This is a genomic window from Providencia burhodogranariea DSM 19968 (assembly GCF_000314855.2).
GTDB classification, from domain to species: domain Bacteria; phylum Pseudomonadota; class Gammaproteobacteria; order Enterobacterales; family Enterobacteriaceae; genus Providencia; species Providencia burhodogranariea.
Genome location: NZ_KB233222.1, coordinates 958322 through 1015992, shown reverse-complemented (window position 1 = coordinate 1015992; position 57671 = coordinate 958322). Strand labels below are relative to the sequence as shown.

Annotated in this window: 49 protein-coding genes, 3 pseudogenes and 1 riboswitch (1 of these 53 cut by a window edge); of the genes and pseudogenes, 29 read left to right on the top strand and 23 right to left on the bottom strand. The window is 37.0% G+C overall.

Features of this window, described 5'->3' with window-relative positions:
* The 6 genes from mdtC to fbaB form a co-directional block, all read left to right on the top strand.
* Positions 1-942, top strand: partial view of a multidrug efflux RND transporter permease subunit MdtC gene (mdtC, locus tag OOA_RS04255; protein WP_008910893.1) — the 3' portion only. The gene continues 2136 nt to the left of window position 1, outside the view; 942 of the gene's 3078 nt are visible here — the last part of the coding sequence; the start codon falls outside the window, past its left edge; its stop codon occupies positions 940-942.
* Between the two features lie 26 nt (positions 943-968).
* Entirely contained in the window at positions 969-2363 is a 1395-nt protein-coding gene (baeS, locus tag OOA_RS04250; RefSeq protein WP_008910892.1) for an envelope stress sensor histidine kinase BaeS, read from the top strand.
* Positions 2360-3055, top strand: coding sequence for an envelope stress response regulator BaeR (baeR, locus tag OOA_RS04245; RefSeq protein WP_008910891.1), 696 nt, complete (start codon positions 2360-2362; stop codon positions 3053-3055). The genes baeS and baeR overlap by 4 nt, the downstream gene beginning before the upstream one ends.
* A gap of 420 nt (positions 3056-3475) precedes the next feature.
* Positions 3476-4855: a prephenate-dependent tRNA uridine(34) hydroxylase TrhP gene (gene trhP / locus OOA_RS04240; protein ID WP_008910890.1), complete on the top strand. Its 1380-nt coding sequence runs from the start codon at positions 3476-3478 to the stop codon at positions 4853-4855.
* Positions 4856-5294: 439 nt separating this feature from the next.
* Positions 5295-6200, top strand: coding sequence for a lipid kinase YegS (yegS, locus tag OOA_RS04235; protein ID WP_008910889.1), 906 nt, complete (start codon positions 5295-5297; stop codon positions 6198-6200).
* Between the two features lie 47 nt (positions 6201-6247).
* On the top strand, positions 6248-7297 hold the full coding sequence (gene fbaB / locus OOA_RS04230) for a class I fructose-bisphosphate aldolase (protein ID WP_008910888.1): 1050 nt from the start codon (positions 6248-6250) through the stop codon (positions 7295-7297).
* Between the two features lie 159 nt (positions 7298-7456).
* On the opposite strand, the gene thiD is transcribed toward fbaB, so the two are convergent.
* Complete coding sequence (thiD, locus tag OOA_RS04225; protein ID WP_008910887.1) at positions 7457-8254, bottom strand: bifunctional hydroxymethylpyrimidine kinase/phosphomethylpyrimidine kinase; 798 nt, start codon at positions 8252-8254, stop codon at positions 7457-7459.
* A 51-nt stretch (positions 8255-8305) separates the two neighbouring features.
* Positions 8306-8396: riboswitch (TPP riboswitch) on the bottom strand.
* 405 nt (positions 8397-8801) lie between these two features.
* Here thiD and pagP point away from each other — a divergent pair.
* Positions 8802-9371, top strand: a complete 570-nt coding sequence (gene pagP, locus OOA_RS04220) for a lipid IV(A) palmitoyltransferase PagP (RefSeq protein WP_008910886.1) — start codon at positions 8802-8804, stop codon at positions 9369-9371.
* A gap of 84 nt (positions 9372-9455) precedes the next feature.
* Here pagP and OOA_RS04215 read toward each other — a convergent pair whose 3' ends face one another.
* Together OOA_RS04215 and mgrB are read right to left on the bottom strand one after the other, a co-directional pair.
* A complete protein-coding gene (locus OOA_RS04215) occupies positions 9456-10838 on the bottom strand; it encodes an amino acid permease (RefSeq protein WP_008910885.1) in 1383 nt (460 codons plus the stop codon).
* Positions 10839-11031: 193 nt separating this feature from the next.
* Positions 11032-11178, bottom strand: coding sequence for a PhoP/PhoQ regulatory lipoprotein MgrB (gene mgrB / locus OOA_RS21215; RefSeq protein ID WP_008910884.1), 147 nt, complete (start codon positions 11176-11178; stop codon positions 11032-11034).
* 700 nt (positions 11179-11878) lie between these two features.
* Here mgrB and OOA_RS04210 point away from each other — a divergent pair.
* Together OOA_RS04210 and yidA are read left to right on the top strand one after the other, a co-directional pair.
* On the top strand, positions 11879-12262 hold the full coding sequence (locus tag OOA_RS04210; protein ID WP_008910883.1) for a helix-turn-helix domain-containing protein: 384 nt from the start codon (positions 11879-11881) through the stop codon (positions 12260-12262).
* Between the two features lie 371 nt (positions 12263-12633).
* Positions 12634-13449, top strand: coding sequence for a sugar-phosphatase (gene yidA, locus OOA_RS04205; RefSeq protein ID WP_008910882.1), 816 nt, complete (start codon positions 12634-12636; stop codon positions 13447-13449).
* A 118-nt stretch (positions 13450-13567) separates the two neighbouring features.
* Here yidA and yddG read toward each other — a convergent pair whose 3' ends face one another.
* Both yddG and OOA_RS04195 read right to left on the bottom strand, forming a co-directional pair.
* Positions 13568-14494, bottom strand: a complete 927-nt coding sequence (gene yddG / locus OOA_RS04200) for an aromatic amino acid DMT transporter YddG (RefSeq protein ID WP_008910881.1) — start codon at positions 14492-14494, stop codon at positions 13568-13570.
* Between the two features lie 192 nt (positions 14495-14686).
* Positions 14687-16144, bottom strand: a complete 1458-nt coding sequence (locus OOA_RS04195; RefSeq protein WP_008910880.1) for an alanine/glycine:cation symporter family protein — start codon at positions 16142-16144, stop codon at positions 14687-14689.
* 636 nt (positions 16145-16780) lie between these two features.
* Here OOA_RS04195 and OOA_RS04190 point away from each other — a divergent pair.
* Both OOA_RS04190 and OOA_RS04185 read left to right on the top strand, forming a co-directional pair.
* Positions 16781-17017, top strand: coding sequence for a DinI-like family protein (locus OOA_RS04190; RefSeq protein WP_008910879.1), 237 nt, complete (start codon positions 16781-16783; stop codon positions 17015-17017).
* 645 nt (positions 17018-17662) lie between these two features.
* Positions 17663-18037: an enolase family protein gene (locus OOA_RS04185; RefSeq protein ID WP_008910878.1), complete on the top strand. Its 375-nt coding sequence runs from the start codon at positions 17663-17665 to the stop codon at positions 18035-18037.
* 123 nt (positions 18038-18160) lie between these two features.
* Here the strand turns inward: OOA_RS04185 and OOA_RS04180 are convergent, their stop codons facing one another.
* Positions 18161-18526, bottom strand: a complete 366-nt coding sequence (locus OOA_RS04180; RefSeq protein ID WP_008910877.1) for a hypothetical protein — start codon at positions 18524-18526, stop codon at positions 18161-18163.
* 733 nt (positions 18527-19259) lie between these two features.
* Positions 19260-19775: pseudogene (locus OOA_RS04175) on the bottom strand (DUF1543 domain-containing protein).
* 257 nt (positions 19776-20032) lie between these two features.
* Here OOA_RS04175 and OOA_RS04170 point away from each other — a divergent pair.
* Positions 20033-21184, top strand: coding sequence for a pyridoxal phosphate-dependent aminotransferase (locus OOA_RS04170; protein ID WP_008910875.1), 1152 nt, complete (start codon positions 20033-20035; stop codon positions 21182-21184).
* A gap of 163 nt (positions 21185-21347) precedes the next feature.
* On the opposite strand, the gene OOA_RS04165 is transcribed toward OOA_RS04170, so the two are convergent.
* Together OOA_RS04165 and OOA_RS04160 are read right to left on the bottom strand one after the other, a co-directional pair.
* Complete coding sequence (locus OOA_RS04165) at positions 21348-21767, bottom strand: hypothetical protein (protein WP_008910874.1); 420 nt, start codon at positions 21765-21767, stop codon at positions 21348-21350.
* Between the two features lie 124 nt (positions 21768-21891).
* Positions 21892-22230: a GlpM family protein gene (locus OOA_RS04160; protein WP_008910873.1), complete on the bottom strand. Its 339-nt coding sequence runs from the start codon at positions 22228-22230 to the stop codon at positions 21892-21894.
* A 554-nt stretch (positions 22231-22784) separates the two neighbouring features.
* Between OOA_RS04160 and OOA_RS04155 the strand changes: the two genes are divergently transcribed.
* Together OOA_RS04155 and OOA_RS04150 are read left to right on the top strand one after the other, a co-directional pair.
* A complete protein-coding gene (locus OOA_RS04155; RefSeq protein WP_008910872.1) occupies positions 22785-24425 on the top strand; it encodes a methyl-accepting chemotaxis protein in 1641 nt (546 codons plus the stop codon).
* A 190-nt stretch (positions 24426-24615) separates the two neighbouring features.
* Complete coding sequence (locus tag OOA_RS04150; protein ID WP_008910871.1) at positions 24616-25458, top strand: MBL fold metallo-hydrolase; 843 nt, start codon at positions 24616-24618, stop codon at positions 25456-25458.
* A 175-nt stretch (positions 25459-25633) separates the two neighbouring features.
* Here OOA_RS04150 and metC read toward each other — a convergent pair whose 3' ends face one another.
* Together metC and OOA_RS04140 are read right to left on the bottom strand one after the other, a co-directional pair.
* Positions 25634-26824: a cystathionine beta-lyase gene (gene metC / locus OOA_RS04145; RefSeq protein WP_008910870.1), complete on the bottom strand. Its 1191-nt coding sequence runs from the start codon at positions 26822-26824 to the stop codon at positions 25634-25636.
* 38 nt (positions 26825-26862) lie between these two features.
* Complete coding sequence (locus OOA_RS04140) at positions 26863-28107, bottom strand: dicarboxylate/amino acid:cation symporter (RefSeq protein WP_008910869.1); 1245 nt, start codon at positions 28105-28107, stop codon at positions 26863-26865.
* A gap of 223 nt (positions 28108-28330) precedes the next feature.
* On the opposite strand from OOA_RS04140, the gene OOA_RS04135 reads away from it, so the two are divergent.
* On the top strand, positions 28331-29257 hold the full coding sequence (locus tag OOA_RS04135; RefSeq protein ID WP_008910868.1) for a LysR family transcriptional regulator: 927 nt from the start codon (positions 28331-28333) through the stop codon (positions 29255-29257).
* Between the two features lie 1720 nt (positions 29258-30977).
* Here the strand turns inward: OOA_RS04135 and OOA_RS04125 are convergent.
* Entirely contained in the window at positions 30978-31268 is a 291-nt protein-coding gene (locus OOA_RS04125; protein ID WP_008910867.1) for a putative quinol monooxygenase, read from the bottom strand.
* 228 nt (positions 31269-31496) lie between these two features.
* On the opposite strand from OOA_RS04125, the gene OOA_RS04120 reads away from it, so the two are divergent.
* Positions 31497-32330 (top strand): aldo/keto reductase, encoded by an 834-nt coding sequence (locus tag OOA_RS04120; RefSeq protein WP_008910866.1) that lies wholly within the window; start codon positions 31497-31499, stop codon positions 32328-32330.
* A 472-nt stretch (positions 32331-32802) separates the two neighbouring features.
* Here OOA_RS04120 and OOA_RS04115 read toward each other — a convergent pair whose 3' ends face one another.
* Both OOA_RS04115 and OOA_RS04110 read right to left on the bottom strand, forming a co-directional pair.
* On the bottom strand, positions 32803-33744 hold the full coding sequence (locus OOA_RS04115) for a DMT family transporter (protein WP_008910865.1): 942 nt from the start codon (positions 33742-33744) through the stop codon (positions 32803-32805).
* Positions 33744-34328: a TetR/AcrR family transcriptional regulator gene (locus tag OOA_RS04110; RefSeq protein ID WP_008910864.1), complete on the bottom strand. Its 585-nt coding sequence runs from the start codon at positions 34326-34328 to the stop codon at positions 33744-33746. Before OOA_RS04110 ends, OOA_RS04115 begins: the two co-directional genes overlap by 1 nt.
* A gap of 417 nt (positions 34329-34745) precedes the next feature.
* On the opposite strand from OOA_RS04110, the gene OOA_RS04105 reads away from it, so the two are divergent.
* Positions 34746-35012, top strand: a complete 267-nt coding sequence (locus tag OOA_RS04105) for a YdgH/BhsA/McbA-like domain containing protein (protein WP_008910863.1) — start codon at positions 34746-34748, stop codon at positions 35010-35012.
* A 490-nt stretch (positions 35013-35502) separates the two neighbouring features.
* Here the strand turns inward: OOA_RS04105 and OOA_RS19955 are convergent, their stop codons facing one another.
* The gene (locus OOA_RS19955; RefSeq protein ID WP_008910862.1) at positions 35503-35616 is read right to left on the bottom strand and encodes a carbonate dehydratase; all 114 of its coding nucleotides are present in this window, start codon (positions 35614-35616) and stop codon (positions 35503-35505) included.
* Positions 35617-35651: 35 nt separating this feature from the next.
* Here OOA_RS19955 and OOA_RS04100 point away from each other — a divergent pair.
* A pseudogene (locus tag OOA_RS04100) lies at positions 35652-35978 on the top strand (tyrosine-type recombinase/integrase); the annotation flags it as partial.
* On the opposite strand, the gene OOA_RS04095 reads toward OOA_RS04100, so the two are convergent.
* Positions 35968-37017: a DUF2971 domain-containing protein gene (locus tag OOA_RS04095; RefSeq protein ID WP_008910860.1), complete on the bottom strand. Its 1050-nt coding sequence runs from the start codon at positions 37015-37017 to the stop codon at positions 35968-35970. The pseudogene OOA_RS04100 and the gene OOA_RS04095 overlap by 11 nt on opposite strands.
* 162 nt (positions 37018-37179) lie before the next feature.
* Positions 37180-38433, bottom strand: coding sequence for an NADP-dependent isocitrate dehydrogenase (icd, locus tag OOA_RS04090; RefSeq protein ID WP_008910859.1), 1254 nt, complete (start codon positions 38431-38433; stop codon positions 37180-37182).
* Between the two features lie 825 nt (positions 38434-39258).
* On the opposite strand from icd, the gene rluE reads away from it, so the two are divergent.
* The 8 genes from rluE (at position 39259) to OOA_RS04050 (ending at position 47636) form a co-directional block, all read left to right on the top strand.
* Positions 39259-39933, top strand: a complete 675-nt coding sequence (rluE, locus tag OOA_RS04085; protein WP_008910858.1) for a 23S rRNA pseudouridine(2457) synthase RluE — start codon at positions 39259-39261, stop codon at positions 39931-39933.
* Positions 39926-40375, top strand: a complete 450-nt coding sequence (locus OOA_RS04080) for an NUDIX hydrolase (protein ID WP_008910857.1) — start codon at positions 39926-39928, stop codon at positions 40373-40375. Before rluE ends, OOA_RS04080 begins: the two co-directional genes overlap by 8 nt.
* A gap of 132 nt (positions 40376-40507) precedes the next feature.
* On the top strand, positions 40508-41611 hold the full coding sequence (gene mnmA / locus OOA_RS04075) for a tRNA 2-thiouridine(34) synthase MnmA (RefSeq protein ID WP_008910856.1): 1104 nt from the start codon (positions 40508-40510) through the stop codon (positions 41609-41611).
* A gap of 2 nt (positions 41612-41613) precedes the next feature.
* Entirely contained in the window at positions 41614-42246 is a 633-nt protein-coding gene (hflD, locus tag OOA_RS04070; protein ID WP_008910855.1) for a high frequency lysogenization protein HflD, read from the top strand.
* Positions 42247-42266: 20 nt separating this feature from the next.
* On the top strand, positions 42267-43637 hold the full coding sequence (gene purB / locus OOA_RS04065) for an adenylosuccinate lyase (RefSeq protein ID WP_008910854.1): 1371 nt from the start codon (positions 42267-42269) through the stop codon (positions 43635-43637).
* Positions 43638-44291: 654 nt separating this feature from the next.
* Positions 44292-44966 (top strand): two-component system response regulator PhoP, encoded by a 675-nt coding sequence (gene phoP / locus OOA_RS04060; protein WP_008910853.1) that lies wholly within the window; start codon positions 44292-44294, stop codon positions 44964-44966.
* 1 nt (position 44967) lies between these two features.
* Positions 44968-46425 carry a two-component system sensor histidine kinase PhoQ gene (gene phoQ, locus OOA_RS04055; protein WP_008910852.1) on the top strand — a complete coding sequence of 486 codons (1458 nt, stop codon included), beginning with the start codon at positions 44968-44970 and terminating at the stop codon, positions 46423-46425.
* Between the two features lie 86 nt (positions 46426-46511).
* Positions 46512-47636, top strand: a complete 1125-nt coding sequence (locus tag OOA_RS04050; protein ID WP_008910851.1) for a ribosomal protein uL16 3-hydroxylase — start codon at positions 46512-46514, stop codon at positions 47634-47636.
* A gap of 376 nt (positions 47637-48012) precedes the next feature.
* Here OOA_RS04050 and pepT read toward each other — a convergent pair whose 3' ends face one another.
* Positions 48013-49245 carry a peptidase T gene (gene pepT / locus OOA_RS04045; RefSeq protein WP_008910850.1) on the bottom strand — a complete coding sequence of 411 codons (1233 nt, stop codon included), beginning with the start codon at positions 49243-49245 and terminating at the stop codon, positions 48013-48015.
* A 792-nt stretch (positions 49246-50037) separates the two neighbouring features.
* Here pepT and OOA_RS04040 point away from each other — a divergent pair.
* Entirely contained in the window at positions 50038-51768 is a 1731-nt protein-coding gene (locus tag OOA_RS04040; protein ID WP_008910849.1) for a hypothetical protein, read from the top strand.
* A gap of 155 nt (positions 51769-51923) precedes the next feature.
* Positions 51924-52074 (top strand): annotated as a pseudogene (locus OOA_RS20435) (IS481 family transposase); the annotation flags it as partial.
* A 42-nt stretch (positions 52075-52116) separates the two neighbouring features.
* Here OOA_RS20435 and OOA_RS04035 read toward each other — a convergent pair.
* The 5 genes from OOA_RS04035 to ssuE form a co-directional block, all read right to left on the bottom strand.
* Positions 52117-53064 (bottom strand): sulfonate ABC transporter substrate-binding protein, encoded by a 948-nt coding sequence (locus tag OOA_RS04035; protein WP_008910848.1) that lies wholly within the window; start codon positions 53062-53064, stop codon positions 52117-52119.
* 270 nt (positions 53065-53334) lie between these two features.
* Positions 53335-54498 carry an FMNH2-dependent alkanesulfonate monooxygenase gene (gene ssuD / locus OOA_RS04030; RefSeq protein WP_008910847.1) on the bottom strand — a complete coding sequence of 388 codons (1164 nt, stop codon included), beginning with the start codon at positions 54496-54498 and terminating at the stop codon, positions 53335-53337.
* A 41-nt stretch (positions 54499-54539) separates the two neighbouring features.
* Positions 54540-55301, bottom strand: coding sequence for an ATP-binding cassette domain-containing protein (locus OOA_RS04025; RefSeq protein ID WP_008910846.1), 762 nt, complete (start codon positions 55299-55301; stop codon positions 54540-54542).
* Positions 55298-56077 (bottom strand): aliphatic sulfonate ABC transporter permease SsuC, encoded by a 780-nt coding sequence (gene ssuC / locus OOA_RS04020; protein WP_008910845.1) that lies wholly within the window; start codon positions 56075-56077, stop codon positions 55298-55300. Before ssuC ends, OOA_RS04025 begins: the two co-directional genes overlap by 4 nt.
* A gap of 5 nt (positions 56078-56082) precedes the next feature.
* The gene (ssuE, locus tag OOA_RS04015; protein WP_008910844.1) at positions 56083-56676 is read right to left on the bottom strand and encodes an NADPH-dependent FMN reductase; all 594 of its coding nucleotides are present in this window, start codon (positions 56674-56676) and stop codon (positions 56083-56085) included.
* A gap of 576 nt (positions 56677-57252) precedes the next feature.
* Here ssuE and OOA_RS04010 point away from each other — a divergent pair.
* The coding region (locus OOA_RS04010) for an SDR family NAD(P)-dependent oxidoreductase (RefSeq protein WP_008910843.1) at positions 57253-57671 on the top strand (419 nt) is incomplete at its 3' end.

The following is a 57671-nucleotide window of genomic DNA, read 5'->3' as shown; positions in this document are numbered from 1 at the left end:
TTGATGGCTCAGCTCGGCATTGATGTTCGCGCAGCCAATGATTTATTGAATAATGCCTTTGGGCAACGCCAGATATCGACAATTTATGAGGCGATGAATCAGTACAAAGTGGTCATGGAAGTTGCTCCTCAATATACACAAGATGTGAGTGCATTAGACCAAATGTTTGTTATTAATAACCAAGGGGAAGCAATTCCATTATCGTATTTTGCTCGTTGGCAGCCTGCTAATGCGCCATTGAGTGTTAACCATCAGGGGTTATCTGCTGCCTCCACGATTGCTTTTAACGTTGCTGACGGGTACACACTAGATGAGGCAATTTCAGCTATCGAAAAAACCATGACCGCTCTTGGGGTTCCTTCAACAGTCCGAGGTACCTTCGCCGGAACGGCACAAATATTCCAAGACACACTGAAATCTCAACTATTTTTAATTCTTGCGGCAATTATCACGGTTTATTTGGTATTGGGTATTTTATATGAAAGCTATATCCATCCTTTAACCATTTTGTCGACATTACCGTCCGCAGGCGTGGGTGCATTACTGGCCTTAGAGCTATTCGACACACCATTTAGCTTAATCGCATTAATAGGCATTATGTTACTGATCGGGATCGTGAAGAAAAATGCCATCATCATGGTCGACTTTGCGATTCAGGCTCAGCGAAATGAAGGCCTAACTGCACGCGAGGCTATATTTCAAGCAAGTTTATTACGTTTTCGACCAATATTGATGACTACTCTTGCCGCTATTTTTGGTGCTCTCCCACTCGTCTTAGGCAGTGGTGATGGCGCAGAATTACGCCAACCATTAGGTATCACGATCGTTGGCGGACTAGTGATGAGTCAGATTTTAACCTTATTTACAACACCCGTTGTCTACTTATGTTTTGATCAACTTAGGCAGCGTTATTCCCGTAAAACGGTAAGTCTAAGCAAGTAATGCGTATGCTTGATTGGGGATAAATAATGAAACTCAGATTTAATAGCGTCAGTACTCGCTTATTTTTAGCTATTTTTGCGACTTGCTTATTGCTCGTAGTCATTATGCACCAAGGCGTTCGACTGAGCTTTCAACATGGTTTTGTCGATTATATTAAAGAGAATGAGCAACAACGAGCAGAGCTGATCGCTGAAGCACTTGCTGAACAATATGATGAGGCTGGCAGCTGGCGATTTTTAATTCGTAATGAACGTGCATTCTTCAATATTTTACGCAGTATTGAGCACGACCAGCGTTCTCATCCACCAGCACAGCATAAAGGCTGGCGCACTTTTTTTTGGGTACTCGACAGCCAAGAGCGCCTAATTTTTGGCCGTGATGTTCCATTAACTAGTGATGTGATCCGTCAGCCTATTACTACCTCAAATGGTAAAGTTGTTGGCTGGCTGATCGCAAGCTATCGTAATGGTATTAGCAGCGTACTCGATCGTCGTTTTGATGAACAACAGATGTATACCAGTTGGATAATTGCTGGTTTATCACTATTTGTTGCCTTAATTGCCACGCTGTTCCTTGCTCGTGGGTTTTTAAAGCCAATTAAACGTCTATTAGAAGGCACCAATCAGCTAGCAAGTGGTGATTTTTCAACGCGTGTACCTGAAGTTGGTCGAGATGAACTGGGTCAGTTAGCTAAGGATTTCAATCATCTTGCCTCTACACTGGAGAAAAATGAACAAATGCGTCGCGATTATATGGCTGATATTTCGCATGAACTGCGTACACCGCTATCAGTGTTACAAGGGGAACTAGAGGCGGTTCAAGATGGTGTACGTCAAGCGACCCCTGAAACAATTAATTCTCTACTAGCTGAAACACAAACTTTAATTAAACTGGTGAATGATTTACATCAACTGTCTCTTTCTGATAGAGGTTCATTAGTCTATCGCATCCAATCAGCTGATATCATTCCAATCATTGACATGGCTATTGGTCAAGCCCGTTGGCGATTAGAAGAAAAGCAGTTAACGGTCGAGCAAAACTTACCTGAACAGCAAATTATGAACATCGATCCCGACCGTATTTTACAGTTATTTTATAATTTGATGGAAAATAGCCTGCGCTATACTGAGCCTAAGGGCAAAATAATCATCAGTACAACGATTGACGATGGGCAATTTTTGATTTATTGGGAAGACAGCGCGCCGGGACTGACAGAACAACAATGCAGCCACCTTTTCGAACGTTTTTATCGCGCAGAAGAATCACGTAACCGTGCCAGTGGCGGTTCTGGTTTAGGTTTAGCCATTTGCTATAATATTATTGAAGCTCATAATGGGAGTATCGATGCAAGCTCTTCGCCTTTAGGTGGCGTGCGAATTACTATCCATTTACCTCTTAAGAAAAAGGAAGACAAACAGTGATAGTGTCAGAATCTTCAAATACACATGTATTGATTGTTGAAGATGAGCCAAAACTCGGGCAACTGCTTTGTGACTATCTTGAAGCTGCGAGACATCGAACTTCATTATTACAGCGTGGTGATGTGGTGATTGACTTTGTAAAGCAACATCATCCTGACATTATTCTTCTCGACCTGATGCTACCCGGCATGGATGGGCTGACGATTTGTCGTGAACTTCGTAAATTTTGCGAAACACCCGTTATTATGGTCACAGCAAAAACGGAAGAGATTGACCGTTTACTTGGCCTAGAAATTGGCGCTGATGATTATATTTGTAAACCATTTAGCCCACGTGAAGTTGTTGCTCGAGTAAAAACGATTTTGCGCCGTTGCCTGCGTTCGTCTACGCCAGATAAGAATAAAACTCAATTAATTATTGATGAAAGTGCATTTCAAGTCCGTTATGGCGATCAACTTCTTGAGTTAACCCCTGCTGAGTTCCGTTTGTTAAAGTTTCTATCTGATAATACAGGTACGGTATTTTCGCGTGATCAGCTGTTAGATATTCTTTATGACGATCACCGTATCGTGACGGATAGAACTATTGATAGCCATGTGAAAAACTTGCGCCGTAAGCTTGAATCACTTGATAACGAAAAAACTTTTATCCGTTCTATTTACGGTTTAGGTTATCGCTGGGATGAAATTTAGCGCTGCGAATAGGCTACCGATAAAATAATTTCAACTACAGCTAAATCACTTAAAAACCAGCGTTGACGCACCTTTCGCACATTATCGTGACATGTCACGATAACCATATTTTATAATTACTCGCGATACCCTAAATAATTCAGGCTGCCGCTAAGCGGCAAGTATGGCGGGTATACTTACTATTTGTGTGGAATACTTGGAATCTGGTATAAACCGCGTTAAAATCCCCTTCTTTAATATGCTTACCTATTCTACCCGCAACAATTCGAGCTATATTTAGCCTATTCGAATGGTCATGCTTAAACCATAATCCCATTGTAATTAGCGAAGTGGGTTTGTTGTATGTGCATCCACAGTAATCGAAAGATGACGGGTAAATCTGAGGTAAGTACTGACTTGATATCAGATTGAGAGCACTCCATGTTTACACCAGAATTATTATCTCCCGCAGGTTCTTTGAAAAATATGCGTTATGCTTTTGCTTATGGCGCAGATGCAGTTTACGCCGGCCAACCTCGTTATAGCTTGCGCGTACGTAACAATGAATTCAACCATGAAAATCTTGCTAAAGGGATTCAAGAAGCCCATGAACTTGGCAAAAAATTCTATGTTGTTGTGAATATTGCACCTCATAATGCCAAGCTCAAAACGTTTATTCGTGATCTAACGCCAGTGATTGAAATGGGCCCTGATGCGCTGATCATGTCTGACCCGGGTCTAATCATGATGGTGCGTGAAGCATTTCCTGACATGGACATTCACTTATCAGTACAAGCCAACGCAGTTAACTGGGCATCAGTAAAATTCTGGAAAAAAATGGGGCTGACACGCGCTATTTTATCTCGCGAATTGTCTCTAGAAGAAATAGCTGAGATTCGTAAACAAGTTCCTGAAATGGAATTAGAAGTCTTTGTTCATGGTGCACTGTGCATGGCCTACTCTGGTCGTTGTCTACTTTCTGGTTATATCAATAAACGTGACCCGAACCAAGGTACTTGCACCAATGCTTGCCGCTGGGAATACAAGGTTGAAGAAGGTAAGGAAGATGATGTGGGCAACATCGTGCATGTGCATGAGCCGATCCCCGTCAAAAATGTTGCGCCGACTTTAGGTGAAGGTGCACCAACAGATAAAGTATTCATGATTGAGGAAGCTAAACGTCCGGGTGAGTACATGACCGCCTTTGAAGACGAGCATGGTACTTATATCATGAACTCTAAAGATTTACGCGCAATTGAGCATGTAGAAAACCTGACTCAAATGGGTGTTCACTCACTTAAAATTGAAGGTCGAACCAAATCTTTCTACTACTGCGCACGCACGGCTCAAGTCTATCGCCGTGCTATTGATGACGCTGTTGCTGGAAAACCTTTTGACCCAACACTGCTTTCTACGCTAGAAGGCTTAGCTCATCGTGGTTATACAGAAGGTTTTCTCCGTCGCCACACGCATGATGCATACCAAACTTACGAATATGGTTACTCCGTGTCAGAAACTCAGCAATTCGTTGGCGAGTTTACGGGTAAACGTGTTAATGGGCTTGCAGAGGTTGATGTTAAAAATAAATTTAGCGTAGGTGATAGCTTAGAACTAATGACGCCCGCAGGTAATATTGTATTTAGCCTTGATTCACTTCAGAACCGCAAAGGCGAAGCGATTGATGTTGCTCCTGGCAATGGGCATATTGTTTATCTTCCTGTTCCTGATGACATTGATATAAACTTTGGTTTGTTAATCCGCAACCTTGCGGGTACAACAACTCGGTCGCCACATCAATCTGAAATTCCAGTTACGATCTAATAATTATCATTTTTAAATCAATTCGTTATAATGCTAGAGATCATCAGTATAATCCATTGAATTTCTAGCATTTTTTACATTACCATAGACAACTATTCACTCAACAAACTGTACACACAATTGATAATCATTCTCGAAAATAGTACTTTAGTGTTAAAAAACCTTCTAATGTCTATTTTTATGCAATAGATCACAACAATTGGCTATTCAATGTCGTATAGTCACTTTCGAAAATGAAGAACTAGAAAGTCATAAAGTAAGACTAGGAACCACCTCCTTGGCTGGCTCAATCTCCCTTGAGCTAGCCATTTCTTTTTTCAATTCCTTGAATTCCCCCACTTTCATATTGATTAATCTTGATCATTATCCAATATTTACCCCTAAATTCAATTTCACGACTATACTTTTAACTGTATTAGTTATCATCACAAGGATCGAAATGGATATAGATAAACAACATTGCGCATTATTAATTCTCAATGGTAAACAATCTGCAAATCCTGAATTAAAAAAAGCCGTTTCGAGGCTACGCGAAGAAGGTCATACCATCTGGGTAAGAATTCCATGGGAGAACAGCGATTTACACTCATTTATTGATGATGCAATCGCAAAGGGAGTTGAAACAATTATTGCAGGTGGAGGTGATGGAACTATAAATGCAGTATCGAGTACCCTTATGCGTTTTCCAGAAGAACAGCGCCCTGCCATCGGTATTTTGCCGTTAGGTACAGCGAATGATTTTGCCACCAGTGCTAATATTCCTCAAGACATTCCTTCCGCCTTAGCATTAGCAGTAAAAGGTAAAGCTACCGCAATAGATATTGCTAGAGTAAATAATGATGCCTATTTTATGAATATGGCGACAGGTGGATTTGGGACAAGAATTACCACAGAAACTCCCGAAGCATTGAAATCAGCTCTCGGAGGAGCCGCTTACGTCATTAACGGTTTTCTACGCCCTGATACGTTAAAAACGGACACCTGTAAAATCGAGGCGGAAGATTTCAATTGGGAAGGGGAAACGTTAGTCGTTGCTGTAGGTAATGGCAAACAAGCTGGAGGTGGCCAACAGTTAGCACCAGAAGCATTAATCGATGATGGTAAATTAAACCTACTGATTGTGCCGGCTCGCGATGTTATTCCTGCTCTGCTCACGAATTTGTTCACTAATGATAAAAATCAGCATCTAATTGAGAGAACCTCTTCTTGGGTGAAAATATCATCTCCTCATACCATGATATTTAATTTGGATGGGGAACCGCTTTCTGGCGAAACTTTCACCTATGAGTTACTACCTGAAGCGATCCACTGCCGATTACCACCACAATGCGGCTTGTTATCTTAAATTTTATAATTAGTATCCCTTAGAATTTTTGTTAAATGGAGTTCATCATGACTGATATTGCTAAGCTGTTAGGTTCTGAAGCATCAACTCTTTTAGAACATCGTTGCCAAACTATTCCTCGTGAGAATATTTACCTACCAGGTTCTGATTTTGTCGATCGTGTGATGATTGACAATAATCGTCCCAATACCGTACTTCGCTCAATGCAGACTTTATTTAATCATGGTCGCTTAGCGGGTACGGGTTACCTGTCTATTCTTCCCGTTGACCAAGGTGTAGAACATTCTGCTGGGGCATCGTTTGCAGCTAATCCACTCTATTTTGATCCAAAAAATATTGTCGAACTCGCGATTGAAGCTGGATGTAACTGTGTTGCTTCAACCTATGGTGTTTTGGCCTCCGTTTCTCGCCGTTATGCTCACAAAATTCCTTTTTTAGTTAAGCTAAATCATAACGAGACACTCAGTTATCCTACTCAATATGACCAAACGCTGTATGCCAGTGTTGAACAAGCATTCGAAATGGGTGCCGTAGCAGTCGGTGCGACTATTTATTTCGGTTCTATCGAATCACGTCGCCAAATTGAAGAAATCTCAGCTGCCTTTGAGCGAGCTCACGAGCTTGGTATGGTAACCGTACTATGGGCTTATCTGCGCAATCCTGTATTCAACAAAGATGGGGTTGATTACCATTCTAGTGCTGATTTAACCGGTCAAGCTAACCATATTGCAGCGACAATTGGTGCTGATATTGTTAAACAAAAAATGGCTGAAAATAATGGTGGCTATACCGCTGTTGGTTTTGGTCATACTGATGAACGCGTTTATACCAAACTGACAACAGATAACCCCATAGACCTCGTTCGTTATCAGCTAGCTAACTGCTATATGGGTCGCGCTGGCTTGATTAACTCAGGTGGAGCCGCTGGTGAAAATGACTTTAGCGAATCTGTCCGTACGGCGGTTATCAATAAACGTGCCGGCGGAATGGGATTAATTTTAGGTCGTAAAGCCTTTAAGAAATCGATGAAAGATGGTGTAGCACTTATTAATGCTGTACAGGATGTTTATCTCAGTAAAGATGTCACCATTGCTTAAATGCTCTCTTTTGTATTCTTTATGCCCTCCTAAAGAGGGCATTTTTATTTCTACTACACTTCCTATTTAGATTAATCGCTGCTACATGCCAAACTTACTAATAAGAATCTTTGTTATCGCCTACAGCTAATGCGCATCATTGTCGACCATTTGAACAAGTTACCACCAAGCATGAAAATGATGCACAGGACCAATCCCTGAACCAACTTCTAAACTGTCGGCATGTTGGAGTGCTGCTTGCAAATAAGTTTTTGCTTCGGATATGGTTTCCTGCCAATTATTAAAACGCGGTCGTAGCGCAGATATCGCAGCGGATAATGTGCAACCCGTACCATGTGTATGCCGTGTATTAACCCTTGGTAGTGTAAAACGCCACTCACCTTCCGGTGTGAGCAGCCAATCAGGGCTTTGCGTATCACTTAAATGCCCGCCTTTCATTAATACCGCCTGACATCCCATTTGAAGTAAACGGTGACCTTGATTTAGCATCTGCGCTTCAGTTTTTGCTATGGGTTCATCTAATAATACGGCGGCTTCCGGTAGGTTTGGTGTAATCAGTGATACCAGTGGTAATAATTCCTGTCTCATTGCATCAACAGCATCAGGTAGCAGTAACGAGTCACCACTTTTAGCGACCATTACCGTATCTAACACAACATAAGGAATTGAATACTGTTTAAGTGCTTGAGTGACAACCGCGATAACTTTTTGATTAAATAACATACCAATTTTAGCACTATCAATGCGGACATCACTGAGAACTGATTCTAGCTGTGCGGCGACGAAGCTACCAGGCAGCTCATGAACGGATTGTACACCACGGGTATTTTGAGCGACCAAGGCGGTTATTACGCTTGTTCCATATGCTTTAAGTGCCGAAAAGGTCTTTAAATCTGCTTGGATCCCAGCTCCACCAGAAGGGTCAGTGCCCGCGATGGTTAACGCATTAATTCTCATAAAATGTCACTCCTAAGCACAGGTAAGGAGTGGTCAATTGGAAGGTTTATAGAGTGAAACTTCCGACTTCCCTACGCTGGCATTATCCAGATCAGGTAATACGGGTGCTTCTCAGTCTAAATAGACGCCCCGAGTCAAAACTACCTTAGGAGTATCTCATTTTTCTTTATAAGAAACCAGTTTATAGCCACCAGCATTCAAGATATATGACGTTTATTATCAATCTACTACAAAAAAATTACCATATTATTGTAAGACTGAACAATATCGCAATAGCCTGTCTGAATACGGATCAAATTATATTAAACATTTTAATAGTAACTATAGTTATTAATTTTAATACATGCCAAATATAATTTTTTTAAATCATCATTTTACAAATTAAGACGATTACCAATGTAAGCTATCAGTAATTAATGCTGTTATATCATTTCTAGGTAATCTAAAATACTTATAGAGCATAATCGTTATTCGAGCATATATTTGCTCACTATAAATATTCAAACGAATAATATTCAAATAAGAATTAACCTTAATCGGATTTACAATGAGAGTTAACAACAAACTGCAGCGAGTTGTAGGGGCATCTCTTTTGATGACAAGCTCCATCTGTTTCGCTTCATCTGCAAATGAACAATCTGTCGGACTATGGGATAAATTTACCCAAAATGTTAGTACCACATGGGATTCAGATCAGTATGAACTTTATATTCCAGCTTTAACGTGGCATAACCGATTTACTTACGATAAAGAAAAAACCGATAGCTATAACGAAGAGCCATGGGGAATTGGTTTCGGTAAATATCGTTACGATGAAGACAATGACTGGCATGCATTATATGCAATGGCATTTATGGACTCCCATAATAAAGTCGAGCCAATTGTAGGCTATGGCTTTCAGAAAATGTGGATCCCAGGGGATTTAGATGGTTTTCGGATGGGTGCAGGCTTCACATTGAGTGTGACCGCACGTGACGACTATTTATATATTCCTATTCCGTTACCGCTTCCTTTAGTTTCCGTTGAATATGATAGGCTGTCTCTTCAAGCGACCTATATTCCGGGAACACATAACAATGGTAACGTACTGTTTGCTTGGTTACGCTGGCAGTGGTAATCACTCATCATGACTTAAAGTAGAATTTAAAATGGCCGATTACATAGGATTGTAATCGGCCATTTTTATTCGTTACCGTTTGAGTCAACTAGCAGCCTGTAATTTCTTTTTGACTGCATCTTGCTTTTTAGCGCCTGAGAATTGATAACCAACCCACAATACGCCAATCCATAATGGCATGATTAGCACAGATACCCTTAACCCATCCATCATTAAAATGATAACAAGAATAAGGATCAGGAAGGCCAAACAAAGATAGTTACCAAATGGATACCAAATGCTCTTAAATTTGGTTTCAATGCCGTCTTTATCCATCTGCGCTCTGAATTTTAAATTAGAGATACAAATCATAATCCAGTTGATCACAAGTGTTGTCACAACCAAAGACATTAAAAAGACAAATGCCTGCCCTTCCATAACGAAGTTAACTACAATTCCTATTGAGGTCACGATACCTGAGACGATTAATGCCATCACAGGAACACCACCTTTATTCACTTTAGCCAAAAATTGCGGCGCGTTATTTTGCTGCGCTAAACCAAATAGCATACGACTCGTACAATAAGCCCCACTATTATAAACAGATAAAGCAGCGATCAACATCACGACATTCAACGCGTTCGCAACAAGTACATCACCTAGATTATGGAAAATAATGAAAAACGGACTCGCATCATTATCGAGATCAACCCATGGATACAGTAATAATAAAATAGTAATAGAACCGATATAGAAAATCAGAATACGGTAGACTACTTGGTTGATCGCTTTAGGGATGCTCTTTTCAGGATTTTCAGCTTCAGCTGCTGTAATTCCCACTAATTCTAAGCCACCAAATGAAAACATTATGATAGCCAGAGCCATTAACAACCCAATAAAATCATTAGCGAAGAAACCACCGTGTTCCCATAAGTTAGAAATTCCAGCTTGTGGGCCACCTCGTCCGCTAAACAGTAAATAGCAACCAAATAGGATCATTGCGACAATTGCGATAACTTTTATCAAGGCAAACCAGAATTCCGTTTCACCGTAAGACCGTACGTTAATTAAATTAATCGCATTCACCGCGATAAAAAAGACAACAGCAGAAACCCAAATAGGTAAATCTGGCCACCACTCTTGCATATATTTGCCGGCAGCAGTCAGCTCCGTCATGCCTACAAGAATAAACATGAACCAATAGTTCCAACCAGAAAGGAACCCTGCAAAACCGCCCCAATATTTAAATGCAAAGTGGCTAAATGAACCTGCGACAGGCTCTTGAACTATCATTTCACCTAGCTGACGCATGATCAAAAAGGCAATAAAACCACATAACGCATACCCTAACAATACAGACGGACCAGCCATCTTAATCGTTGTCGCTATCCCAAGAAAAAGCCCTGTTCCAACAGCGCCTCCCAAAGCAATCAACTGGATATGTCTATTCTTCAACCCACGCTTTAGCGTCTGCTGCTCTTGCGCCATAACTTTACCCTTATCATCCTATGCTACTTGCTTGTTATCTTTCAATATTGAGATAAGCATACAAGTTTATTTGAATTTTATAATTAACACTACTTAAACACGTATTTCACTTCCCACATAGATCATCTTATTATCAATTGATAATTTGTGATAAAAAATGGTCGGGCACAGTATGGCGTATTAAAAGGTAAATTCAAAATGGTAACAAGCCAGTTACGCGGCAGATTCCAAAAATAAAATTATCACTACCTTGATCGCAAAGGTTATCCATTGCTAAAAGATACAAAAATAGACAGCTCATCACGATACAGATCCCGATGACTAATTTTCGTATTAACAATATTCCTCCTCAAAGCTATCGCGTTATATAGCCAAACCAATTCGCTATCTATGTCAACACCCAACCCACCTTTAATACAATAAAAGCTTGATAAGAGACGGGTATAGCTATTATTTTTCAATCAATTACAATAATAATACTGGATCTTTAGGTTAAGAAACGCCATATTGTCTGCTGATGTCCAGTTTTCTAAAAATAGGATAATAACCTAGAGCTAAAGGCAGAATGTGAAGAAAATTAGCAGTTCATGACATATTTATGCTCATTTTTTATGCTAAACACTAAAATGCTGTTTGATTGACTTTTTTTTCAACTATTTGCTCGCAATACCGCACAAGCAGCCTTTGTCATGATCAAACGAATTTGTGTATACTTCATCTCACTTTATTAAGGTTAATTATTCCTTAACGCTTATTTTTTCGGCACTTAATTAAATACTTGCCAAAATAAATGAAACTGCTTGCTTAAAGTCTGCGCAAAATATCTGTACCATGCAGACTTTCGTGATAAAGCAGCCCTATGGGTTCAAATACAAGATGGTTTACTGTACCTAGATCTTTTTTAGACTGTTGAGAAATAGTGCTAAATAGCGCCAAATAATGTGTACTTAAGGTCAATAATGTTCTCAACTAAATAAAACCCTTGTATTTTGAACGAAATTCAACCTAAAAAGGTCAATTGACCTCAGTAATTAATTGAGATGCCACAAGATAACCACTTAGCACTTGTCTATGCTCTGAGCAAATGGATTGATGAACATTTAGGCCGGGTTATCCATTTGGAAGAGCTTGCCGCCTATTCTGGATACTCACTCTGGCATATGCAGAAAATCTTTAAAGAAGTGACAGGAATTTCGCTGGGTAAGTATATTCGCCAGCGTAGACTGGCAGGCGCAGTGAACCTATTAAGAAATAGCAATCAGTCTATTTTCGATATCGCGTTAGATTTTGGATTTGGCTCGCAGTCGCATTTTACCTACATGTTCCGTAAGGAATACGGCATCACTCCGTTTGATTTTAGGCAAAATGAAGAAATTGATTTGGATGTGAAAGAACCGCTACATTTAACTTATCGCGGTGAGTGAAGATGTTTTAATCGCATTGATTGATTTAACTTCACTCACTAATCAATGCAATAAGCCATTGTCACTTCGGCAGTTTTATTTATAGAGTTTCGATATTTTAAAGTTGTAAGCTTGTGTTATCTGCATATTATTGAGATCTGCATACGAATAGTTCTGCTGTCTATATGTTGGTTAAAATGCTTCGTTGATGCCATTCATACAACTTATTTCATTTTAGATATGTATCGAAAATCCCCTTCTCTTCCCTCTTAGATAATCATACAAAAACATCAGCTTACACTTTTTTTTTAGCCATCTTTTTTTCGCCAATTTACATTTTTTATAAATAGAGTAAGGTAAATCAATAAAAACACCATTAACCGGAGGCGTTGATGTCTATCAAACTGGTCGCAATTGATTTAGATGGTACCTTGCTTAACTCTCAGCACCAAATTACTCCTGCAGTTAAAGAAGCCGTTATTCAAGCAAAAAATAAGGGTGTCTATATCGTTCTCGCTTCAGGGCGACCTTTTTCTGGAATTGCTCCCTACCTAAAAGAACTCGGCCTTGATAACGCCAGTGATTATTGTATTAGTAACAATGGCAGCGTGATCCATCAAGCTAATGATGGCGCTCATCTCATTGAGAATTTACTCGATTTCACTGATTACCAATATTTTGAATCGTTGTCTAATGAAGTTGGAGTGCATATGCATGCACTTGCGCAAAACACGATGTTTACTGCAAATCGTCATATCAGCCAATATACTGTTCATGATGCTTATTTGACCAACACCCCTCTCGTATATTGCCCAGCCAATGAGATGGATTCAAGCTTGAAATTCACCAAGTTTATGATGATTGATCACCCCGAAAAGCTCACTCTTGGGATTAGCTATATACCAGAAGATGCATTCGAACGTTATTCAATGACACAAACCAGTCCTTATTTTCTTGAGATATCAAATAAAACAGCCAGTAAAGGTGCCGCATTACAACTTATCTGTGAAAAACTTGGCATCACTCCAGATAAAGTAATGAGCATTGGCGACCAAAATAACGACGTCAAAATGCTTCAATACGCTAAATTCCCAGTCGCTATGGGGAATGCTATTGATAATGTGCTTAATATCGCTAAATTTGTTACAAAAACCAATAATGAAGATGGTGTTGCCGTAGCACTAGATAAATTCATTAACCAGCCGTAATGACTATGGCGGTGATATCCACTGCCATATTTTTATACTGCAACATCATTCGCGCCATATATAAGTTACAGGTAAACGTTTGAAAATACCGTCAATCATTACTTAAATGGATTGTTATTTAATGCTTTTGGCCATTGTTGACAACTATTTTTGGCGTTAAAGTATTTCGTGTTGCAAGAAAACAAATAATTGACCCGAGTGTCACCATCACGACTCCTTGCCAAAAACTTATGGTAAGGGCAGTCGCTAATAAAGCTGATGAAAACGCCGTTGATAGGATGGGTGTGAAATACGATAACGTCCCTAAAAACGCCACATTGCCTCGGATCACTGCCAAGGTCCAAAGTGCATTTGCTCCCCCAGTCGCGATCGAAGCTAAAAGTAATAATATAATGCTGTTAAATGAAATATTAAATTGAGTCGAAGGCTCAAACAAAAATAGCACCCAAAGCCCGATACAAGTCATAGTAAAAAACAATACCATGCCATTGTGCCCACCAGAAATACGTTTAGTCACATTACTGTAGAATGACCAAAAAATCGCACCAATAAATGCAAGGAAATAACTCAATGGGTTACTTTTTATATTTTCGATAATGGCATTTATTGAAATAGGTTTGTCACCCGAAATAACCCATATTAACCCGGCAAAAGCTAAAGAAAGTCCAATCCCAAGGAAAACGGTAAACCGTTGACGATTAAAAAAAACCGCTAAAGCAATAGTAAAACTTGGCCATAGATAGTTAACCATACCCAGCTCAATAGCTTGTTGACGACTACTCGCCAAACCAAGTGCTAATACAAAACACATTTCATAGCTGACAAACAACAATGTTCCCCAAATTAAATAGCGCCTTGAGTAATTTCGAATTTTAGGTGGCCCCATAACGATAAGTAAAATAACAGTACCAATAGTATAAATTAAAGCAGCACCACCTACTGCCCCAAAGCTTTCACTGACACTACGAATTAACCCTACCATGGTACTCCATAGTAAAATCGAAATAATGCCATAGAGTGTTGCTGCTTGTTGCCCTAATTTCATTATATACTCAACTTTAAAAATCGCTTTTATTTTATAAATAAAAACCTTAAAGCTCAAACAATTAGAAATCAAGTATTATTAATCAAGTTTATGGAAATGATTATTTATGACGCACAATTATATTCAGAATAAAAATCTCGGTAAAACAATTAAGGCCAAGACTTAATGTATAGACCTTAATTATTTAGTTTATTAAATTGCGTTCTTATTCACCCATTGTTTAACATGTTTTTCTTCCCAAATTCCTTCTTCAACTTGTATCTTAAGTTCAGGATGTTGGTTAATATCAAAAGTTGGGAGTTTCCCCGCTTTTCTTTGCATGTTGTAATCTTTGGTTAATTTAAAGGCAATACCTGATAATAGCAAAATAGCAATTAAATTAGTGATTGCCATTAACCCCATAGATAAGTCAGCCAGCTTCCAAATTAATGGCATTTCGGCCAATGAACCAAACATCACCATACCAAGCGCAGCTACGCGTAATAAAAATAATTTAGAAGTATGATTACTCTCTAAAAAAATCAAATTACTTTCTGCGTATGCATAATTGGCAATAATCGAAGTAAAAGCAAAAAAGAAGATAGCTATCGCAATAAATGTCGAGCCCCAACTTCCGACAGCAGACGATAATGCCAACTGCGTTAATTCAATGCCATTTATATTCTCAATAGGATTATCAAGTACACCAGAACAAAGAATAATAATCGCCGTCGCACTACAAATAACCATCGTGTCCATAAAGACACCCAGCATTTGAATATATCCCTGAGAGGCTGGATGGGGAGGATATGGTGCTGCCGATGCCGCCGCATTAGGTGCAGAACCCATTCCAGCTTCGTTAGAAAATAACCCTCTCTGAACCCCTTGAGTCATTGCTTGGCCTATACCATAACCAATGGCTCCACCAGCAGCTTCTTGTAACCCAAATGCATTACGAATAATTAACGTAAATACTTCTGGTAATCGCTCAATATGATGCCCTACTACCCAAAATGCTAATATTAAATAAGCTAATGCCATAATAGGAACAACGAACTCAGCAACCTTAGCAATTGATTTTAATCCGCCAAAAATAACAATTCCGCTCATAATAACAAGCCCTATGCCGACATAGAGAGGATTAAAATCAAATGCTATAGCAGTTGCTTGCGCAATAGAATTTGCTTGAACTGCATTAAACACTAGCCCGAATGCAATAATTAAAAAGATGGAAAATAGTACTCCCATCCATCGAAAATTTAATCCTTTCTGCATATAATAAGCAGGCCCTCCTCGATAATTCCCTTGATCATCTTTAGTTTTATAAAGTTGAGCGAGTGTAGACTCAATAAACGAGGTAGCCATTCCAAGCATGGCAACGACCCACATCCAGAAAATAGCACCAGGACCTCCCGCTGTTAATGCTATTGCTACACCAGTCAGATTTCCAGTACCAACTCTTGCAGCAAGACTGGTACATAATGCTTGAAAAGAAGATATCCCGGCTTTATCGGTTTGTTTACTATTCTTTAAAACACCAAACATATGGTTAAAGTGACGTAATTGAATGAAACCTGAACGAATTGTAAAATAAATTCCAGCACCAAGTAATAAATAAATGAGGATAGATCCCCAAACAATATTGTTTAGATAATTTATAATTTCTATCAACTTTCCCTCCTTATTTTATAACATACAAATAGAATTCATTGTTTAACCAATGAAGCCTTCTATACCTTTTCATTTAACAAACCTTAATAATGATTATAAAAACTCACTTTAAAGAGTGTAATTAAATAATAAAAAAAGAGCCAGATAAATTATATTTTTTATCATCACCTTGATTCGTCTTTTATCAATTAATAATTTAAATACATTCAGGACATAAAGAAAACAAAAAAATGACAACTAACTATATGATAGAAAAGGGGTATTGTAATCACAAAAATTATACTATAAATAAGACCATTTAATTGAACCCATTAAAATCATAATTACACTTTCTCCTTACATATATATACAACAATTAACCACTCACATTCTAAATATCAATAAGTATCCATTTTTTCATATTAAAATATAGAACTCACACTAATTTAATTAGTGAGTTAAAGAGCTATTTTTAACATTCTAAATAGTGAAATTTTAATTGCCAATCAAAAATCGCATTTATTTAAATGCCTATTAAACGTACAAATCAGCTCATTTATCTCAATCACAAAAAATAATCTTAAAATGACCATTGATTCTGTTAATACATCACAATAAACTTTAGCATTAAATCATAATCCTACTAAAGGTTCAAAAATGAAAATCACGATTAAAATCTCTGATGATGCCGTATCCGAAAAACTTTATGATGCTTTTGTTGCTGAATTGAGAGCTCGAGTGCTAGAAGTATACCCCGGCAGTAGCTTACATATTATACATGACAGTGGTGCTACCACATTTGAAACCTCTGGTTTTCATAATGACCAAGAGGCACATGTTGTTCTTCATGAGTTGGTCGAAGATGTCCTACAACATGGGCATTGGTCAAAGTAACCATTCAAACTAAAAGCTTTAAGCCAGTCTTTAATTTAAACTTAAATTAAAGACTGCTCGTTGAGTCTTTTCTGCCTATTTTCACTGACCAATTGATTTAGATTTCCGCAATATAATGATGTGATGTTTTAACTAATTAAAAAATTTCACAGCAAATACAAACTTCAAATGTAACATGCTCTTCAGATTCGAAAAATCATGATTTCTCGCTGCATTGAGCGACGTTTAACTAACCCACTCGCTGGTGAACCAGTCACCCTAGTTCTTTTACCTTATGTAAGGGCTTTTGATTCGAATAAATATTGACCGTCAAATAATCAACATCCCCTGACTTTCTGCCATTCATCATGACAAATCAATCGTCTTCTCTTTACCATTGCTGATCAAGATCATCTTTGTAGCAAACTAATCATTTTTAAGGTGGAAACTGCTTTATTTTTTACCGTTATATGATAGATTATATAACGTAATTTTCATTTACATTGCTTTTGCTAATTATGGCGGCCAGTGTTTTTGCTGGCTCTTTTTTGTTTCAAAATGCGAAAAATGCTCAATTACCCCCTCTTTTCGGTCTATTCTGCTATAGTCACACTTCATTAAGCTATAAATTTAAAACTCATTTAGTTTCAAACTAGAGGTACTGCTATGAAACGTTTTTTACTCGCTATCTGCTTCGCACCTGTCATTGCCATGGGAGCTAATGAGCCTTTAAACATCAGCAAAACTGCGATTGAGTATTGTGATATCACAGGACAAGCACTTAGTGATGCTTATGGTTCAAATAAGACGAGCAATGAATTAACTACTGGCGTGCTTAGCCAATTGAAGAATAAAAATGTTGATCTTGCCAAGCTAGAGACAAGCGAAGGCGATTTGCAAAAGAACTTAGATATTGCAATCAAAACGATCCGTGATAATAAAGACAAATTTAAAAACCAAGATGAATTTACGCAATCTTTAAATGATTCCATCTCGGCCTGTAAAATCCAAACTGAGTTGCTTTTAAACAAATCTAAATAATGATAGTACAAGATAGCTACCAGTATCCAACTAAGCTATATCTATGATAAAAACCGATTCACATGCTGAATATGTGAATCGGGTATCTGTTCGATACTTTGAAATTAAACGGGCTAACGGAATCTATTGTTTATCTTCTTTGCATATATTGGTTATCGATGCCTCTATCTCTGGCGTATTACTCAATAACAATTGATTATGGCCTGAGAATTCACCATCACGAACATCAATACTCGCAACAAATGGGATGACTTTACTTGTTCCATCTACTTGATATGTGCCGCATACACGAACGCCCTCGCCTTCGTTGTATTGATTTCGCTTCATCACCTTCACATTGTTGAAGATTAATTTTTGTTTCGATGATAATTTTTGTTCGACAAGTTGCTGGGCTACTTTCTCAACATCTGTATCATTTATCGTTGTAACGTACTGATAGATAAAGCCTGCTATGATCATTAGAAAAATAATAGCGAGTTTGGTTTTCATTCGTTTCAACACATAATCCTTCTTTACATTTAGCTATTCAACGCAATTATAACGATATTAAGTAGAATAATGTGAACAAAATGAGTCATATCCCTCCATTTGTTTTGCCTAACAACCAATGCCTAAAAAAAAACCAACAGAATCTGAATATTTATTCATTACATAAAACAATCTTCATTAATATCGTTTTAATTTAGTTAATTAATTTTATCTACCCATTTTTTCTATCGTTTACTATTTGAATTTTGATATGCATTTAAAAATTTAATTATAATCTAATGAAATAAATAATTTTAAAATTTCATTTCTCATTAAAATTAATAACCAATCTTGATTTAATTACCACCAAATAGGGAAAGAAAATAGTTAAAAATTTCATTAAACTAACATATGGTAATAATAACAATGTTAATTTATCTACACATAGTAACGCATTGAGTGATTATAAATAACCTAATTAAACAGTAATATATTATTGATAGGTTATTTTTTCTTTGTGACAATTATAATAACGATATCGCTATTGCATTAATTTACTCTTTAAGCAAATTAGCCAAATCCCCCTTAGATGATCCATAGCACATCGTCGCCAATACACAAAAAACAATTATACTCTTTTAAAACAATATGTTACACTCCAATCATCCAGTATTGGTTTTTATATAACCCTTCAAGGTTATAGATACTGGCACGATTTAAGCAAAGCAGTTGATTATGATTTATTAAATTTAAATTAATACATTATTTGACTTTGCAAAATACCTATCGGGTGATAGCCTTGCCATTCAGTTTTTAAATACTCTCCATCTGGCTCTACAGTTAAATAAATATAATAATCACCAACCTATTCTAATAATATACAATCATCAACATCTTTTAAATTATCTTTATGCTGGCATTGACTATCAACCAATAATGCTTTTATTGCTTTTTGTTTTGCTTCAGCTGCTGACCTCCCCACAAATAAATCAATCTCATATAACTCTGCTAATGTTGTCAGTTGATATCCACCAACATTCACAAAATACAAGCTATATTTATTAGAAGATGGCTCTCCACTTAATTTAATTCTAAATTCATTTGCCCAATTAATCACTGCATAACTATCAATATAAACCTTATCCCCAAACCAAGCTTTTCTCAATGCAGGCCATGCTTCAGTAGGCTGTTATGCGACAACAAATTGAATATCATGAACTTCAATGTTCGATTTGCCTGCATTAAAACTCGATATATAAGATATTACCATCTAGGATACTTGCTACCCATAACCTAAACAGGCTCAAAAAAAATTAAATCAGCTTTAAATATCAATAGATTAAAACGCTCGCCCTGTAATACATACAAAAAAGCAATATTTCTCTAGAATCATGCGATTCCCGCATTTGAATATATCTCCAAAAAACCAATCATGAATAAAAATACAATATATTTACATATTTATTTACAATGATATAATTTTGAGTAATCTAATTACATTACAACATTATGCCGTAGGGAAACATTATGGATCGTCGTTATTTTCTAAAAACAAGCTCTCTTATCGTGAGCGGATTAGCAGCAAGTTCAATGTTAAATCAAGCGGTTGCTGAGACAAAAGCAAACTTCGTACTTGATGAACAACATCCTTTACTGCTTAATTTTAATGAAAATTCTTTAGGTATGTCACCAAAGGCGCGTGAAGCTGTTATTGAAGCTTTATCAGGCTCATTTCGCTACCCTGACGATGCCCGTGCAGAACTTATCACAAACATTGGAGCTCAATATGATTTGACTGATAAGCATATTTCCCTTGGCAATGGCTCTTCGGAGACTATTCAAGCAGCAGTTGCTATGTTGGCAGCCAAAGCAAGAAAGCAAAATCAAAACATCCAACTTGTCACTCCCGATCCAACCTTTAATTATGCAGAGCTCTATGCCACACCACTTGGCGTAAAAATAAGTAAGGTACCATTAAAAGAAGATCTCTCTTTTGATTTACAAAAAATGGAGCAGATCGCTAACGATTTTGATGGATTATCGATTATCTATATCTGTAACCCTAATAACCCAACGGCAATGATTACGCCTGCCAGTGAATTAACACAATGGATAGATAAAGCTTCTGATAAGCAATTTTTTATCGTCGATGAAGCGTATGCGGAGCTAGTTGAAGATCCTAAATTTACTAGTGCAATAGAATTAGTTAAACAAGGACAAAACAATCTAGTTGTGACTCGTACATTCTCGAAAATTTTCGCTTTAGCGGGATTACGTATTGGTTACGGAATTGCTACACCCGAAATTATCGGATCTATTGATGAATTTCTACCTTTAGATAATACCAACACTGCTGGTGCTGTGGCTGCATTAGCATCATTGAAAGATAAACCATTTATTGCTTATAGCCTTAAATCAAATAATTTATCTAGAAAGATTGTGGAAACAGCATTAGATGAGCTAGGGATCGCTTATGCGCCATCACAAGCTAACTTTATATTCCATAAAGTAAAAGGCGATGTAAAAACCTATCAAAAAAGAATGGCAGAAGCCCATGTGATGGTTGGAAGAGAGTTTCCGCCAGCTGTCGGTTGGAGCCGCTTAACACTGGGGACTCCAGAGGAAATGCAGCAGTTTGTTATTATTTTAAAACAGTTCCGCGAGAAAGGTTGGGTATAGATTCAATACATCTCCCCCTGCTTTCACTTGCAGGGGAGATACTACATTAGTTCATGACTCGAATGTAAACTAGGTAAAAAAGAACAAATTGCTAGTCTATATGCCTGCTTAACCTAAAAATTTATAATGAGTAACATAGGTTTATTTTCGATAAAGTGGGCGATTATTTTTGCTCGCAATATTTTGACCAGACTAACTTAAATTGTTCAGAGGATAAAATATCATCAACATCTTCGATTAAAGGAATTGAGACCATTGTTTTACCTAATTTATTCTTATGATATCTAACGATAAAACGTTTAAAACCATAAGGTAGCTCATTTTTAAATCCAAACACTTCACCACAAAAATAACCCGTTTCTTCACCATTAACATTTTGGTTAATCACATGATAATTAACATTTCTATATTCAGCGGCTGTTGGATAGGCTAGAAAATCCTCCATTGCATTTTCTAACTTTTCCCTTCCATCTATATCTGATACTTGAGTTATATTCGTCATAACGCCAGCGATATAAGCAATACCGATTACAAGAAAAAATACTGCGCCTTTTAATAAAACACTTCGATTTCGATTATTCATTCTAATGTACACTTTTTTTCATTGTTGTATTATAACAAATGATACAAAATAATAGCATGACAACGTTCGATGACTTAATCAATTAGATACTTTAGTCTATAACTAATCATCAATTTGAATAAATTCATTGATATATCTGCCAAAGATAAACTAACAATGCAGCTGCTAACACCCAATTAACTGTCGCTAATCCCAAACACAACCATGTTGATACTTTCGTTGCCAGTAAGTATACCGTAAGTAAATACACTAGATAAGGGATTAATGACCATAATCCAAATAGTGCTGTTTTCCGCAGTGCTAATGCACCTTGCTCTTGAACAATAATCACATGCGCGATTAAAGCAAAAGTAGGAAATAACGGAATCAACCCCGCAATATAGAAAGCTTTACTTTTTGATAATAAAGCAATAATTAAAACTGCCACGGCGCCTAATGCGCACTTTAACAATAATGAAAGCATGATCATCTCAAATTATTCAATAAAATCGCTATCTTCGTCATACATCAAGTTGCATCGTTGTTGACTACATTCAGTTAATTAGGTCATCGAGTATATTATACTCCACATTCACCTTCCCTCGTCGCTGACTAGTAAATCGAATTATTCAGAGTGTACATTGCATTATCGCCAAACAAATCAAACTGAACAGCTAATTTGTGCTATTAGAGCCAGCGGTTTAAACAATTTTATCAAAATAATTAAATGTTAAATAAAAATTATGATTTTTATTCGAAATTAACTATAAGCTCTATTTAGGTTTGCACTTTATTTGAATATAAAGTATACGCCTAATCTGCCGATATCATTTATTAACCCTACATCTGACTTCTGTCTAACTAACATCAAGTATGCTCCAGTCATTACCATTAAAATCCTTTTAAAATATATGGTTATGTAAAAAGTATGTTTTTTCGCATACGTAGCAGACAACGGAAACTTAAAATATGACGGATATAAATAGATTATTTGACATGCTCACTACATGTAACTAACAGTATGAAAGGAAATAATAAATGATGTTTGCTACTACAAAAAAATCTAAATTGGCACTTTTCCAACCCTTCTCTTCAGGCCTTAAAACAACAACACTTGTTTGGCTCCTATCTGGGTTACTGATTGCATTATTGCTCTTTTCATGTTGGCTTTTTTTTAGTTACCTGAAAAACTACCAAGCCACTCTTGATAAGTTAGACTCGTTTTATCAAGAACAATCCATATTAAATGAGACATGGCAATCACTTTTACAAGCTCGTAATAGCTTAAACCGTGCAAGTTCAAGGCAATTATTAACAATTAATAAAATGCAAAATGCAAATACCGACGTTGATAGTCTAGTTATAGAGTTTGATGAAAAAATCAAAAAAGCTGATGAAAAATGGACTATTTTCGCTAAATTCACTCAAAATAAAAATGACCTGGTTTTTAGCGAATTAGCAGAAAGTTATAGCGGATTAAAAATAGCATTAATGGAATTATCAAACTATTTAGTTCAAGGTAAGACCTATGCTTTTTTAAATCAACCAACTCAAGGTTTCCAGAATACTTTCGAACAAAAACTCAATCTCTACCACCAGCAGTTAAATACAAGCTATCATAAAATTACTGTTGCGAGTGAACAACTCTACCGACAAAGTATCATGGGGATTATCATTGTCATTATTATTCTGCTATCAGTCATACTATTTATTCGTTTTGTCCTTCAATATTTATTTGTTCGACCGCTAAACCAAGTTATCGATAGCATAGAAAAAATTAGCCTAGGCATTCTTTATCATAAATTTGATAACAAAGGATTAGCTGAAATTAAATTATTAAAACAGTATGTTTCTAACATGCAAAATAAGCTAATCGATATCGCCAAAAGTATTTATTCAAATACACATGACATAAAGAATGAACTGAATGGCATTACACAAATGAACCAAAATCTATCAATTCGAGCAGATCAACAAGCCGCTGCAATTGTTCAAACAGCAGCAAGTGTAGAAGAATTAGACTCATCCTTTAAAGTGAATAGCGCTCATACCCATGAGTCATGCCAATTAATGGCAATAACTAACGTTACCATTGAGAAAAGTAATGAACTTATTTCAGATGTTGTCGAGAATATGGACGACATTGTCGACTTCTCAAAAGAAATTAGTAAAATCACGGCCACTATCGATAATATTGCATTTCAAACCAATTTATTAGCCTTAAATGCAGCTGTTGAAGCCGCTCGTGTTGGTGAGCATGGTAAGGGATTTGCTGTTGTCGCAAATGAAGTTCGCGAGCTATCAATGAATTGCAACCAAGCTTCAAAAGAAATCAAATCACTTATTGATAACTCCAACAAAAAAGTACATCACTGTTTTCAACTTGCTGCTGATGCCAATGATAATATTGTCGATATTGCGAAAAGAACATCGAATATTAATGAAATGATACACAGCATTTCACTTGCCTCCAATGAACAAACACATGGCGTCGGGCAAATACATCTCGCAATTAATGAGCTAGACAATACAACACAAGCGAATGCAACCATGACGAAAGAGTTACAGAACTCTTTGCAGTCCTTGAAAGCTCAGTCTGATTTATTGGAACAAATCATTGACGTATTTCAATTTGAACCGGTTGAGCCATTCAATTCAAAAAATAATGCTGTTACATAAGCCTATATTTCATACAAAATAGGCAGCTACTGGGTAACTGCCTCAATCAACATTGCCATTAATTACATAATAAATCGTAATATCTCAAGTTGCATACTGTGAATAGGAATTTCATTGAGTATTTATTGCTTTTTATCTGATATAACGTTAAAAATTATTGACTACACACTACTTAAAACATGACTAAAGAATGACGATAAAAATAACAATCCTTGTTGATAACAACACACTTATTGATAGCTACTTATGTGGTGAGCCCGGTGTTTGTTATTATATTGAAGCTGATAACCATAAAATCCTTTTTGATACCGGTTATTCAGATATTTTTATCCATAATGCCCAGATACTTGCCATAAACCTCGCAGAGATTACAGATTTAGTATTATCACATGGGCATAACGACCATACCTGGGGAATGAATCACTTAATACAATATTACGATCGCCGTAATTGTCATTTTGAGCAAAAAATAAGCTTGGTGTGCCATCCCGATGCCCTGCTCCCAAAGCGTTTCAACTCTAAGGTGATTGGCGCAAATATCCCAAAAGAGGTGCTAGCCGCTTATTTCGATAACAATGAAACAAATAAACCTTTTTACCTCTCAGATAATGTTATCTTCTTAGGTCAAATTCCAAGAAATAATACTTTTGAAGGTAAAGAGCCGATTGGTACAACAGTTGATACAAATAATCAGACTATTGATGACTATGTATGGGATGATAGCGCATTAGTTATAAAAACTGCTGAAGGGCTTATTATTGTGACTGGCTGTTCTCATGCAGGTATTTGCAATATTGTCGAATATGCAAAAGAAGTCACACAAATAGATAAAATTGTAACTGTTATTGGTGGTTTTCATTTACAAGAAGCTTCTGAAGAGACGCTAAATCAGACGGGGCACTACTTTAGTCAATTAAATATTAATCAGATACATCCGTGTCATTGTACTGACCTTGCAGCTAAAATTCACCTTTCAAAATTCGCTCCAATCAAAGAAGTTGGGGTTGGGTTAGTTCTAAATTATCCCGCTTAAAAGACGAAAAGTGATGAGGCTATAACCTGCTCATCACTTTTATCAATCAACTTATATTAGACGAAACTAATAGTCTTCATTTTCCGTATGCTAAATAATTCAATATCATCAAACGCTAATCTACAAATAAAATAGATAATAAATCACAGACTAGCTTTCTATAATAAAGGTCTATTTAACTTATTCGGGAAAAACCTGCTTCAAGATCCGCGATTAAATCATCAACATTTTCAAAACCTATATGAACACGGACTAGCGTACCCGTGAAATCTACATTGCTAACTGGACGGATTTCATTGAGTTCCTCCGGTTGATTAGTCAAAATAAGAGACTCAAAGCCACCCCACGAGTAAGCCATATGGAATAACGTAAAATTATCCAAAAAAGCTGACATTTCCTCATCGGATAATCGTTTTTTCAATAAAAAAGAAAATAATCCAGAACTTCCTGAAAAGTCGCGACGGAAAAACTCATGCCCAGGACAACTAGCTAATGCAGGATGGTTGACTCGCTCCACTTCAGGACGATCAGCAAGCCATTTAGCAATGGCAATACTATTCACTTCATGTTGTTTTAATCTGACACCAAGAGTTCGTAATCCACGACTCCCCATATAGGCAGTATCTGCATCAAGTGTTTGCCCCATTAAATAAGAGTTTTCACGCAAACGATCCCAGCAGCGAGTATTAGATACTGCTGTTCCTAACATTGCATCTGAGTGGCCTATTGTATACTTAGTGCCAGCTTGAATAGATATATCAACACCATAATCTAAAGCTTGAAATAATACTCCCGCAGCCCAAGTATTATCTAGCATAATAACAATTTCAGGATTGATAGCCCGAATAGCTTTTACCATTCCAGGAACATCTTGCACTTCCATGGTAATCGAGCTTGGTGATTCCAAAAATACAACTTTAGTATTTGGTTGAATAAGCGAAACTATCGCTGATCCAATCATTGGGTCATAATAGGTTGTTGAAACATTATATTTGCTTAAAATCTTATTACAGAAATCTTGTGTTGGTTCATATGCAGCGCCAGTCATCAAAATATGATCACCGCTAGCAACAAATGCAAGAATGGCATTTGTCACTGCCGCCGCACCACAAGGATAAAGAGAACAACCTGCACCACCTTCCAAATCAGCCATCGCTTTTTGAAAAGAAAAATGAGTTAACGTTCCTCTACGCCCATAAAATAATTCGCCATTGGCTCGATTAGCTGTCGCGAATTTTTTATCTTTAACAGTATCAAATACTAATGATGACGCACGTTGAATAACTGTATTAACAGCACCTTGCGTGTAGCGTTTTTCACGGCCAGCAGTAACTAATTGAGTTTCTATCTTCATGTTATTTTTCATAAAAATCTCCAATTACACTCTTCTTATATTTGATTGATTTAACCCGTCATTTTTTCTGTGATAGGTAAGCTATTGGTCATCGAGGTATTCGGCATTTTGCCAGCAAAGCGTTCAACAATTTGTGTCGCATTTAAATCATGGATAACATTAATCAATGTTGCTGGAGCATCTGTAATCGTTCCCAGCACGACCAATATTGGGATTGCTTCCATTGGCAAACCTAACGTTGTTACGATAAAAATTTCACCGAGGAATGCCCCCCCCGGTACTCCACCGACAATGATGGCGGAAAGTACGGATATCAACATGGTTAAAAAGAATGTTTCGGTAGTAAAAGGCAAACCTAGAACAGAGAAAATGAAGACAATTTTTAACGCAGCAATCATCGCCACCCCGCCTTTATTAAGATTGACTAGCAGAGGAATAGAGACATCAACGATTTCTGGATTAATTCCCATCGACTTGCCAGCACGAATAGTTACGGGTAAGGTTCCTAATGAAGAACATGTTCCAAGTGCTGTTGCTGAAGGCTCAATCGCGTTTCGCCAGAAAGCTTTTATTCCAGGGATTCCACCGCCTATCCAAGAATAAAAGGTAGAGCCAAAAATATAGTAAATTACAGTTGCTATCATGAATAAACCGATAGCGCGAGCAAAGGTCATCAACAATCCTGCATCTTGACTGGCCATCGTTGCAGCGAAGTAACAACCTAATCCGATAGGTGCTACTTTCATAATTATTGATACAATTTTCATAATAACGGTATTAGCATCATCAAGAAATCCTGCAATTCGTTTACCTGCGTCTGCTGATTGTCCAATTGCTATACCTGCAATAATAGAGATTAGGATTAATGCTAGGATATTAGATTTAGAGAATAGCCCTATAAAATCACTGGTTGTAACCATACTGACAAAATCCATATTTCCTGTACCGCTATTCACCGATTTAGGAAGTTCAATAGTGACGCCTTGTGCTGGGTTATACCATAATGCTAATGCGACAATACCCGCTGCTGGAATAAATGCCATTGCAATTGAGACAATAAAAATAATCGCGATGATCCGGCCAAGTCTTTTAAGGTCAGTCATTCCTGCAATAGAGGACATAACACTAATGCCAACTAATGGGACAATAATCATAAATAATAAGTTAAGAAATATCTGCCCCACGGGTTGTAATCGAATTGCAAATGTTGGAGCATAAATACCAAGTAATCCTCCAATAATTAAAGCGAGTAGTAGAATAAGAGACGATTTGTAGGGGTCGAGTCGAGTCCACATATCGGGTTCCTTCTTATTAAAATTATATTAATCAGGATAAAAATTGCATTTTCACTTTCGCAATCTCTATTCCCTGTATTTTGTGATATACATCACTTAAGTTGTATAAAATTCATATTGTTATATCTTTATTTCCAGCAAGGTAATAGTTACACTTTTAAAAACCGATTGTAATGGCATATTGATACTGTTTTCGCAAATCACTTGTGAATAAAAGGAAAAAATGAGCTCACCAATTTCACTCAAAAATTTAGAGTTTTTTGTTAAAATTATTGACTGCGGGGGACTTTCTGAAGCTGCGGCACAACTTAACGTGTCACCTTCCGCAGTGAGTAAAAATTTGGCTGCAATGGAAAATATATTAGGTACAACATTAATTAAACGCACAACTCGAAGCATTACCCTAACTGATGCGGGGCAGTATTTATTTAATCGAGCTAATAAGCTATTGAAAGAATTTGATGATACATTGAATGCAACATCCTGTTATTACGAATATCCTCAAGGGGAATTAAGAATTACCTGCTCAATTGCTTTTGGTTATTCTCGCTTGGTTAATCTAATTGATAAATATCGTGAGCAGTGTCCAGATGTTGATTTATATATCGACCTTAATGATGACTTCGTCAATTTGAATGAAACTGACTTTGATATCGCATTAAGAATTGCATCATCCCCTCCACAAAATTATGCCCTACGCAAACTTGCACCTATTCGCTGGGCATATTGTGCATCTTCAGATTATTTGGCTAAGAAAGGAATACCAATGAAGCGAATTGATTTAGCTGGACATGATTGTCTTATTTATCCTGGGCTTACTCCTACGATTAAAATAACAGATGAGCATAATCGCCAATATCCATTAAAAATCAGAGCACCTATTCAGGCTAATAGTAGTCTGGTATTATTAAAATCTGTTTTAGAAAACCAAGGTATCGCATGGTTACCGACTTATCTTATTGGAGATTATATTCAAAAAGAAGAACTTACTCCCTTATTGCTAGATGGAAATATTACCTATGAAACTCATGCTTTGTACGCACTTTATTTTCCAAGTAAATATAGCAATCCCAAAATAAGATCATTTATTGATTTTTTAGTTTCAGAGCTTCAACCCGTTCCAATATGGGATAATTGGATACCAAAATAAAATCATATCTAACAACATAGATTAATTAAAATACATTTCAATTGGTTTTGCAATAAAACCAAGATTAAAATAACTATTTAAAGTAATTTAAAGATAGATTGTACATTTGATAAATATAAAAAATAATTAACATCTGAGTTTGTTTTATCTTAATTAATCGCATTCATACAATAATTGAGAATATCCATGAAAAATAAAATAACACTGCTAACTTACTATAGTATTCCATCGATTTTTTTGCTAAATCTAATTCATACATTTTAACTCCTTAGGTATTTATTCTTCTAATACCATTTATGGTCAATCACGATATTATTTGGTCCGTCATCGAGGCATCGAACCTCGACTTTTAATTTTGTTAAAATTAAATACTCTTCCAATTGAGTTAATGACGGAATCGAATTATCTAAACCAATGAACCATCGCGAAAGTTGCCAACAATAATAGCGCGATAATAAGCAGATTCTGTGAAAAAACTAAGACTCGATGGTACAGAGCAGATAGGTTCATAGGTGCTTCCTTAGGAAGTAACTTCCCTTGGATACCAAATCTATTTTTTAGATAAAAACTTGCAAAGGCAAGATTTGCCGTTTAAGGCAATGAGGTATGATGAATTGACTACTATAACATACAATTTGTCAGTAAATTAAATTACTGGCCGATGAAGTAAAAAAAAACCGAACATTCGTGACTATCGATATCAAAACAACTTTTAACCATGAGGATTTTTATTTTATTGAAATAAAAAACCAAAAAAATTGCATTTACCAATACATTAGGTCATCAACATAATAATGAACTGATATAAATATTATTGCTTACTAAGATTTTTTGCATCTTACATATATAATATAGAAAAAGCCAACTAGCGTGATACAAATTTTACAATACTAGAGACTACGTGTCTTTGAGAGCCAATTTTATTCGAATTAAAATTCCCCCATATCACCATATAAAGAAAGTAAGCAAAAGAACTCAACAGTTCCTCAAAGGGTTAACTCTAAACATAGCCTGTACACTAAATATTTAATAAAATACTCCAAACAACGTTAGCTAAAATACGCTATGCAAATATAGAGTGGTAAATTATCCTGTTTATCAAACTGCCCCCCTCTCATTTTGACTACTTCCAACTAAGTAAAAGTAGCTAATTCAAACAAAAATCAATGGTAAAAGGTCAACAAGCTTTAAGCGCTAGTCACTATATAGTTAATACTTTCAAATATAACGACTAACGATATTAAAAATTTAATTCTATTATTACGCAGCCAGTTTAATACTTTCACATTACCTCCAAAACAAGTTATTCGATCATTACAAGTTTAATATACCGAATAATATAACAATATTAGCTATTGATCGTTATCTGATAATTTACACATTGATAAAAAAATGATTATATAGCATCAGAACACCAACGAATTGCCATATATATGAAATAACCGAAATTTTTAATGATAAATATTGCAATTTTCCATAATAAAAATCAGGACTTGATAACTTAAAATATATTTACTCTTAGACCTTTACGGATTCTTACTCTACATTCCAGCTTCATTTTATACTTATATCACAATAGTATGCTGCATCTAGTCAATGGATTTAGAGAACTACATTCAGAATCATGGCATCTATTATTGAATATTTATTATTATAATCGCTTCTATCGCTATGCATAAAAACCCCACTATTGTGGGGCATATAATAGTGAACTACACATTTATGTCAAAGCACTATCCATCAGAATAAATCGTGGTTCGGATTTTTGGTATTGATTAATCATTGGAACAAGACGTTGAAAATGCTCACTTGCACAATGTGTATCAAGCGCTGCTTGATCCGGCCATTCCTCAATAAAAATAAAATGCCCGATATCTTTTTGATCTACATAGAGATCATAACTAATGCAAAGAGGCTCTTGCTTTGTTGACTCGACCAACTCACGGTACAGAGGTAGTACAATTTCTAATGCCTCGGCTTTTATAAAATCTTCAGCAATAACTTTTAGCATCTTTCTTCCTATATATAAAATTAAAGCACTGTATAAATCAACACATATATAACCATAAGATAAATGCTGCATCAATGCATTTAGAGTTGTTTATATCTTAGCCAAAATTATATTTACCCTGCTTATATTGCCATGCTTAATGATTCTTATTGGCAGCCTTTGTGTTATGGTGGTTTCTGTTGCCTAAATAAATCAATTTATGCTGTTTAATATGGATTAGGAGACAATATGATTCAATCTTATGAACTACATGATGGATTTCAAATTCCTCAAATTGGATTTGGTACATATTCATTAAAAGGTAACTTAGGAGCTAGGGTAATTGAGAGTGCTTTATCGCATGGATATCGTTTAATCGATACTGCGTTTAATTATGAAAATGAAGGCATTGTTGGGCAAGCGATAAAAAACAGTTCAATCCCTAGAGACCAAATAACGGTTACATCAAAATTACCGGGGAGACATCACCAATACCATGATGCACTACAAACAGTTCAAGAATCTATATCTCGCCTAGGTTTGGACTATATCGATATTTACTTAATTCATTGGCCGAATCCCAAACAAGGAAAGTTTGTTGAAGCATGGCAGGCTTTAATTGATTCACAGCAATCCGGATTAATTAGAAGTATTGGAGTGTGTAATTTTCTTCCTGAGCATATTGATATACTAGAAAAAGAAACGGGGATCTTGCCTGTTATTAATCAGGTCGAATTACATCCAAATTTTAATCAACTAGAACAACGAAATTATGATAAATCGAAAGGAATCATCACTCAATCATGGAGCCCATTAGGCCGTGCTGGCGATTTGCTAACTAATGATGTTTTAATTACTCTTGCTAATAAATATAACAAATCCGTTTCACAGGTCATAATTCGTTGGCATTTGCAGCTAGGTGCATTGCCTATACCAAAATCTTCCAAATCATCAAGACAAATTGAAAATATTGATGTCTATGATTTTTCATTATCTATTGAAGAGATGCAAGCAATAAACAATATTTCGTCTCCGAGTGGCCGTTTGAAAAATCAAGACCCTTCTTTTTATGAGGAGTTTTGATTGATTTAAGTTAGATTTAGATTGGTTACATAAACTTTAAATCACTTCTTGTCTTCATTTCAAATTATCAAACCTCTTTATTTGGCTCGCCTCTATGTGAGCCTTTTATTTTGTACTTTCAGCGATAAAAATCACTAAGCTTACAAATCTAGACCCGTTTTTAATTTCGTTTTCGAAAAATGACTTATTCTTCTGTATAACTATTTGTAGAAGTTACCCTCAGTTAATTCATTTTATGCCCCAATGCCAGGGGCTTTTTTTTGGATTTCACAACTCCAGTTACTCTCGTTATCTCAGTTACATATTCACTTCATCAGCTGTTAATTAAATTTTGGGGAGGATTTGTGTGACCATTTTAATAATTGGCATGACGGAAATTTTTTTTCAATCAGTTAATACAATGAAAACACACTGAAAAACTCAACAAGTCTGGTCTTTTAGCTGTGAAAAAACTGAATATCTAGGGCGAAATTTATACGGACTCATGACTCGTTGTAGGCCGTCTACCGAATTTATAAAAAAAACCAGCTGGTAATGTAATGATTATTAAGCATAATATAATTAAGCCAATCCCCACCCATCCCATAACAAGTAACTGTTCTCCAATCAGTGTTACTGCTAATAATGCAGCAATAACAGGTTCTATCAATGTTATCGTTATAGCTGTACTTGCTTTGATTCTCGCTAGCCCTATTCCATAGCAAACATATCCAATAAACATTGGTACAAGAGCCATGTATATACCAACTCCGGCATTCGTCCATGAATCCAGTAATGGTGCCCCCGTCATAATTAATACTGGTATCAATAACGCACCACCTACACCAAATGTGACTCCCATTGCTGCCTTAGAATTCACACCTTGTTGCATCAATTTACGTGCTGACCATGAATATAAAGCATAAGTTATCCCTGCGAGTATCCCTAAAATAATGCCAATAAGTGCATATTCTCCACCGGATTGATGATTTGAGGTACTTTCAGCAATGCTAAGCAAAACCATGCCTATAATGCCAGCTAACGCGCCAATCCCCCATTGTCGACTCAGTGGTTGTTTATCCAATTTCAATTCAATAATCGCCGAAAATAATGGTGCCGAACCTATTGATATAACAGTACCAACTGCCACACCAGCGAGATGCATCGAAGCATAAAAAGCGAGAGGATAAATGACCACCGCTAGTGCCCCTATGACCAAATAATTCCAATTAGCACTAATAATTTTCCAATCATTTTTAATTTTTTTAATTGCAATTAATGCCTGAAGTAATCCTCCTATCCCCATAGCTACAGCTCCTATCGCTAGAGGCCCCAGCTCAGGAGCAAATGTTGCTGCCGTCCCCGTTGTTCCCCATAGTACGGCGGCAACAAAAACACCCGCCATTCCGATTAAATATTGTGAATTAGAGTGCATTACAATGTTTCCATTATTTGTTTTGCTATATTGCAAGCTTGATCGATGCAATCACTTTTACCTTCAAGACCCGCTCGGCTGATGCTACCTTCAAGTAAAAAAGAGAAATGTCTTGCGATTAAATTGGCTTTATCAGCATCACTTATGAGTGCAAATATATGATTTCGTAATATAGCTTCAACTTCTTCTTTATGGTTTTTTACCGCTTCACGCCCCGAAGTTCCGGCATGGAGTTCAGCTGCTGCGTTTAATAAACCACATCCTCTGAATCCATTTTCATATGCAAATTCAGCATGGTCTTTATAAGCCTCAAAAACTGCAACAATCCCATCTTGAGGATTACTAATATGGCTCGCTCTTAAGTTATATAAATCTAACCACTCTTGGTGGCGCTCACTAAGGTAAACAGCGACTAGCTCATCTTTTGAAGCAAAATTATTATATAAACTTTTTTTAGCGACATTTGCACGCTTCACAATCGCATCGATCCCTGTGCTATTAATGCCATAGTTATAAAATAGTTCATGTGCTGCACTGAGTAATTTAGCTCGAGCAGAGTTGGGTATTGATGGGGTTTTAGACATATGATACCTTTCAATCAACGGAGTAGGTAGACCAGTATACCTACAAATTTAAATGTGACAATAACAATGGCACTTTAATTTTATTCAGACACAAACAAGAGGTCTAATTTGTAATAATAAGTACATACCTAGTAATTTCATCAGTATAATTATCACGTTGAATTTATTACCTATCTTTTTTATTATTAAATACAGATTGAGATGTAAAGGACAAACAATAATCTAACTTATTCATTTAATAGCACTCATTACCTCAAATGCGAGTATCAAACATGTTAATTTTCTAGATATTTCATTAATAATTCGTAACATTATATATTTGACCCATGGAATATTTAAGGCGTACATTAATATTCGCTTTATAACTTAATTAAATAAAATTAAGTTTAATCAATATTTCATTTAACGAGGTAATATATGAAAAAAATTGCTAGCGCTTTACTTATCACTTTATTGGCAAGTTCTTATGCAATGGCTGCAACAGAAATCTCAGCAAATGAAGCAAAAGAGAAAAATCTAATTCTTGTTGATACTGTAAACCATACTGATAGAACAGTTACTCAATGCGCTGAATTGGTATCAAAAGAAGCTGATAGTAAAGGCGCTAAGTTTTATGTAATCAAAGAGGTTATACCTATTGGTAAAGGCAGTGATGTTTCAATAAAAGCTGATATATATAAATAACATTTTATTTTATTAACAGTTGTCAATTATGAAGCCTTGGCGCTTTATTACTAAGGCTTATTTATTAAAATAATAACAGTATATAGATATAATTTAATTGATAAAATAAATATTAACTTTTAATATTAACAACATCATCTATTATCATTTCATTTTTAAATCCCATCCATTACTCTATACAAATAAAGAACGTAATCCCACGATATATAAATATATTTTTATATATTAAGAACTATACTAGATTAAGTGAGTTTATATATTAAAATCTTTTCGAGAAATGAAAGCCATCAATGATTAATTGATGGCATGTTAGAATAACATTTGATGTTATAACTCTGCTTTTTTAGTCAATCTATAGCGAAGATTAATTTTTAATAACTCAATTGACCACATCCAAAGTAATGCACCTATAATTTCTGAAAAAAACATATTTGTTAAATACATTTAATACGTTATTTATAAAATAACGTATTAAAGTTCAGAGAAGATACTAATTAACTATCAATCGGCCATGTAATGGCTGAATAGGTCTATTATTTGAATATTCCAGTGCTTTTTCAAATTGAATAATTTGATCCTTCGATGCCGTTATACTGTGTTTCATCACAAGCCATACTACACCTTCAGTGCAAGGTGGTGTCGTTAAGAGATGTAATTTCCAGATGTCGTGACCGTGTCGTCAGTCCGTATTTGATCCATTATTTCCGTACGACTTCTCAAGCGAATCGCGGAGAACAAGTTACAGCAAATACACTAACAACAAACTTTAAAAAAGCGCGAAATAAAACTGATATTGATTGGGGAGAAGGAACACCAGCTTCTTTTCATGAGCAGCGCTCTTTGTCTGAAAGGCTATATAGAGATCAAGGTATTAATACTAAAGATTTACTTGGCCATAAATCGCAAAAAATGACCGATAAATATAATGATGACCGAGGTAAAGATTGGTTGCTAGTTAAGCTTTAGAATGTAAGTGATAGCATCTTTCATCCAAATCATCGATTAACGCAAAAGCATCATCTATCTCTCTGATATTCAAGATGACGTTATGATACCTGTATTCCTCTCTCTTAAATTGAGCGAAAAAAATAGGATTATTAATTGTGCTTTTTATCGTATCAAGAGCAACCATAGTGACCTCTTTGCAGTATGGTTCTCTTCTAACTATCTCTGCTAATTTAAACAAATAAGGTTTATATTTACTCCATTCCCCATCTAAGTTTTGCACATCAATCGTGTACTCATCGATCGGGGAAATTGAATATTTATATTTTTCTTTTGTCGGGTATAAGTCTTCTAATGGTTGGTACGTCAATTCATATGAATTGAGTTTAAGTTGCATTTGAAAATATTTAATATCTCTGCCTCGAAGTGCCCCCATAATCAACCGTATTCTTTCTTCTGGCATTCGCAAACCGAAATAAATAGCTTTTACAGCTCTGAAATCATAATGCTGCTTACCCTCTTTTGGCGTAATAATTCTGATTTCTTGCTCATATTCCCATCTCTTGGATTTTTGACTTGTTAGTTTTTTAATAACTTCATTTTGTGCATCTAAAGCAAACATGTCGTCAAAACTTATTATCGGTGGTTTATTTTGGTATATGACATCAAAAATAGAATATTGACTATCTTCAAATTCGCGCAATTTATTTAAATCATATTCAATACAAAAACCTGTATGGCTATTAGCATAATGCGCCCATAACAATTCATCAGTAAAACTTTTACTCAAAGAGTAAATTCCTGACTTATCTTTAATAGCAATTAAATCTCTAAATGCCCCCTTTAATGATTCAAGTGAAACTAAAGAAGTTTGTTCTATGTTGCCAATTACATGATTTAAAAAATCGAATTGCTCAAAAACTTGATCTGTTAGTACTAGACCTTCACATGGATCGTTTAACTTATCATAATTAGGAGACCAAAAATAATCCTGCTCTAATGAAGATAAGTCCCTTGAAAACACCTCATCATCTCCACCTCTATACTTGAATACTCTCATACTAATTTTCCTTAGGACGATGTCATCAAGATATAAATTATCTGTAGCTAACGTGGGCTATTTTGATAATTCGTTTTGATAACTTTTTGATAACCGTTTCAAATGTGACAATAAAAAACGGGAACTATTAAGCTCCCGTTATCAATCTTACAATGTAATTAATTACATGTGTTTGATGATTGCATCACCGAATTCGCTACATTTCAGGAGTTTAGCGCCGTCTAATTGACGTTCGAAGTCATAAGTTACTGTCTTAGCTTCGATTGCACCTTCCATACCTTTAATGATTAGGTCAGCAGCTTCAACCCAACCCATGTGGCGTAGCATCATTTCAGCAGAAAGAATAATTGAACCTGGGTTCACTTTATCCTGACCAGCATACTTAGGAGCTGTACCATGCGTTGCTTCAAACAGCGCACACTCTGAACCAATGTTTGCGCCTGGTGCGATACCGATACCACCAACTTGTGCCGCAAGTGCATCAGAAATATAGTCGCCGTTCAGGTTCATACATGCGATAACATCATACTCAGCTGGACGCAGCAGAATTTGTTGTAAGAATGCATCAGCGATGACATCTTTAACAATAATATCTTTGCCAGTTTTTGGATTCTTGATTTTAACCCATGGACCGCCATCAATCAGCTCACCACCGAACTCTTCTTGAGCCAGTTGGTAACCCCAATCTTTAAAGGCACCCTCGGTAAATTTCATGATATTGCCTTTGTGAACCAGTGTTACTGAATCACGACCATTATCAATTGCATACTCAATTGCCGCACGAACTAAACGTTTTGTTCCTTCTTCTGAACAAGGCTTAATACCGATACCACAGTCTTGTGGAAAACGGATTTTAGTAACGCCCATCTCATTTTTCAGGAAGTTGATCACTTTATCTGCTTCTGCACTACCCGCTTTCCACTCAATACCAGCATAGATATCTTCAGAGTTTTCACGGAAAATAACCATGTCAGTTAGTTCAGGTTGTTTAACTGGGCTTGGTGTGCCTTTGTAGTAACGAACTGGACGCAGACAGATGTATAGATCAAGTTGTTGACGCAGTGCAACGTTCAAAGAACGAATACCGCCACCAACTGGTGTAGTCAGAGGGCCTTTAATTGAAACACGGTAATCACGGATTAAATCGAGGGTTTCTTCAGGTAACCAAACATCTTTACCATATACTTGAGTAGATTTTTCGCCGGTATAGATTTCCATCCAGGAAATTTTGCGCTCGCCGTTGTAGGCTTTTTTAACTGCTGCATCAACCACTTTCAGCATTGCTGGTGTAACATCAACGCCAATACCATCACCTTCGATGAAGGGAATAATTGGGTTGTTTGGAACATTAAGCTTGCCTTTAGTATCGATGGTAATTTTAGCGCCTTCCGCCGGAACTACTACTTTGCTTTCCATTAACCTCTCCTTTCACTTGCGCGTTTGCTTGTTAATTTTTTGTAAGAGACCCGTCAATACTACTTGAATCTTTCCCTGACGCCAATGATTAGTCTCTTAACGTTTTATACTGATCGCATTAAAGGTGCTAGAACACTATTACCCCCGCCCATTAACTTTAAACAATCCCTGTTAAATCATAAAGTTATTTGTCGGCATGCCTTACAAAGGCATAGCTAGAACCAGTACAACTTCAATATTTTCATTGTTTAATGAATAATCAATTAAAAAGAATATGTTTATATTCTATATGAAAATACATTTTGAAAAATGCGCCTTGCTCACATAAATTATACAAATGATTAATTTATATTCATAAGTAGATGTGAATTAAACTAATCATTCTAATGATATCGAATTTAATGTACTTAATGATTTTAAAGTTTTTAATTATTGACATTGAAACTGAACGAGTAAAATGATTCTTTTAACGAAATTACAGAATTAACTTTGACTTAAGCAATATCAAAATAAATATTAATTGTTAATTTTACATCTAGTATAATTAAGTTAATATAAATAAATATTCCGTCTATTTAATTTTAAGAAAGTTAATGCTGCTATTTTATTTTAAATAAGCATTGTTAATTCCGATAAATATACCCTATTTTCTATGATAACTCGCGACTACTAATATTTTTGTCAACTGACTCGTTAAATTTCTAGATCAATAATACTGATGAAGAAAACCCTATTTCCTCCTTATGTCATTTAAGAGCAAAATCAACTACACTGATGTTTAATTTCCGAGCAACTCCCCCTGTTAATGATTTCGAATGAGTGCACATGATCAAACCTAAGCGTACAACAAAAACACAAACGAATAAAAAAACACCACAACAAAGCAAAACGAATGCAAAATTTGGCGCTAACCATTCACGTTCTTCGTTATCACCAAAAGCCAAACCACAAGGCCCTCGCAAGGTGATCTTATTTAATAAGCCTTATGATGTTTTGCCTCAATTTACTGACGAACAAGGTCGCGATACCTTAAAGAAATATATTCCTATCGTTGATGTTTATGCTGCTGGTCGATTAGATAGAGATAGTGAAGGTCTACTGATCCTTACAAATGATGGCAAGCTTCAAGCTCGTTTAACTCAACCACAAAAAAATACCAATAAAATCTATTATGCTCAGGTTGAGGGTATTCCCGATAACGCGGCTCTTGAGAAATTTCGGCTCGGCTTAACCCTTAATGATGGCCCTACCCGCCCAGCATGCATCGAACTTGTTACTGAGCCTGACTGGTTATGGGCAAGAACACCACCGATTCGTGAACGTCAAAGTATTCCCACCAGCTGGCTTAAAATTACGCTCAATGAAGGAAGAAACCGTCAAGTTCGACGAATGACGGCAAATATAGGTTTCCCCACTTTACGATTAATTCGTTATCAGGTTGGCGAATATACGCTTGAAAATTTGGCACTTGGTGAATGGAAGGAGATAGCTCTTGTTTAAACCTCATATTACTGTAGCAACAATTGTCCATGCACAAGATAAGTTTCTCGTTGTTGAAGAATGGGTAAACAATAAACCAACTTGGAATCAACCAGCTGGACATTTAGAAGCAGATGAAACGCTATTAGCTGCCGCTGAACGTGAATTATTAGAAGAAACCGGCATTAACGGAAAGCCTCAGAAATTAATCAAAATTCATCAATGGGTAGCACCTGATGGCACGCCGTTTATACGTTTTTTATTTTCTTTAGAATTAACAGAACAATGTGAAACACAGCCTCAAGACAGTGATATTTCCTGCTGTCATTGGGTCAGTGCGCAAGATATTTTAACCAGTGATTGTTTACGCTCGCCCCTAGTCGCTCAAAGTATCGATTGTTTTCTCGACGGAAATTCATACCCGCTCGATATACTCGGTGCATTTGGTGAGCATTACCGCTAATAAAGCTGAATTTAAGTCACCAAATGGTATTGGTGACTTTTTGAACTAAGAATATTCCCCGCTAACGCTGGTGTAACAAGGGTACAACATGGTAAAGTATGGGGCTTAATTTTTCCGTAGTGAGAATATCCCATGTCAGATAACAGCCAGAAAAAAGTCATTGTCGGTATGTCCGGTGGTGTTGACTCCTCCGTTTCAGCTTATTTGCTCCAGCAGCAAGGGTATCAGGTTGTTGGTCTGTTCATGAAAAACTGGGAAGAGGATGATGACGAAGCGTATTGTTCAGCGGCAACTGATCTTGCTGATGCGCAAGCAGTTTGCGATAAGTTAGGGATTGAACTTCTTACTATCAATTTCGCAGCAGAATATTGGGATAATGTCTTTGAACACTTTTTATCCGAATATAAAGCAGGTCGTACCCCAAACCCTGATATTCTTTGCAACAAAGAAATTAAATTCAAAGCATTTCTTGAATTCGCAGCCGAAGATCTCGGTGCGGATTATATCGCAACAGGCCATTATGTCCGTCGCCGTGATGTTAATGGCAAAAGCCAACTTCTCCGAGGATTAGATGGTAATAAAGACCAAAGTTATTTTCTTTATACTCTGAGTTCTGATCAAATAAGTAAAAGCCTGTTCCCTGTTGGGGAATTAGAGAAACCAGAAGTTCGACGTATCGCCGAAGAAATTGACTTAGTCACCGCGAGGAAAAAAGACTCAACAGGCATTTGCTTTATTGGTGAGCGTAAATTCCGTGACTTCCTTGGTCGCTATTTACCTGCCAAACCAGGCCCTATAGTGACTGTTGATGGCGAAATTATTGGTCAACATGAAGGTTTGATGTATCACACCCTTGGGCAGCGTAAGGGCTTAGGTATTGGTGGGACAAAAGAAGGTTCCGAAGACCCTTGGTATGTCGTTGATAAAAACGTCGAAACTAACCAACTGATCGTCGCACAAGGGCATGAACACCCTCGTCTTATGTCAACAGGCCTTATTGCACAACAATTGGACTGGGTTGATAGGCAACCATTAACTCAAACATTACGTTGTGTGGTCAAAACACGTTATCGTCAAGCGGATATCCCTTGCACTGTTACACCTGTTGATGAAAATAAGATCGAAGTGATATTTGATTACCCTGTTGCTGCTGTTACTCCGGGTCAATCAGCCGTGTTTTATCTCAATGAAGTTTGCCTTGGTGGCGGTGTTATTGAATCCCGTATTCAGGAGTAATTGTGGCTAAAAATTATTACGATATTACCCTTGCTCTCGCGGGTATCTGCCAAGCAAGTCATATGGTACAAAAGCTTGCCCAAGAAGGTGTTTCCAATGACTATGAGTCTGAAATTATGGTCAATAGTTTGATTAATATGAACCCTTCATCAACGCTAGATGTGTATGGTAATGATGCCGCAAACCTGAAAACAGGTCTAGGTGCACTATTAGGCATGTTATCTGGTGGTAATAACGGTAGCGGTTTATCTGCTGAAATGACACGTTATATGTTGAGCATCATGGTGCTAGAGCGTCGCTTGAATAAAGATCAGCAAGCAATGGGGCAACTTGGTCAACGCATTGAGCAATTTGAGCGCCAAGCAAGTTATTTCGAGCCTATGTCTGAAGGCGTATTCAATGCCCTAGCTGGGATTTATGTCGATGTCGTCAGCCCTCTTGGCCCACGAATTCAGGTTACTGGCTCCCCTGAAATACTAAAAAATTCACTGGTACAAGCCAAAATTAGAACCTTCTTGCTCAGTGGTATTCGTAGTGCCGTTCTTTGGCAGCAAGTAGGCGGAAGCCGTATGCAGTTAATGTTTTCTCGAAGCCGTCTGAGTAATCAGGCGAAAGATATTCTGTCTCACCTTTAAAAAATCTGGAGTTGCTACCAATGGAATTATCCTCACTGACCGCTGTATCACCGATTGACGGCCGTTACGGTGATAAAGTCAGCGCACTACGCACTATTTTTAGTGAGTTTGGCTTACTGAAATTTCGCGTACAGGTTGAAGTTCGCTGGCTACAAAAACTGGCGGCAACAGCCCAAATCAAAGAAGTTCCATCATTTGATGCTGACGCAAACGCTTACCTTGATGAAATTGTCACCACTTTCTGCGAAAAAGATGCAATGCGCATTAAAGAAATTGAGCGCACAACCAATCATGATGTAAAAGCGGTTGAATATTTCCTAAAAGAAAAAGTGGCACAAATTCCAGCACTGCATGCAGTTTCTGAATTTATTCACTTCGCTTGTACCTCTGAAGATATAAATAATTTATCGCATGCATTAATGTTGAAAACGGCAAGGGAAGAAATTTTACTGCCACAATGGCGTCAATTGATTGATAAAATCAAAGCAATGGCACATGAATACCGTCTGCTGCCGTTACTTTCTCGTACTCACGGGCAGCCCGCGACTCCGTCAACTCTTGGTAAAGAATTTGCGAATGTTGCCTACCGCATGGAACGTCAATATCGCCAATTAGAGCAAATTGAAATCTTAGGTAAAATCAATGGTGCTGTGGGTAACTATAACGCCCACATCGCAGCTTATCCTGAAGTTAATTGGCATGAATTCAGTGAGTCTTTCGTAACCTCACTCGGAGTGACTTGGAACCCGTTCACCACGCAAATCGAACCGCATGATTATATCGCTGAGCTGTTCGATTGTGTTGCACGTTTTAATACCATCTTGTTGGATTTTGACCGTGATATCTGGGGCTATGTTGCACTGAATCATTTCAAACAAAAAACCATTGCCGGTGAGATTGGCTCTTCGACTATGCCACACAAAGTTAACCCAATTGACTTCGAAAACTCAGAAGGTAACTTAGGGTTAGCAAATGCAGTGTTAAACCATTTAGCAAGCAAACTGCCTGTTTCTCGCTGGCAGCGTGACCTGACTGACTCAACCGTATTACGCAATCTAGGTGTTGGTCTTGGTTATTCTCTGATTGCTTATCAGTCGACGCTTAAAGGTTTAAATAAATTACAAGTGAACGAGCAACATCTGTTGGATGAATTAGATCACAATTGGGAAGTTCTGGCTGAGCCAATTCAAACTGTTATGCGCCGTTATGCCATCGAAAAACCATACGAAAAACTCAAAGAATTAACTCGTGGTAAGCGCGTTACTGCGGAAGGAATGAAACAGTTTATCGATGGACTTGAGTTACCTGAAGATGAAAAAACACGCCTAAAAGCGATGACACCAGCGAATTACATTGGTTACGCTGTCACTTTTATTGATGACCTAAAATAATCATTCATTTTATTAAACAAGCGGCTCATTGGAGCCGTTTGTTTATTTAACAATCAAATAAACATCTCGACCCAGCAATAATTCTAATTACAATTAAATTACCCTTTCCCCAGTACTTGTGCGCCATAAGGCAATTTTCGTGACATGTCACACTCTTCATATATTCATTAATTTTCGAATTTTTATCACACTCACTACGCAGTGTTATTCCAAATAAATCAATTTATAAATTCATGAAATTAATTCTAATTAGAACTAAACTTCCCTCATCCTCGCATTTATGGGCCATAAGGCAATTTTCGTGACATGTCACACTGATGATTTTCACTCATTTTTTACTTTTAGTTGGACTACAATACTCGTTTAGTTTCTATGAGTTATCTCAGTAATATGTCTGGCTTCTTACTCAAAATCATTGGAATTGTCGCTAAATAGTTGGCTAATTAGCACTAAAGTACATAAATAATTACACTGCCTTAGCCGATACACGTCACGCTCTATTGTCAGTGACTCGCACTATGAGCACTAATTTCTAGTGTTTGTTTGCCTTAGGTTTACTTAACGACTTGTTGTAAAATGCTTATCTTTTTACCATAGCGACTCTAGTGCTAGTATTACATAGTACAACCATCTCTTTTTTATGTGAGGTTTCAGATGCGTATTCTTATCGTCGAAGACAATGCTCTTCTTCGCCACCACTTAACTGTTCAACTCAAAGAACTTGGTCATCAAGTTGATTCAGCCGAAGACGCTAAAGAAGCTGACTATTTTTTGCGTGAGAGCTGCCCTGACATTGCAATGGTTGACCTTGGCTTACCCGATGAAGATGGCCTATCAATGATCAAACGCTGGCGTAGTGCTCAAGTCAATATCCCTATTTTGGTATTAACTGCACGCGAAAGCTGGCAAGAAAAAGTTCAAGCATTGAATAGTGGCGCAGATGATTATGTGACTAAACCTTTTCATCTTGAAGAGCTTGTTGCTCGCATGCAGGCACTAATGCGCCGAAACAGTGGCCTTGCCTCTCAAGTTTTAGAATTAGATGGCTTTATTATTGATTTATCGAGAAAAGAATTTTCCGTTAATGGTGAACCTATTAAGTTAACTGCGTTTGAGTACACCATTATTGAAACCTTATTACGAAATAACGGTAAAGTCGTCAGTAAAGATTCATTAATGCGTCAGTTATACCCTGATGCAGAGCTACGTGAAAGTCATACTATTGATGTATTGATGGGACGGTTACGTAAAAAAATACAACAATTTCATGCTACTGATGTGATAGTCACTGTCCGTGGACAAGGTTATCGCTTTGATGTGAACGGCTAATATGCAGCTAAAAAAATTTAAATTTAAGCCACTATCACTTAGGGCTCGCTTTTTATGTGCCACCTCTGCCGTTATTCTTGTGCTTACGCTCTCATATGGCATTGTCGCTATATTGGGTTATTTAATTAGCTTTGATAAAACGACATATATTTTACTTCGTAGTCAAAGTAATCTGATTTATAGTTTAGTTCAGTGGCAAAATAATAAAATTGATATTCGCGTTCCCCCTAATTTCATTCTAAATAATCCTGCTCTTATAATCATTTATAATGATAATGGACAAGTTCTCTGGCGCCAGAGAGAAGTCCCGGCAGTCGAAAACCTAATCCAACGAGATTGGTTGAAAAAAGAGGGGTTGTATGAAATGGATACCGATATAGGTGAAACACGGCAACTTCTACAACATAATCCCGAGTACAACAGTAAACTCGACGATATGAAAAATGATGATGAGCCTCTAACGCATTCTGTATCGGTGAATCAATATGGTAAGTCAGAAAATCTCCCCCCATTAACCATTGTTGTTGTTGATACTTTGCCTCAGGATCTTCAAAAAACAGGATTGGTTTGGGAATGGTTTGGCTATGTTCTTCTGGCGAACCTTATTTTAGTTATTCCTTTGCTTTGGCTCGCAGCCCATTGGAGCCTACGACCGATAAAATCGCTAGTATCACAAATCAGTAACCTTGAAAAAGGTGAGCGTGAAATGATGGATGAAAACCCACCATCAGAATTGCGAGGATTAGTGCGTAATTTGAATAACTTATTAACTAATGAACGTAAACGCTACACGAAATATCGCACAACACTCTCTGACTTAACGCACAGTTTAAAAACACCTCTCGCCGTTTTACAGTCTACTTTGCGCTCGCTTCGCACAGGCAAACAGATAAATATCGAACAAGCTGAACCCATCATGCTTGAACAAATAGGCCGTATTTCTCAACAGGTTGGCTACTATTTACATCGTGCTTCAGCACAAGGCGATAAAAACCTGATGTTACGAGAAATATCATCAGTACCTCTACTCGTTGATAGCCTTGCGAATGCCTTACATAAAGTTTATCAAAACAAGGGAGTATCCATTACTGTCGATATATCACCGGAAATAACATGGTTGGGTCAGCCTAATGATTTTATGGAAGTGATGGGTAACATCATGGAGAATGCTTGTAAGTACTGCCTTGAATTTGTTGAGGTTACTGTATCAGTTGAACATAATAGTTTAACCATTATTGTTGATGATGACGGCCCTGGTGTACCCGAAAGCAAACGTAACCTTATTTTTGTGCGCGGACAACGAATCGATACCTTAAGGCCAGGCCAAGGACTTGGACTGTCTATTGCCCTCGAAATTATAGACCAATATGATGGCGCGATTAGCATCAATGATAGCCCATTAGGTGGCGCGCAAGTTAGAGTTACATTCAAACGTCAAGGTATTAGTGAAGATAATTAATCTGTGATCATAGATCCTGTTTAGCACTCATTCTGGCTTCAATTTCAGGTATACTGTCAATAGATATGTTAACTCAGGACAATAAGATGGATTATAAACTGAATCTTGACTGGCAGAGCTTTCTGGATAGTCATTGGCAGAAACGCCCTTTACTGATTAAAAATGGTTTTACGCGTTTTATTGATCCTATCTCGGCAGATGAACTCGCGGGACTAGCGATGGAAGATGAGGTTGATAGCCGTCTTGTCAGCCATAAAGAAGGGCTTTGGCAAGTTGCCCATGGTCCTTTTGAAAGCTATGACCATTTAGGTGAAGAAAATTGGTCAGTATTAGTACAAGCAGTCGATCACTGGCATCTTGCAAGCGCAGCGTTGATGAAACCTTTTAAAGTATTGTCTGAATGGCGTATGGATGATTTGATGATCTCCTATTCAGTACCGGGCGGCGGTGTAGGACCACATCTCGATCAGTATGATGTTTTCATTATTCAAGGTGAAGGCCGTAGGCACTGGCGTGTAGGCGAAAAAGTACCGATGAAGCAGCACTGTCCACACCCTGACCTTCTACAAGTCGAACCTTTCGATGCGATTATTGATGAAGAAATGGAACCGGGTGATATTCTGTATATTCCGCCTGGATTCCCGCATGAAGGCTATGCGATTGAGCCATCGTTGAACTACTCGGTTGGATTTCGAGCACCTAATACGCGTGAACTGATGAGTAGCTTTGCTGACTACTTGATTTCTAATGAGTTAGGTAGTTATCGCTACAGCGATCCCGACCTTTCATTTAGGGATAACCCCGCTGAGATTTTACAGGGCGAACAAATTAAATTGCGTGAGATGATGGAGTCACTCATCAATGACCCGCAAATTTTCCGCAAATGGCTTGGTGAGTTTATTTCTCAATCTCGCCATGAATTAGATCTCGCACCACCAGAGCCGCCTTATGAGCAAGATGAAGTCTATGCCTTGCTTAAAACGCAACAGGAAACGCTATATAAACTTAATGGCCTTAGAGCACTTCGAGTTGGTAATCAATTCTTCGTTAATGGTGAGTGTTTAGAAACGACCTGCTATGAAGCTGCTGATAGCCTTTGTCGCTATGATTCAGTCAATGTCGAAAACCTCGGCGATGCCATCGATGATGTTAATTTTATCGCGCTACTCACAGCGTTAGTTAATAGCGGTTACTGGTATTTTAACGATTAATTCGTTGATGAGTGAATGCTTCAATTACATTTAAGCTGAGTGGGGTCATCTACCTAGCTCAGCTTTTTATTGAGCGATCAATTTAATCAGAACATTAATTTAGGACAAGTGTAAACAAAGACCATATCTAAGCTTCAACATCCATCGCATAACAACTATAACCAATATCTTTATCGGTACGCCATACCCAAGCAACACCTTGCTTTTCTCAGGGATTTAAACGATATGCCTCGCTCCAAAAATGGAGATTCAACTTACGGCAACACAATGAAAAGAGAACAACCTAACATATACATTTTACAGATAAAAACCCCTATCACGGATAAGCGATAGGGATTAATCAATTAGCAGTGAATAATACATAAGACGAACAATATTATTTTTTTGCATAAATGGCTGTTAACTCAGCAATTCGCATAATAACACTGACGGCTTGTTCCATCCCTTCCTGTGTAATGAATTCATGTTTACTGTGAAAATTATACCCTCCCGTAAAGATATTTGGGCAAGGTAAACCTCGGTAAGATAGTTGTGCGCCATCGGTACCACCACGAATAGGTTTCACTATCGGCTCAATACCACAATCTTTCATCGCTTGCTGAGCTATCTCGATGACATGTGGGTGCTTCATCACTTCTTTATGCATGTTGTAATAACTATCATCGATGGTTAATTCAATATAACAACTTGGGTGAAGGTCCTGCCCGATTTTCTCAGCTATTCGAATTATGTTCTTCTTGCGAGCTTCAAATTTCCCAGTATCAAAATCACGGATGATGTAGTTCATTTCCGCTTTTTCTACGGTTCCCTTCATTGAATTTAGATGATAAAAACCTTCATAACCATCTGTTTGTTCAGGCGTTTCAGATTTTGGTATTTCAGCATGAATTCGATTTGCCAATGTTAACGCATTAACCATTACACCTTTCGCTGTACCGGGATGCATATTGTTGCCAACGATTTTAATGGCTACATTTGCTGCATTGAAGTTTTCGTACTCTAATTCGCCAACACCTCCACCATCAACCGTATAAGCCCAACGAGCATCAAACACTTTTAAATCGATATATTTTGCTCCGAGACCAATTTCTTCGTCGGGTGTAAAAGCTATACAAATTTTACCATGTGGTGTGTTACTTGCTTTTAGTCGTACTAATGCCGTAATGATTTCAGCGATGCCCGCTTTATCATCAGCACCTAACAACGTTTTGCCATCTGTCATGATCAGTGTTTTGCCAATCATCTCATGCAGTATTGGAAACATCACCGGCGATAGCACTTCATCACCAATACCTAATGCAATATCACCACCTCGATAGTTTTCTAATATCTGAGGGCAAACATGCTTACCTGAAAAATCCGGTGAAGTATCTAAGTGTGAGATGAAACCAATGGCAGGAATATCCCAGTCAACATTCGCTGGAAGGTAGGCCGTGACACAACCTTGTTCAGAAAGCACGACATTTTCAAATCCAAACACTTTCAATTCGTTTACCAACGCACGGGCTAATTTTAGTTGCCCCGTGCTACTCGGTACTGTTTTTGCATTTGGTTTTGACTGTGTATCAAATGCAGTGTATTCAAAAAACCGTTCTAAGAGTCTGTCCATACTTTATCTCCCCTAATTTCAATTGTTCTATTATGGGAAGTAATGGGCAAACAATTCTTGTTTCAAATCAGCTTTCGCGTTAATCATTGAGGATTTTAGGAAAATATATCTATCAGCATTTAAAATTGAAACGTTGTTAACTACATTTGATCACTTTGATTTACTATCACACATAAAATAATTCGAGCCATGCAGTCTACCTCCCCCCTTAAAATTTAATATTATTGTAATATAGTTATGCTTTCATATTTATCAATATCCATTGATATTTCTTTTCATATCTTATCACTAGGTTAGTTTAAATTTCATCAGACAATAAACCTCACCACACAACCATTCAATTAAAATAATTATTAATGAAAAGTTGTCATATGAAAATCACATTAAACCTCAAGCCATTCATCATATTGAATAAAAAGGAAAACCAATCTCACTCTCAAGAAAATAAATTATAAAAACAAAAAATAAGTGAATAATTATCTGATCCTATTGATACATGGGAAATATATGTCATGATACATAACCTTTAAATTAACAAATAATTTAAAACAAAAACAAACAGGGATTAGAGGATGGATCATCAATCTGATACATCAAAGCCTTGCATAATATTTATTTGTGAAATATTTTCGCCCCCCAAGAGAGTAAATTAATTACGGTTTTAATTGCGACTTACAATAATACCTAAATGTAAAAAAAACTCAGATTCTTATAAGCGGCTGTGAAGATAAAATTATTATTAAGCATCAATAATCTAATTTAGTAGCCTTACCAATTGGAGAATTTAAATAAATGAGAGTAAACAGCACCACTGAATTACCTGCATTGCAGCAAAATAACAACCACGGCAATTCAGATGCACTAAAGGGAAACTTAGCGTCTCAAGTAAAGGGGATCAAAAACATGACTAATAATCCCCAAACCATGCCACCCATGAAACAGAACAAAAAAAGCAAGCATCAACAACCCTCTGTATGGGATAAATTTGCTAGTTCCCAAGAAAATATTGATTCATTTAAATATGAACTCAAAAATTCCGGAAGGCCATTAGTTCACTTTCCTCCATCCGCAAGAGGGGATATGAATGCCTATAAATATGTTGGTTTCCTAGATGAGAGTACTCGCCCACTCACGATATTTGAATATTATAGATGTAAAAAATCGTCCGATCAGAAGGCTCATTTTAATGATAATCTTCCCACTATAATAGATCATGTTAATTCAATGGGAAATAAATTCCAGGAGGGCCGTGATTATATTATCTGTAATGACTTAGAGATGGAAAAACTGCAAAAAGGAGTGAGTAATAAAAAACACTACCAGTATTACGATAGCATTATTTCTGTTCCCAGTATAAGAAAGGCAGTACATGAACAATTTCGTCGTGACATCAATTCTAATTCAAAAATCAAGAGCTATTTTGAAAGTAAATCAATACCTTGTAGTGGTGTAGAGAATTTCACTCGGGAAAATAGGCTTATTATGGTTAATATAAACAAAAGAAAACCAGAGTCTAATTGGGATCCTCGGCAGTATCGTCACACGACACCGGAAGTTGCTCACATGCAAAATTTGGTAGATTGTATTTATGATGCAAAAAAGGCGGCTCACAAAACCATAAAAGAAGATCAATTTGATATCTGTTTTTCAGGAAGTGAATTAACTAAAACAGAGCAGAATTTATGGAAAGAATATGCCTCAGAAAAGGGTGTTAATGTTCACTTTTTTAATGACCTAGTAAAAGAAGGTTTTGACCGAATTGAACAAAGGGAAGTTTTATTTGCACTATCCGATCAATATAAAAGCACAATCTATCTAGGCCACCAATCAGGTGTCAATGAAGATGCTCCGATATTACCTAGAACGAATGTATACAGCCTGAGTGAATATTTAGGACAAGGTCAGGTCGGGTTTCTCCGCCTTGAAAGAAGGACACAGTTCGATATTGTGAAACAAGGGCCATTTGGCACACCTATACATGCAAGTACTATGGGGAACTTTTATGGCCTTCGCAATGGTGAATTTCTAACAACGGAAGGAATTCTGGCGGCGGTTCAACTCAAAATTGACCTATATACGCAAAAACACCAACCATTGGATAAACTATGGAATAACCTGATTAGTAAGCATGCTTTAGAGGCTGAAAATAAAAACTCGAAAATTCCAAATGAACATGCTGTTAATGAATTGCTTAGTCTGATTTTAAACGATGTGGAAAATAAAGAGATTAATGCCAAAGATATAAATGCTTATCGAGGAGCAATTAATATCATTGTACAACGTATGAAAGGAGAGGCTCCGAACCTCAGCGAAAAAGCCAAAGAATATTTTACTAACGTGATGAAGCAAGAGCTATCTCCTCATGATAGCCACGAGCCTTTGACACGACATGAGCATAAGCTTGAAGCACAAAATGCGGGTATAGCGCGCTACGACCGCCTCCTCCAAGGGGAGAGAATTGGAGCCTCGGAGCAGCCGAATGATGACTATTTTGATTGGCTTTATCACGACCAGTCGCTATAAATAACCGCGACGAAAGGTTCTACCATCAGTTTAGTAAGGCTTTTAAGTACGTTACAAAAGTCTTGTCACTGAGAGCACTATCTAACTATACCGTACAGGATACCATCGCAGTTATTACCTTAATATAATTGCGATTAGGGAAATGCTCACAGGACTATAACTGGGAATACCCTCATAGCGCTCACAACGGTAAACTGCCGATGGAGCGCTGCTTCGAACTTGCAGGGCAAATGCCCTACTCCTCTGTTGAAGTTCATAGACAAGAACAATTACAATCTTGAGATTGAGCGAAGTAAATTGAAATGATGCCTATACATCACACTTTTTATTCCCACGTTGCGGACAACGTCATTTATTTTCCTTTATATCCGCACTCCACTGACCTTTTTTAACGTCAATAGATTCTGGTATTAAGCGTATTTTAGCAAATATGTTTGCAATATTTTGTTGCTCTGCAAATGCTGCATCGGTCATTCTAATAAAACCATAATTAGAACGTTGCAATGCTTTTAACCAAATTGCTTTATCTAATCCTGTTGATGCTGATAATATACCCGCAGTCTCGGCTTTATTCGCATTTCCCCATTCGCTTTGTTGTTTCAATTGCTCAATAATGATTTCAGCATATTGAGGTGTTTTCTCGGCAAAATCACGACTTGCCAGAAAAAACGTGTAATGAGGAACTAAATTTTCACCATTCACTATTTCACGAACTGGCAAATTAGTTTGGACTTCAGCTAAGAAGGGGTCCCAAATTGCCCATGCATCAACGACACCTTTTTCAAATGCAGCTCTAGCATCAGATGGTGGCAAATATACGGGTGTTATCTCATTGTAATTCAACCCAGCGCGCTGCAACGCTGCTACCAGCAAGTAGTTAACATCTGACCCTTTGTTCAGCGCCACTCGCTTTCCTTTCAAATCACTGACGGACTTAATTGATGATTTATCATGAACGACAAGAGCTTCTGTCCGTGGATTAGCCGGAGAGTGACCTAAGTAAACAAAATCAGCTTGAGCTGCCTGTGCAAATATTGGTGGCGCATCCCCAGTGGCTGCCAGAGCGATACTGCCCACATTTAATCCTTCGAGCATTTGTGGGCCTGCTGCAAATTCAATCCAGCGAATATTCACATTATGTTTTTTAAATTCAGGCTCCAGTACTCCTTTAAATTTTAATAATGCAAATATATTCCCTTTTTGAAATCCTATATTAATTGTTTTTGATTCTGAAAATGAAACCGTGGAATAAATAGCCATAAACAAAAACGTAACGAATAAAGTAATTTTTTTCATAATTAAACTCCTGATATCATCAATGATATCGAAATATCAATATTGGTTTTTCATTATGCAATATTGATTAATGAATGAGGCGCACAAATAAATATATTGATTAAATCAATATGGAATTTATATTCGTCATACTTTAAGTTACTAGTAACTGTATGCGTAAATAACGCCAGCCACAACGTTATTGATAATCCTTGTTCTGTACACATGAAAATAACGTGGTTTAGTCTCTAAATACAACTTGAATTATTCTGGATATATAACCGGCTTCAATTAACTAGCACTAGTCTGTTTTGGGCGAATATCATTACCAATCGTTTCACCAAATGGTCCTGTATTAAGCCCTGATGTTGGTAATGCCAATCCTTTTTGTTCACTGAATAATGGCATAACTAGTTCAGCAAATCGATGCGCTTCATCCAAATGTGGATAGCCAGAGAAAATAAATTTAGTGATACCTAATGCCTGATACTCTTGTATGCGATCAACTATTTGTTGAGGATCTCCCACTAATGCAGTACCCGCTCCACCACGTACTAGACCGATTCCAGCCCATAAGTTTGGTGCAATAAAAAGATTATCTTTTGAGCCTTGATGTAAAGCTTGCATCCGTGCTTGCCCTGTTGAATCCATGCGGGCAAAAATACTTTGGGCTTGTGCAATAGTTTCATCATCAAGATGTGATATAAGTTTATTAGCAGCATCAATCGCTTCCTCTTCGGTCTCGCGCACAATAACGTGTAGGCGGATACCAAATTCTAATTTATTACCTTTAAGTTCGGCCTGTTTTTGGACATTATTAATTTTTTCAGCGACTTCTTTAAGCGGTTCTCCCCATGTCAAATAGGTATCAATGTGTTCAGCTGCAATAGTTAAGGCTTCGGATGATGAGCCACCAAAATAGAGTGGTGGCCCCGATGGCTGAATGGGTGGAAAGAGTAGCTTTGCATTTTCAACATGAATATGTTCACCTTGATAATCAACTTCTTCACCACGAATTAATTTTTTATAAACTGCCAGAAACTCCTTTGTGACTTTGTATCTCTCACTATGATCTAAGAAAATGCCATCCCCTTTGTTTTCGAGTGGATCTCCCCCCGTCACCACGTTTACTAATAGACGACCATCAGATAACCTATCTAGTGTTGAAGCCATTCTTGCGGCTAATGTCGGTGGTTGAAGTCCGGGTCTCACTGCGACTAAAAAACGTAACTGTTTTGTCACTGAAATAAGTGCTGCCGCCGTCAGCCAAGAATCTTCACAGCTTTTTCCTGTTGGGATCAGCACGCCGTGAAAGCCCAAGCTATCTGCCGCGATAGCTATCTGCTGTAAATAAGCTAAAGTAACTGCTCGCCCTCCTTTTTGTGTCCCTAAATAGCGGCCTTCCCCATGGGTCGGTAGAAACCAAAATAACTGTAAATCTTGTTGAGCTGTCATGATGACTATTCCTCTGTAACTTCAGTAGTTAATTAACTCAATTATGCATATTTCCGCTCTAATTCAGTCAACGCAGCTAATACTTGCGACTCTATTTCAATTAACTGTGTATTGGTTAATACTCTGGGGTAGTTTTCATCGATTTGAATATCGAGATATAGCCCCCCTTCTTTTAGCATCAGTACGCGTTCAGAAGTGAATACCGCCTCATGGACATCATGGGTTACCAATACCACTGTAAATTGATATTGTTGCCAAAGTTTGATAATTAATTGCTGCATTTCAAGCCGAGTCAATGCATCTAAGGCTCCTAAAGGTTCATCAAGTAAAAGTAAACGAGGTCGATGAATTAAGGCTCTAGCTAAAGCGACTCGCTGTTTTTGTCCTCCAGATAAAGTCGTGGGCCATTCATTCGCCTTTTCAATTAAGCCAACCGCTTTCAGCGCCTCTAATGCTCCAGCACGCCATTGCCCTTTTAGTCCAAGCCCTACGTTTTGAATGACAGTTTTCCATGGTAATAGCCTAGGTTCTTGAAACATCATTCTCGTCGTACTTTGAAAATGGGACAACGAGAGGGTTTCTGCGGTAATTTCTCCTGATGTCGGTAAATCTAAATCTGCGAGTAATCGTAACAAGGTGCTTTTGCCACAGCCACTGTGCCCAACGATAGTGACAAACTGCCCAGCCGGAATAGTGAAACTAAGTGAGCTTAATATTTCATTAAAACCAAATCGTTTGGTCACTTTATTAAGCTGGACAGCAATACCTTTACTTGTGGTTAAATTGTGTGTTTGTTCAGTCATACTGTGACCTCTTTTTTTTGCCAAGCAGGATGCCAACGCAGTAATACTAATTCTAATAAATAGGTCGGCCAGTCGGCTGTCTTACCCAATAAGGCATAAACAATAATAGTGAATACGACAATATCGGTTCGAAGGAATTCGCGGGCATTCATCGCAAGATAGCCAATTCCTGCATTTGCCGAGATAGTCTCAGCAACAATTAATGTCAGCCACATCAGACCTAAAGAGAAACGAACGCCCACTAATATTGACGGTAGCGCGCCAGGAAAAATGACATGATGAAATAGACTGTAACCCTGTAATCCATAACTTCTCGCCATTTCAATTAGCCCACGGTCAAGATGTTTAATACCATGTAATGTATTGAGATAAATAGGGAAAAAAGTTCCTAAGGCAACGAGGAAAACTTTTGCACGTTCATCAATCCCAAACCAAAGGATCACTAAGGGAATTAAAGCGAGATGTGGCACATTACGGATCATCTGTATTGAGCTATCTAGCAATGTTTCACCCAACCGTGATAGCCCTGTTATCAGTCCTAGAATTAAACCTATCGAGCCACCAATAATAAAACCAACCGAAGCACGTAGTGTACTAATCGCCATATTCGTCCATAGTTCACCACTTTTTATTAATCCCCATCCGGCACTAATAACTTGTAATGGCTCAGGCAATATTCGATTTGAAAGCCAACCGCTACTAACAGAAAGTTGCCAAATAATTAATAACACTATTGGTAGCATCCAACTTAAAATTATATTTTTTTGGTAACTCATATTAACTACCTCAGCTCCATAATTGATTGTGCATTAACGTGGAAAACCAAATTTGGATAGTGTTTTTTATTTCTATTCATTGATTGATAAAAAATCTGTAAATTATTATTTAATCGTTCAATAATTTGATCGGAAATAATATATTTATTAGCCTGCTTTGAATGTTTAAGGTCATTATCACTGGCATAAACTCCACTCATTATTTCTTCAGCCTTTAATGCTGCAAGTAGTGGTTTAAAAGCATAATCCAGTGCTAATTGATGGCTATCAGTTCCCCCTGTCATTATGGGTAATACTGGTTTAGACATAAATGACCTTTGAGGTAATAAATCAAGAACTGCTTTAAGTATGCCAGCATAAGATGATTGATATACAGGTGATGCGATAATAATGCCATCGGCCTCCTTTATTTTTTGAATAAAATCTTGAATTTGTGAATGCTTATATTCTGCGTTAAGCAGCACATTTGCATCGAAGTCACGCACGCTCACTCGCTGAGTAACTGCGCTATATTTATTAAACCAACGCTGAGCATAATCAAGTAATGTCGATGAGCGTGATTGCGTCATTGGGCTACCTGAAATAATTAAAATATTCAAATTAATCTCGCCATTAAGAATTAACTGGTATTAATCATTATCGAGTTATTGAATCAGAAAGAAATAATAATTTATTCTTAACTAGCATTTATTTAGTATAAGAAAATTTATCTATAAACCATAACCTCCTACAAATCCCTTATACCAAATGCACTTATCGTGAAGTCATCTTAAGAAAGTAAATGTATTAACTTAAAATAGCGAGGTGAAATAAAATCATTATCAAAAATAAAATGCCTTTAATAAATTAAATTCATCTTCAGTTAATCAATTGTTTTATTTTTAATTTACTACAATCTTTAATACCCTTCTACGCATATAAACCTAAATGATTTAAAATATCTATTTGTCTGCTATATTTTTATCGGATATTTCGCCGTTGAAGCGAGTTAGGCTAATCAGCAACATACCATTGGCAATATGAGCGGTATAGCATCAACTACCAATTAATTATTCCTATTAGTCCTGTATGATGCTTTCGATAAAAATCAGAAATCTACTGTGATGCTATTTAGTTTGTGGAATCGATTAATTTTTGTGACACATTCAACCCAACTGAAGATAACGAGAAAATAAATGACCAAAAGATTTTTAGTTTATGGTGTTAGCAAAGGGTTAGGAAAAGCATTGATTGAAGGAGTCCCGACCGCTCAAGATACTATTTATGGCGTTTCCCGTTCTGCGCCTATATTTGACAGTAATAATTTCCATTGGATCCAAGCTGACTTATCCGATCCAAATTCTACAAAAATAGTCAAGAATACTATCGCCGACACTCCTATTGATTGCTTAATTTATAATGTGGGTATTTGGGAAAAAACAGCCTTCACTGATGAATATCAGTTTGAAACAACTGATGATGCAGAAGTTTTAAATATGGTTCAAACCAACATTAGCGCCTGTATATTACATCTCAAAACTATGCTACCTAATTTGCGTTTAGGTGAGAATAGTAAAATCATTTTGATTGGTTCGACTTGGGGACTAGATAACCA

Excerpts from the sequence above, each read along its gene's own strand:
- baeS (WP_008910892.1), top strand. The coding sequence starts at position 969 with ATGAAACTCAGATTTAATAGCGTCAGTACTCGCTTATTTTTAGCTATT.
- trhP (WP_008910890.1), top strand. The coding sequence starts at position 3,476 with ATGTTTACACCAGAATTATTATCTCCCGCAGGTTCTTTGAAAAATATG.
- yegS (WP_008910889.1), top strand. The coding sequence starts at position 5,295 with ATGGATATAGATAAACAACATTGCGCATTATTAATTCTCAATGGTAAA.
- fbaB (WP_008910888.1), top strand. The coding sequence starts at position 6,248 with ATGACTGATATTGCTAAGCTGTTAGGTTCTGAAGCATCAACTCTTTTA.
- thiD (WP_008910887.1), bottom strand. The coding sequence starts at position 8,254 with ATGAGAATTAATGCGTTAACCATCGCGGGCACTGACCCTTCTGGTGGA.
- pagP (WP_008910886.1), top strand. The coding sequence starts at position 8,802 with ATGAGAGTTAACAACAAACTGCAGCGAGTTGTAGGGGCATCTCTTTTG.
- OOA_RS04215 (WP_008910885.1), bottom strand. The coding sequence starts at position 10,838 with ATGGCGCAAGAGCAGCAGACGCTAAAGCGTGGGTTGAAGAATAGACAT.
- OOA_RS04210 (WP_008910883.1), top strand. The coding sequence starts at position 11,879 with ATGCCACAAGATAACCACTTAGCACTTGTCTATGCTCTGAGCAAATGG.
- yidA (WP_008910882.1), top strand. The coding sequence starts at position 12,634 with ATGTCTATCAAACTGGTCGCAATTGATTTAGATGGTACCTTGCTTAAC.
- yddG (WP_008910881.1), bottom strand. The coding sequence starts at position 14,494 with ATGAAATTAGGGCAACAAGCAGCAACACTCTATGGCATTATTTCGATT.
- OOA_RS04190 (WP_008910879.1), top strand. The coding sequence starts at position 16,781 with ATGAAAATCACGATTAAAATCTCTGATGATGCCGTATCCGAAAAACTT.
- OOA_RS04185 (WP_008910878.1), top strand. The coding sequence starts at position 17,663 with ATGAAACGTTTTTTACTCGCTATCTGCTTCGCACCTGTCATTGCCATG.
- OOA_RS04180 (WP_008910877.1), bottom strand. The coding sequence starts at position 18,526 with ATGAAAACCAAACTCGCTATTATTTTTCTAATGATCATAGCAGGCTTT.
- OOA_RS04170 (WP_008910875.1), top strand. The coding sequence starts at position 20,033 with ATGGATCGTCGTTATTTTCTAAAAACAAGCTCTCTTATCGTGAGCGGA.
- OOA_RS04165 (WP_008910874.1), bottom strand. The coding sequence starts at position 21,767 with ATGAATAATCGAAATCGAAGTGTTTTATTAAAAGGCGCAGTATTTTTT.
- OOA_RS04160 (WP_008910873.1), bottom strand. The coding sequence starts at position 22,230 with ATGCTTTCATTATTGTTAAAGTGCGCATTAGGCGCCGTGGCAGTTTTA.
- OOA_RS04155 (WP_008910872.1), top strand. The coding sequence starts at position 22,785 with ATGATGTTTGCTACTACAAAAAAATCTAAATTGGCACTTTTCCAACCC.
- OOA_RS04150 (WP_008910871.1), top strand. The coding sequence starts at position 24,616 with ATGACGATAAAAATAACAATCCTTGTTGATAACAACACACTTATTGAT.
- metC (WP_008910870.1), bottom strand. The coding sequence starts at position 26,824 with ATGAAAAATAACATGAAGATAGAAACTCAATTAGTTACTGCTGGCCGT.
- OOA_RS04140 (WP_008910869.1), bottom strand. The coding sequence starts at position 28,107 with ATGTGGACTCGACTCGACCCCTACAAATCGTCTCTTATTCTACTACTC.
- OOA_RS04135 (WP_008910868.1), top strand. The coding sequence starts at position 28,331 with ATGAGCTCACCAATTTCACTCAAAAATTTAGAGTTTTTTGTTAAAATT.
- OOA_RS04125 (WP_008910867.1), bottom strand. The coding sequence starts at position 31,268 with ATGCTAAAAGTTATTGCTGAAGATTTTATAAAAGCCGAGGCATTAGAA.
- OOA_RS04120 (WP_008910866.1), top strand. The coding sequence starts at position 31,497 with ATGATTCAATCTTATGAACTACATGATGGATTTCAAATTCCTCAAATT.
- OOA_RS04115 (WP_008910865.1), bottom strand. The coding sequence starts at position 33,744 with ATGCACTCTAATTCACAATATTTAATCGGAATGGCGGGTGTTTTTGTT.
- OOA_RS04110 (WP_008910864.1), bottom strand. The coding sequence starts at position 34,328 with ATGTCTAAAACCCCATCAATACCCAACTCTGCTCGAGCTAAATTACTC.
- OOA_RS04105 (WP_008910863.1), top strand. The coding sequence starts at position 34,746 with ATGAAAAAAATTGCTAGCGCTTTACTTATCACTTTATTGGCAAGTTCT.
- OOA_RS19955 (WP_008910862.1), bottom strand. The coding sequence starts at position 35,616 with ATGAAACACAGTATAACGGCATCGAAGGATCAAATTATTCAATTTGAA.
- OOA_RS04095 (WP_008910860.1), bottom strand. The coding sequence starts at position 37,017 with ATGAGAGTATTCAAGTATAGAGGTGGAGATGATGAGGTGTTTTCAAGG.
- icd (WP_008910859.1), bottom strand. The coding sequence starts at position 38,433 with ATGGAAAGCAAAGTAGTAGTTCCGGCGGAAGGCGCTAAAATTACCATC.
- rluE (WP_008910858.1), top strand. The coding sequence starts at position 39,259 with ATGATCAAACCTAAGCGTACAACAAAAACACAAACGAATAAAAAAACA.
- mnmA (WP_008910856.1), top strand. The coding sequence starts at position 40,508 with ATGTCAGATAACAGCCAGAAAAAAGTCATTGTCGGTATGTCCGGTGGT.
- purB (WP_008910854.1), top strand. The coding sequence starts at position 42,267 with ATGGAATTATCCTCACTGACCGCTGTATCACCGATTGACGGCCGTTAC.
- phoP (WP_008910853.1), top strand. The coding sequence starts at position 44,292 with ATGCGTATTCTTATCGTCGAAGACAATGCTCTTCTTCGCCACCACTTA.
- phoQ (WP_008910852.1), top strand. The coding sequence starts at position 44,968 with ATGCAGCTAAAAAAATTTAAATTTAAGCCACTATCACTTAGGGCTCGC.
- OOA_RS04050 (WP_008910851.1), top strand. The coding sequence starts at position 46,512 with ATGGATTATAAACTGAATCTTGACTGGCAGAGCTTTCTGGATAGTCAT.
- pepT (WP_008910850.1), bottom strand. The coding sequence starts at position 49,245 with ATGGACAGACTCTTAGAACGGTTTTTTGAATACACTGCATTTGATACA.
- OOA_RS04040 (WP_008910849.1), top strand. The coding sequence starts at position 50,038 with ATGAGAGTAAACAGCACCACTGAATTACCTGCATTGCAGCAAAATAAC.
- OOA_RS04035 (WP_008910848.1), bottom strand. The coding sequence starts at position 53,064 with ATGAAAAAAATTACTTTATTCGTTACGTTTTTGTTTATGGCTATTTAT.
- ssuD (WP_008910847.1), bottom strand. The coding sequence starts at position 54,498 with ATGACAGCTCAACAAGATTTACAGTTATTTTGGTTTCTACCGACCCAT.
- OOA_RS04025 (WP_008910846.1), bottom strand. The coding sequence starts at position 55,301 with ATGACTGAACAAACACACAATTTAACCACAAGTAAAGGTATTGCTGTC.
- ssuC (WP_008910845.1), bottom strand. The coding sequence starts at position 56,077 with ATGAGTTACCAAAAAAATATAATTTTAAGTTGGATGCTACCAATAGTG.